This window comes from Nonomuraea sp. NPDC001831 (assembly GCF_042892035.1).
Classification (GTDB): domain Bacteria; phylum Actinomycetota; class Actinomycetes; order Streptosporangiales; family Streptosporangiaceae; genus Nonomuraea.
In genome coordinates this window covers 54928-110566 of sequence record NZ_JBIATU010000010.1, presented here as the reverse complement: position 1 = coordinate 110566, position 55639 = coordinate 54928, and the positions used below count along the sequence as shown (strand labels likewise).

The window sequence follows — 55639 nt, the reverse complement described above, 5'->3', positions numbered from 1 at the left end:
AGGTGATCGGCGACTGCGAGACGCTGGCCGACGTCGTGATCGACCGGTACGAGGAAGCGCTCCAGCTCGTCCACTGATGCTCAAGCTCGTTCAGTTCGTTCGCCAACGCTCCAGCTCGTTCGCCAAGTGTCACCAAGTGGAGGTGTCCGTGCTCGCCGAGACCCTGGCGGCCATCCGTCCCGCCGACCCCGAGGCGCTCGCCGAGGCCCGCGCCCACCAGGACCGGCTCACCAAGCCGCGCGGCGCGCTCGGGGCCCTGGAGGAGGTGGCCGTACGCCTGGCGGGCGCGGCCGGCGTCTGCCCGCCGCCCATGCCGCAGCCGGCCGCCCTGGCCATCTTCGCGGCCGACCACGGCGTGCACGCGCGCGGCGTCAGCCCGTGGCCGCAGGAGGTCACGACGCAGATGGTCGCCAACTTCCTGGCCGGCGGCGCGGTCGCCAACGCCTTCGCCGCCCAGGTGGGCGCGTCCGTGACGGTGGTGGACGTCGGCGTCGCCGCCGATCTGCCCGACGCGTCCGACCTGGTCAAGCGCAAGGTCGCGTACGGCACCGCCGACCTGTCGCGCGGCCCCGCCATGAGCGTCGACCAGGCCGTCAGGGCGCTGGAGGCGGGCATCGCCGTGGCGCAGGAGCTGATCGACGGGGGCGCCCGCTGCCTGATCACCGGCGACATGGGCATCGGCAACACCACCGCCTCCGCCGCGCTGATCTCCGTGTTCACCGGCAAGGACCCGGCCGAGGTGACCGGCAGGGGCACCGGGATCGACGACGCGACCTACGACCGCAAGGTGGCGGTCGTCCGGGAGGCGCTGCGGGTGAACGGCCTGCCCGGCGGCACCGGGCCGAGCGACGCCCTGCGCGCGCTGGCCGCCGTGGGCGGCTTCGAGCACGCGGCCATCGCGGGCTTCGTGCTGTGCGGCGCGGCGAACCGGGTGCCGGTGATCCTCGACGGCGTCATCGCCGGCTCGGCCGCCCTGGTCGCCGCCGCCCTCGACCCCCACGTCAGCGGTCACTGCGTGGCCGGACACCGCTCGGCCGAGCCCGGCCACGCCGCCGCGCTCGACCATCTCGGGCTGCGCCCGCTGGTCGACCTGGAGCTGCGGCTCGGCGAGGGCACCGGCGGCCTGCTCGCGCACCCGCTGGTGTGCGCGGCCGTACGGGTGATGCACGACGTGGCGACGTTCGACTCGGCGGGGGTCACGGAAAAGCCCGTGTGATGATGGGGGACACTCGAAACAGCACGTGAGGTGAGCAGTGTCCCGGTACGGTCCCATGTTCGGCCCTGACATCACGTTCCTCGGCGTGGACCGCTGCGACATCGCCGACCCGGCCAGTTACGCCGGCGCGGACGTGGTGATCATCGGTGCGCCCTTCGACGGGGGCACCTCCAACCGGCCGGGCGCCAGGTTCGGGCCGATGGCGCTGCGCCAGACCTGCTACCTGCCGCACAACGGGTCACGTCCGAGCCTGGCTTTGCGCGTCGACGCCCTGCGCGACCTGCGGGTGCTCGACGCGGGCGACGTCGAGTGCTACTCCGGCGACGTCGAGGGCTCGCTGGCCGCCATCGAGGACGCGGTGCACCGGATCGCCTCCTCCGGGGCCGTGCCGGTGGTGCTCGGCGGCGACCACACCGTCGCGCTGCCGGACGCGCGGGGCACCGCCAGGGCGTACGCGCCGGGCCGGACCTCGATGATCCACTTCGACGCGCACGCCGACACCGGCGACATCGAGTTCGGGCACCTGCACGGGCACGGCCAGCCGATGCGGCGGCTCATCGAGTCCGGCGCCATCCGGGGCGACAGGTTCCTGCAGATCGGGCTGCGCGGCTACTGGCCCGAGCCCGAGACGCTCGACTGGATGGCGGCGCAGCGCATGCGCTCGTACGAGATGACCGAGATCGTGACGCGCGGGCTGGAGGAGTGCCTGACGGAGTCGTTCGGGATCGCGCTCGACGAGTGCGACCAGGTCTTCCTGTCCGTGGACATCGACGTCTGCGACCCCGGGCACGCCCCCGGCACCGGCACGCCCGAGCCCGGCGGCCTGTCGGCCAGGCAGCTTCTCGACGCCGTGCGCCGGATCTGCTACGAACTGCCCGTGGCCGGGATGGAGGTGGTCGAGGTCTCGCCGCCGTACGACCACGCCGACATCACCGCGTTCCTCGGGAACCGCGTTATTCTTGAGGCACTCTCGGCCATGGCCAGACGCCGCAAGGACGCACAGGGCGGGCCACGCTGGGACCCGTCGCAGCCTCTTCTTGACGGCCGTTGAGCCATGCGCAGCGAACGACGCACGGTGAGCCGGTAGGTTTACCTCCAAACACAACCTTCGCGAACGGGAGATTCCCCCCATGGGTCCCTACCTCCTCGGCCTGCGGCTTTCCGGCCGCCGGGTGCTCGTCGTGGGCGGCGGCCGCGTCGCGCAGCGGCGCGTCCCCGCGCTGCTCGAGGCCGGTGCGGAGGTCACCGTGGTGTCCCCGGCCGTCACCCCGGCCCTCGACGACCTGATCGCGACCGGCCGGGTCACCTGGCACGCGCGCCCGTACGAGGTGGGCGACTGCGACGGCGCCTGGCTCGTGCAGGCCTGCACCGACGTCAGGTCCGTCAACGCCGCGGTCGCCGCCGAGGCCGAGGCCAAGCGGGTGTGGTGCGTGCGCGCCGACGACCGTGACGCCTCCGCCGCCTGGACCCCGGCCTCCGGCCGGGTCGACGAGATCAGCGTGGCCGTCACCGCGGGCGGCGACCCGCGCCGGGCCGCGGGCATCCGCGACGCGGTCGTCGGCGCGCTGCGCGACGGCACGGTCGACGCCCGCCGCAACCGCACCAAGCCCGTCGGGGTGGCCCTGGTCGGCGGCGGCCCCGGCGACCCCGGCCTGATCACCGTGCGCGGGCGGCAGCTCCTCGCCCAGGCCGACGTCGTGGTGGCCGACCGGCTCGCCCCCCGGGCGCTGCTCGACGAGCTCGCCCCCGACGTCGAGCTGATCGACGCCGCCAAGGTGCCCTACGGCAGGTCGCTGTCCCAGGAGAAGATCAACGAGCTGCTGGTCGACCGGGCCAGGCAGGGCAAGTTCGTCGTCCGGCTCAAGGGCGGCGACCCGTTCGTGTTCGGGCGCGGCGGCGAGGAGATGATCGCCTGCGCCCAGGCCGGCATCCCGGTGCTCGTCGTCCCCGGCATCACCAGCGCCGTCGCGGTCCCGGCCGCGGCCGGGGTGCCGGTGACGCATCGCGGCGTGAGCCAGGAGTTCCACGTCGTCTCCGTGCACGTCGCGCCCGACCACCCGGCCTCCACCGTCGACTGGCCCGCCCTGGCCCGATCCCAGGGCACGCTGGTGCTCATGATGGCCGTCGAACGGCTGCCGAAGGTGGCCGAGGCGCTGCTTCGAGACGGACGTGCGCCGGAGACTCCCGTAATGGTGGTACAGGACGGTACCCTTCCGACCCAGCGGGCGGTAATCGCACCGCTTTCCACCGTGGCCGACCGCGTGTCCGCGGCTGGGATACGGCCTCCGGCGATCGTCATCGTCGGCGACGTCGTGCGGGTCGGCCAGGAGGTCGAGATGGTTCGAGCGGAGCGCTTGCCGTGAACACCGCCATGGATGACGGGCGGCACGAGTCGCTGGGGGAGCAGACGTTGAGCTTCCGCCCGGTGACGGACGACGACCTGCCCGATCCCCGGACCCCCACGCCTTCACCGCCCGCTGCCCCCTCAGCCCCGCCCGCTGCGCCCTCGGGCTCGCCGTCTGCGGCTTCCGGGGGGCCGTCGGCCTCGGGGGAGCCGTCGTCCGCGGCTGCCCGGCCGTCGCTCTTCCAGCCGCCGCCGCGCGCTGACGAGGCCGTCCAGCCTCGGCGGCCCACCGCTCCACAGCCCCCGGCCGCTTCGCAGGAGCCCTCCGCCGGTACGGACGAGCCCGGCCCGTCCACGGGGCCCAGCCTCTTCACGCCGTCCCGTCCGGCCGACCGTCCGAGCCTCTTCACCCCCGCGCGCGCCGCCGAGCCGCGTGAGGGGGACGGAACGCGTCCGAGGCCTGCTGCCTTCTGGGAACGAGCCCCCCAGGAACCGGACACCGCCCCGTCCTCGGAAACCGAGCCGACGCCCGCGTCCCCGGACGCCACCACCGCCGACAGCGGAGAGGCGCCTTCCGACGCCGAGCAGCCGCCGCCCCCGGCGGACACCGCCCCTGACGACGACGAGGCCGCCCCCTCCGCCGCCGATGCCGGGAACCGTCCTCAGACCGACACTCCCCGGCCCGATGACGCCCTCGCTCCCGAAGCCGAAGCGGCGCCCCTTGCGGAAGGCGACGCCGACCCCGGCGAGGCGATGGACGCTGACGACAACCGCGCCCCCGCCGACCCCAGCACCTCAGCTGAAGCCCTCACCGGCTTCGACGCCTTCTCCCCGGCTGTCGATGTCCCCGTGGGCGCCGACTACCCGACCGACCCGGGAGACCTGGCGGAGGACGAGCCCGACGCCGACGCCGACGCCGACGCCGACGCCGACGACGTCACGTCCCCCGTAGAGACCGATGACACCGAAGCGGGCTCCGACGCCGTAGCCAACAGCGGCGAGACCATCCCCGACGCCGCCCCGAACACCGACGCGGACGCCCCCGCCCAGCTCGACGCCGAAACCGACGCCGACGCCGACGCCGCAACCGACGGCGGCCAGGGCTCCGACGACGGCCCGACGACCGACGCGGGCCTGGACACCGACGCCGACCTGGACGTCCACCCCGACGCGGATGCCCTCGCCCAGGCGAACGCCGAAACCGCCGCCGCCGACGCGGATTCCGACGCGGATTCCGACGAGGATGCCGCCGTCCACGCGAACGCCGACGCCGACACCGACGCTGAAACCGACGACCACGTCGACGCTGACACCGACACCGACGCCGACAGCGACGCCGACACTGGCGTTGAGGACGGTGCGGAGGACGGTGCCGGGTCCGAGCCGGGAGGCGCGCCGGAGGAAGGGCAGCGGGTCGAGGAGCTGCCGGCCGAGGTCGTCGAGGCGATGACGTCGGCGCTGAGCGCGTTGCGCGAAAGCGTGTCCGACCTGCGCTTCAGCCTCGACCTGCCGGGAGCCGAGGAGGCCAGGCAGGCGCGGGCCGACCTGCTGGCCCAGCTGGAGAACTACGTCCTGCCGAGGGTGCGCACCAACACGGCCCCCGCGCTGATCGTGATCGCGGGTTCCACCGGCGCGGGCAAGTCCACCCTGGTCAACTCCCTGGCCGAGCGGAACATCTCCCGCACCGGAGTGCGCCGCCCGACCACCGGCACGCCCATCCTGGCCTGCCACCCCGACGACAGGAAGTGGTTCGCGGAGGGCGAGCTGCTCAGCGGGCTCGAACGGCTGGACCGGCCCTCGCCCGACAGCGACACGAGCGGCCTGGTCGTCGTGACGACCGAGAAGCTCCCGCAGGGCGTCGCGCTGCTGGACACTCCCGACATCGACTCGGTCGTCGAGGAGCACCATGAGATCGCCCACCGCATGCTCGACGCCGCCGACCTGTGGATCTTCGTGACCACCGCCGCCCGCTACGCCGACGCGCCCGCCTGGAGCCTGCTGCGCCTGGCCAAGGAGCGCGGCGCCCGGCTGGCCATCGTGTTGTCGCGGGTGCAGCCCCGGTCGGCCGACGTCGTGCTCAAGCATTTCGTCCGTATGCTGACCGAATACGGCCTGGGCGACATCGACCGGTTCGTGATCCACGAGGCGACGGTGACCGACGGCAGGCTGCCCGACAGCGAGGTCACCGACCTGCGCATGTGGCTGGCCGAGCTCTCGGTCGACGAGGCGCGCCGGGCGCAGGCCGTGCAGGAGACCCTGAACGGGGTGCTCAACAGCTTCCGCACCCGCGTGCCCGCGCTGGCCAGGCATCTGGAGGGCCAGGCGGCGTTCCGGGCCGAGCTGCGCAGCGACGTCGAGGCCGCCTACCTGGGCGCGCTGGCCGAGATCGACAAGGCGTCCAAGAACGGCTCGCTGCTGCACGGCGAGGTGCTGGCCCGCTGGCAGGACTTCGCGGGCTCCGGCGACCTCATGCGCTCGCTGCAGTTCGGCAGGAGCGGCAAGGCGGGCAGGCAGACGCCCGAGCGGGTGACGGCGTTCAAGGCGGCGATCCGGGCCGGGCTGGAGTCGGTGATTGTCGCCGCGGCCAACCGCGCCGCCGAGGAGGTGGTCGCGCGCTGGCGGCACCGTTCCGAGCTGGGCGCCAAGCTCGCCGACGGGCTCGACCGCCCGTCGGACAACCTGCTGCGGCACGCCGGGCGCGCCATCGCGTCCTGGCAGGACCACCTGAACGAGCTCGTACGCACCGAGGGCGTGACCAAGCGCTCGGTGTCCAAGCTCGTCTCGTTCGATCCCGACGCGCTCTCCCTGATCTTCACGGTCGCCATGTTCAGCGGCGGCGACGGGTCGGGCGTGCCGCACCGGCTCGTCAACGCGCTGCTCGGCGCGGAGTCGCTGCGCGGCATCGGCGCCAAGGCGCTCAGTGACCTGCGAGCCAGGCTCGGCATGCTGTTCGACGAGGAATCCATGCGTTACGTACACGCTCTCGACTCGGCGGGCATCCCGGACGAGTCCGTCGCGACCCGCCTCTACCAGGCGACGTACAACCTTGAGGTCGCCCGATGACGACGACCACGCCCCCGAGGGCGGGCCTCGCGCCGAGGTTGTCCGCGCTCAACAAGGTGGTGGAGCTCGGTCCCGGGCGGCTCGACCAGAAACTGCTCACCGAGGCCGGCGCGCTGCTGACGCGGGCCGGCGACCGGCTCAAGCTGTCGTCCGAGCACACCGTGGTGGCCCTCGCGGGCGGCACCGGGAGCGGCAAGTCGTCCCTGTTCAACGCCATTTCGGGGCTTGAGCTGTCGCCCACGGGCGTCCGCCGTCCGACGACGGCCCGCACCCATGCCTGCGTGTGGGGGCTGGAGGGCTCGGCGCCGCTGCTCGACTGGCTGCAGATCCAGCCACGCCACCGCTTCTCCCGTACCAGCGCGCTCGACAAGGGCGACAGCCAGCTCCACGGGCTGATCCTGCTCGACCTGCCCGACCACGACTCGATCCGGGCGCTCACCGACAACGAGGCCGACCGGCTCATCGGGCTGGCCGACCTGGTCGTGTGGGTGCTCGACCCGCAGAAGTACGCCGACGCCTCCACCCACCGGCGCTACGTGACCGAACTGGCCGGGCACGACGCGGTGACCGTGTTCGCGCTCAACCAGGCCGACAAGCTCTCCGCGGCGGAGCTGGCCGAGCTGGTCATCGACCTCAACGACCTGCTGCGCCGGGAAGGCGTCGAGCACCCCAGCGTCGTCCCCACCTCGGCCGTCACCGGGCGCGGCGTCGAGAGCCTCAAGAGCGTGATCGCGACAGCCGTCGGCCGCCGCCGCGCCGCCATCCAGAAGCTGGAGGCCGACCTCCAGCGGATGGAGCAGCGGCTCGGCGAGGCCATGCCACTCGGCGACGCGCTGCTCGTGCCGTCGTCGGTCGACGAGGCGCGCAGGATGGGGCTCACCGATGCGCTCTGCGACGCGATCGGCGTCCCCGCCGTCGGCGAGGCCATGGAGAACGTCTACGCCGAGCGTTCCAGCCAGTGGGTCGGTTGGCCGTATCCGCGGTGGTTCGCCAAGTTCCGTCCGGATCCGTTGAAGAGCCTGCGTCTGGAAGACGTCGGCGACGAGATCCGCGGCATCACGACCGGCTCGGTGAGCGCGCATTCCGCCGAGGTGGCCAACGCCGTGCAGGCGCTCACCGACGGGCTGTCGGCCGGGATGGACCCGGTGTGGCGGACCGCGGTGCAACAGGCCGCGCGCTCGCACGCGTCCCGGCTGCCGAAGGCGCTGACCGAGGAGCTCACGGAGGTGGCGCCGCGCCTCGACCGGGTGCCCGGCTGGTGGCGGTTGCTCAAGGTCTGGCAGTACCTGCTGGTGGTGGCGTTCGTGGCCGGGGTGGTGTGGCTGGTGGCCGGGCTGACCGTGCCCGCCCAGCTGCCCGCGACCCTGCAACTGGTCGGCGACGGCGCGGCGCTGCCGTGGGTGGCGCTCATGATGGCCTCCGTCCTGGGGCTGGGCGCGTTGTCGGGCATCGCCTCGCGCAACTTCGTGGAGCTGGGGGCCTCGCGCGAGCGGGAACGTCTGGAGCGGGAGATGCGCCGCAGGGTGGCGACGGTGTCGGTGAAGATGGTGGTGGAGCCCGTCGAACGCGAGCTGGGCCGCCACCACGCCTTCTACACGGCCCTGCGCGACCTCTCGGGCTGACGTCTCTCTTCTCGTACGCTCCCTGTGCCGCTGTCCTTCGTCCACAGCCGTCCTGCCTCGCCGTCCCGTCATCCACAGAACGGCGTTCGGCCCCGCCCCGCCCGGCCTGCTTCAGGCACCGTGTTCCCAGGTCGCGGGCAGTCCGCCCGCCGCATGGGAGGCACGGATGAACGACATCTACATCACGCTCACCGGAAACGTCGCAGCAGAGCCACGGCAGTACAGCTTCGACGACGGCACGAGGGTCACGTCGCTGAAGGTGTTCACCTCGCACCGCTACTTCGACAGGAAGACCGGGCAATGGACCGACGGTGAGCGCGTCTGCTTCACGGTCCGCTGCTGGCGTGCGCTGGGCGACAACGTCGCCGACTGCGTACGGGCGGGGCAGCCCGTCGTCGTGTCCGGCAAGCTCCGCATCCGCGAGTTCGGCGCGGAAGGCGACCGCCGGTTCATGCCGGAGATCGAGGCCAGCGCGGTCGGGCACGACCTGCGCTGGGGCACCGGCGTCTTCACCAAGCCGGAGCGCGGGGGCGGCCTGGGCTCGATGACCAAGGAGATGCGCGAACGCCTCGACGAGGAGACCCAGGACTGGGCGATGGGCACCAAGCCCGTCCGCCCCTCTTCTCCCCACCCGAGCGCTGACCCGTCGGTCCCCGCGGCCGCCGACGCCCTGCGAAGCGCTCCCGCCCAGCCTCACGACGGTGACGCCGGGCCGGACGCCGACCACGCGGCGCTGGCCATAGCAGCCACCGACCCCGACGCCGCCACCCCGCAACCCGCCGCCCGTCCCGAGCCCCAGCCCGACCCTGCCGTGGCGGACGACACCACGCCTGACACGGTCACACGGGAGCATCCGGGCCGCGCTTCGTCGGCCAAGGCGGCCACGGTCCGCGTCCTGGGCGCGTCCAGCAAGCCCCGGACGAAGACACAGACCCCGGAGAAGGCCGCCGCCTGACACCCACGTCACCTGACGGCTTGAGCATCTACGCCGGTGGATGCTCCCGTCGTGACGGATACGTGGCCGCTGTCCACGAAGGCGGGTGTCTTCATGGCGACCTACTCAACCGCCATGAAGACACCCGCCGCCAATCCGAGCAGCCTGCTTGCCTCGACGCCCCCACAACCACACCCGCCAGGTGTGCCCATATCGAGGACGCGGGGGGCGGCCGATCAGCCGCCTGTCGGCAGGCGTCGCCCACAGGAGTCGCCTGCCGGTGAAGTTCAGATACGCGGGCGGCCAGTGCCGGCCTGGCGCAACGGCGAGGCGGGATCCCGGCCCTGCCGCTTGCCCTGACGCACTCCTTGGTGCCGCGTAGGCCCAGACCTGCTGGTCATCGAGTTCGCCGATGGACCGGATGAAGGAGTGGTACGACCGACGGTTCACCTGCCATGGGTCAGGGGGAAGGCGATCGGGGCGGAGGGCAGCAGCCGATGGTCGGCGCCCCGCGCAGGGGACGGCCAGAGGGGAGGGGGAGGGGGAGGGGCATCGGCTGATGGCCCCGATGTCACCCCGAAGGGGGGCCGATGGGGTGGTTGTCCGCGTCAGATACCTAGAGCATGGGTCATGTCCAGGTCACTCCCCGCACCATGGTTGCTCCTTTCCGGCACTGCCCGCTCGCGGAGTGAGCGGGCGTGGTCGTTTCAACGTAGCGGTTCCCATCGCATAACGCACACTCCGCAATTATTGTGTTACACATCGTTAGTCAGGGAGGAGACGAGATGGCGGCGACCAGTCACGCCACGATCAAGTCTCGCGACGGTGTGTCAAGACTGGCCGGTCGTTGGCCATTGCTCGGGCAACGGCGCCCCCTTGTGGCGTATCTGTGCGCCATTGTCGCCCTCGATGCCGTCGCGATCATCTTGTTCACGAGATCCACCGATTTCCACTGGCCGGATGTGCTGACCTTTGCCGCTCTCATGGCGTGCGGCGCGGTCTGCATCGAGGCCAGCAGGCGTCTGGGCATGCCCGCCGGAGTCTCGCGTGACCTGTTGTCGGCCTGGTGGCTGCCGGTCGCCCTGCTCCTGCCGCCGGTCTACGCCCTCTTCGCGCCGATCGTGCTGCAGATCCTTCTCCAGGTGCGCGTGCGCGCCACAGTTCTCTACCGCCGGGTGTTCAGCTCGGCGGCCATCGGCCTGGCCGGCTGCACGGCGTCGGTCGCCTTCCACTGGGTCGTCCCCGATCCCTGGGTGCTGACGCTGGGAAGTGGGCCGCCGATCGCCTACGCGGTTGCGGCCGCCGTGCTGTTCTCCCTGCTCAACATCGGTCTCATCGCGGTCGCGGCGCACACGTCCGATCCTGAGGGGTCGTGGCAGGAGGTGTTGTGGAACCGGGAGAGCGTCCTGCTGGACGTCGTCGAGCTGTGCCTCGGGGTCACGGTCTCGATCGGGTGCGGGCTCAATCTGGCTCTGCTGGTGCTCGCGTTGCCGCCGGTCGTCCTGCTGCAACGCAGCCTGTTGCATGCGCAGTTGCAGGCCGCCGCCCGTACTGACTCGAAGACCGGGCTGCTCAACGCGGCCGCCTGGCAGCGGGAGGCCGACACCGAGATCCTGCGGGCGCGCCGCAGCGGTGACACGCTGGCGCTGCTGATCATCGACATCGACCACTTCAAACGGGTGAACGACGCCCACGGGCACCTGGTCGGCGACGAGGTGCTGGCCGGAGTGGCGGCCATGCTGCGCAGGGAGTTGCGGGACTCCGACGTGGTGGGGCGGTTCGGCGGCGAGGAGTTCGTCGTCCTGCTGCCGGGGGCGGACGTCGACGAGGCGCGGCAGGTCGCCGAGCGACTTCGCACGCACATCGGGCACATGGCCATCCCGGTGGACGAGGCTCTGATTCGGATCACGATCTCGGTCGGGGTGGCGTTGATGTGCGTGCACGGCGACGATCTGATCGACCTGCTGGCCGCCGCCGATCTGGCTCTCTATCGGGCCAAGGAACTGGGCCGGGACCGAGTCTGCATCCCCGTCGTCCAGCCGCCACAACCGCCGTCGCCCGAGGAGCAAGCCGTGTGACCTGCCGTGAGGCACGCGGTGTGATGTGCGGGGGTGCGGGCAGGCGCCTGAGGGGGAACGGGTCAGGGGCCTGCCCTCGGGTCGTGGCCGGTGCGCCCCGGGCGTCAGGGCGTGGTGACGCTGTCGCAGGTGACCAGGCGGACAGCGGGAGCCGAGACGATCTGGACGTGAGGTACGCCGGGGACCTCGACGTTGAGATACCCGCCCTCGATGGCGAACCGCACTCCTTCGACGGTCGACACCCGGCGGCCCTCGGAGTCGGTCAGCGTGTAGCCGTCGACGAGTTCGACGGTGCCGTTTCTCCAGGTGGGGTTCATGCCTGCACCTCCGGGAAGTCCAGCTCGGGCTGGGCGAGGTGGTTGAAGTAGTTGGACAAGGTGTTCAGGGCGATGTGGGCCACGATCTCGGCGAGTTCCGCGTCCGAGACGCCGGCGGCCCGTGCGGCGTCCAGGTCCGCGTCGCTCACCGCGCCGCCCGTGTGCATGATCGCCTGAGTGATCGCCAGGACTGCGGCCGCGTGCGGCTCGTCGTCCGAGCCCTGGCGTGTCTTGAGAAGTTCCTCATCGGACATGCCCATACGGCGTCCGCGCATGGTGTGGGCGCTCACGCAGTACGTGCAGTGGTTCTCCTGGGCGACCAGCAGCGCGATCTGCTCCCTCAGCCTCGGGGTGAGGACGCCCGAGCCGAGGTGCTCGCGCATCGCGAGGTATCCGGCCAGGGCGGCTGGGCCGTTGGCGAGGGCGGCGTACAGGTTGGGGACCCTGCCGAGCTGGCGGCGGGTCTGGTCGAGCAAACCGTCATTGTCTTCTGTCAGTTGCGGAAGGCGGGGCATGACGTCTCCAAAACGGTACTGATCGGTTCCATCGGGGCAAGACGATACCGAACGGTTCCGTTTTACGGAAGTTCGGGATAGCTTGGCGGTATGCCCACACGTGCACGTGAACGCCTGCTCGACGCCGCCGAGGACCTCTTCTACGCGGAGGGGATCAGGGCGGTGGGCGTCGAGCGGATCCTGAGTGTCTCGGGAGTGGGCCGCGCCTCCTTCTACCGGCACTTCCCGAGCAAGGACGACCTGGTCGTGGCCGTACTGCGGCGGCGGGACGAGCGGTGGCGGGCCTGGCTGGCCGAACGCGTGGAGGCTCTGGGCGGGCATCCGCTGGACGTCTTCGACGCCCTGGCCGAACGGTTCGCGCGGGCGGATTTCCGTGGGTGCGCCTTCATCAACACCATGATCGAGACGGCGGACCCGGACAGTGCGGCTCATCGGGTGGCGGCCGAGCACAAGGAGCGCGTGCGGGCGTACGTCTCGGGGCTGCTCGAGCGCGACGGTCGCGACGATGCCGCCGAGCTGGCGCACCTGTTCGTCCTGCTGGTGGACGGGGCCATCGTCACGGCAGTACGTGAGCACTCGACCCACCCGGCACAACAGGCACGAGCCGCAGCCACCGCCCTCCTCGCAACGCGGGGGACCACCACGGGGACCACCGCAGGGGCCGCGACCTAGGAGGCCGCGGCTTAGGAAACCGTGGCGCGCAAGGCCCGTGGTGAAGGCGGCTGTCGCGCGGGAGGCCGTGACCAAGGGGGCCAAGGAGGGGTGAGAAAGGTCGCGGTCAGCTGAGGTCGGGGGTGCGAGCAGCGCCCGCCCCCGAAGCGGGGGCCGGGCATGGGACGTCATGGCGTTCCTCTGCGCGAGAGTGGCCAGGGGGCGACCCACGGACGTCAAGGCGTTCGGGGGAGGTGGGGTTGGAGGGGTGGGGGTGCAGGGGGGAGCGGGGAAGGGCGGAGGTGAAAGGGGCTGGGCGGCGGAAGCCTGCGTGTGCAGCCTCTAAGCTAGGGAGCATGCCGGAGTACATCTACACGCTGCAGCGCGTGCGCAAGGCGCACGGCGACAAGGTTGTCCTTGACGACGTCACGCTGTCGTTCCTGCCCGGAGCCAAGATCGGTGTCCTGGGGCCGAACGGCACCGGGAAGTCGACGCTGCTCCGGATGATGGCCGGCCTGGAGCAGCCGTCCAATGGCGACGCCAAGCTGATGCCGGGCTTCACGGTCGGCATGCTCCAGCAGGAGCCGCCGCTCAACGAGGAAAAGACCGTTCTGGGCAACGTGCAGGAGGGTGTCGCCGAGACTATGGCGATGCTCGAGCGTTACAACCAGATCGCCGAGCAGATGGCCACCGACTACAGCGACGAGCTGCTGGAGGAGATGGGCAAGCTCCAGGACCAGCTGGAGCACCGCAACGCGTGGGACCTCGACAGCCAGCTGGAGCAGGCGATGGACGCCCTGCGCTGCCCGCCGCCCGACGCCGAGGTGAGCAAGCTGTCCGGTGGTGAGCGCCGCCGCGTGGCGCTGTGCAAGCTGCTGCTTGAGGCCCCCGACCTGCTGCTGCTCGACGAGCCCACCAACCACCTCGACGCCGAGAGCGTGCAGTGGCTGGAGTCGCACCTGGAGAAGTACGCCGGCACGGTGCTGGCCGTCACCCACGACCGGTACTTCCTGGACAACGTGGCCACCTGGATCCTGGAGCTCGACCGCGGCCGCTGCTACCCCTACGAGGGCAACTACTCCACCTACCTCGACATGAAGGCCCAGCGCCTGAAGGTCGAGGGCCAGAAGGACGCCAAGCGCAAGAAGCGCCTGGAGGACGAGCTGGAGTGGGTGCGCTCCAACCCCAAGGCCCGCCAGACCAAGAGCAAGGCCCGTCTCCAGCGGTACGAGGAGATGGCCGCCGAGGCCGACAAGTTCCGCAAGCTGGACTTCGAGGAGATCCAGATCCCGCCGGGCCCGCGTCTGGGCACCACGGTGATCAAGGCGGACCAGCTCACCAAGGGCTTCGGCGACCGCCTGCTGATGGAGAGCCTGACGTTCGACCTGCCGCGTAACGGCATCGTCGGCGTCATCGGCCCCAACGGCGTCGGCAAGACCACGCTGTTCCGCATGATCACGGGTGGGGAGAAGCCGGACACGGGGTCGATCACGATCGGCGACACCGTGAAGATCTCCTACGCCGACCAGAGCCGGGGCGGCATCGACCCGAGCAAGAACGTCTGGGAGGTCGTCTCCGACGGGCTCGACCACATCAAGGTCGGCAACGTCGAGATGCCGTCGCGGGCCTACATCGCGGCGTTCGGGTTCAAGGGGCCCGACCAGCAGAAGAAGGCGGGGGTGCTGTCGGGCGGCGAGCGTAACCGGCTCAACCTGGCGCTCACCCTCAAGCAGGGCGGCAACGTGCTGCTGCTCGACGAGCCGACCAACGACCTCGACACCGAGACGCTGTCGTCGCTGGAGAACGCGCTGCTCGACTTCCCGGGCTGCGCCGTGATCACCTCGCACGACCGGTGGTTTCTCGACCGCATCGCCACTCACATCCTCGCGTGGGAGGAAGGCTCGAACTGGTTCTGGTTCGAGGGCAACTTCGCCGACTACGAGAAGAACAAGATCGAGCGTCTCGGCGCCGACGCGGCCCGTCCCCACCGGGTGACGTACCGGAAGCTGCACCGGGACTGACGGACACGTCTCATCCCGGCACCGGGACTGACGGACACGTCTCGTCCCGGCACCGGGACATAGGTCTCATTCCTGCGACGAGCGGCGGGCCCCCTTCGGGGCGCGCCGCTTTTCGCGTGTCCCGGCAGGCCCGATCAACGTTCGGCCACCGTTGGGACGGGTCAGTGTTCGGCCTCGGCCGCCGGACCGCGCAGTGTTCGCCCTCGGCCGGGACGGTCAGTGTTCGGCTTCGGTCAGGGGCACTTGCAGGGGAGCCGGGGTGGTGCGGCGCCAGGGGCCGTTGAAGAGCAGGATGGCGGGGATGAACAGCACGAGGCAGCCCAGCGCCACGAACAGCCAGGTCTGCCAGCTCGTGGCCACCACCACGTGCGGGATGACCAGCAGCCCGACCACCGCGATCGCCTTGCTCAGGAAGCCGAACAACCCCCAGGCCGTGCCCTGCAGGCGCGGGTCGGCGTCCTCGGCGTCCTCGGAGTAATTGGCCATCCAGGGGGCGTAGGCGACGCCGAGTGAGCCGCCGAGCAGGGCGCCGACCACCATCAGCGTGCCGGTGGAGACGCCTTCCTGGCCGAGCGCGACGGCGAGGTAGGCGGTGACCAGCACCGCGGCGATGGTCCCGGCGAGCGAGAACGGCTTGCGCAGTTGCAGGCGGTCCGACAGGCGGCCGGTGACGATCAGCGTGACCAGGTTGAGGCTCCAGAACGCGGCCATGATCGTGGACGCCTGCGCGCTGCTGATGCCGAGCGCGCCCACCAGCATCGTCTGGCCGAACAGCGACAGCGTGATGTAGAGGACCAGCCAGAGCGAGATGCCGACGACGTGGGCCCAGATGTTGCGCCGGGCGAACAACGACCGGACGGTGGGCGGGCGCCTCAGGTCGACGACCTCCTCGGCGGCCCGTTCGGTGTGCTGGATCCTGGCCCGCAGTTCGGGGGACAGGTCGGCGATGTTGAACGCGATGACGGCCGAGATCACCAGTGAGAAGCAGCCCATGATGACGAACTGCGACCGCCACGACTCGTCGAAGATCGGCAGTGTCCAGCCGGCGACGGCGGCGGCCAGGAAGTTCGCGCCCACCGGGCCCCACGTCCAGAAGCCGAACGCCTGCGCCCGTCCGAGTCGTGGCGAGAAGTCGCGGATCAGCGGGGCGGTGGAGGCCATGGCGACGCCGTCCACGAAGGCCAGCAGGATGCGGGCGATCAGCAGGTCGCGCGGGCTGTGCACGAGCGTCATGGCGAAGCAGCACACGGCGGTCAGGGCCATGAGCGGGATGAGCAGGCGGACCCGGCCGACCCGGTCGGTGAGCCGACCGCCCAGGATGGACGCCACGGCCCCGGCCACCGCCGCCGCCCCCGACACCGCGCCGTACGTGGCCAGCGACATGTTCAGGTCTTTGAGCAGCAGGGGTACGACGGGCGCGATCTGCCCTTCGTAGGAGCCGATGAGGATGGCCAGGACGGCCATGGTGAGGATCTTCATCCGGCGGGCGCCGGTCGGGTACTCGTCGAGCTCGCGGACGTAGGACAGCCTCATGACACGCCTTTCTGTCGAGCCTAGGCCCCCGTCATGAGTTCTAGAAGCTAGCTCTAGAATCCATTTCTGAGATGCTGCTCCTCACATCGGCCGACGTCAAGAGTGCGTACCCGGTATCAGATGATTAGAATCAAATTCTAGGATTCGTTCGTAGTGAGGAGCCGGGCGTGGACCTGGAACTTGACGGCCTCGACGTGACCTTCGACCACACGGCCGTGGCCGCTCCCCGGATCAGGGACCTGCTGCCGATCTACCGCGACCTGCTCGGCGGCCGCCATCTGGGCGGCGGCGGGGACAACCGGGTCAGCGGGTACCGCACGCTGCAGCTCACCTACTCCAACGGGAGCAAGGTCGAGCTCATGGAGCCGCTGACCGGGTCCACGTTCTTCGACAGCTTCTTCGAGCTGACGCGGGGGCGGGGCGGCGTCCATCATCTCAACTTCCATGTCGGGGACATGGACGCGGCCGTCGCCCGGCTCACCGCGCGCGGCTACCGGCTGCACGGCCTCAACCGGGCCGATGTGCGCTGGCAGGAGGTGTTCCTGCACCCCAAAGAGGCGCACGGCGTGCTGATCCAGCTCGCCTGCCCGGGGTTGCGTGACCCGGACGAGGCCCGCCCGACGCTGGCGGAGGTGCTGGCGGGACGCGGCCGCAACGGCGACGGCATTCCCAGCCCCTGAGTCGGCGGAGGCTTCCCCGGAACCGAACCTAGCTCTAGAGTGCAATTCTAGAACTAGAATGGGGAGGCCCATGAAACCGGCACCGAAGCCAACGCCCGAGACCCAGCCGTTCTGGGACGGCACGGCCGCGGGAGAGCTCAGGATCCAGCGCTGCCAGACGTGCGCGCGGCACTACTTCTACCCCCGGCCGAGCTGCCCCCACTGCGGCGGCGGCGACGTGGAGTGGGTGCGCGCGACGGGCCGCGCCACCCTGTACTCGTACGTGATCAACCACCGCCCCGCGCCCGGTTTCGAGGGCGATGGGCCCTACGCCATCGCCGTCGTGGAGCTGGAGGAGGGCGTGCGGATGATGAGCAACATCGTCGGCGTGCCCAACACCCCCGAGAACCTGCCGCTGGACATGGAGCTGCGGGTGGTGTTCGAGCGGCGCGGCGACGTGCACGTGCCGCTCTTCGAGCCCGCGGAGGGCGCCCGATGAACATCGTGATCGCCGGGGCGGCCGAGACCGACGAGATCGGCCGCCTGCCGGACCGCTCCACCTTCCAGCTCCACCTGGAGGCCGCGCGCAACGCCCTCGCCGACGCGGGCATGACGAAACACGACATCGACGGCATCGCCACGGTCGGCACGCCCGGCCCCATCCAGGTCGCCCACGCCCTGGGCATCACGCCCTCCTGGCTCGACGGCACGGGCGTGGGCGGGTCGTCGTTCCTGTTCCACGTCCGGCACGCCGCCGCCGCCATCCGGGCCGGGCTGTGCCGTACCGTGCTGATCACGCACGGCGAGTCGGGACGGTCGCGCGTCGGCGCCGGCCGGTGGGGACTGGGCGCGGACTCGCTGCTCGGGCAGTTCGAGCTGCCGTACGGGGTGGTCGGGCCGCCGACGTCGTTCACCGTCACGGCGCTGCGCCACATGAAGGAGACCGGCCTCACCCACGAGCAACTGGCCGAGGTGGCGGTCGCGCAGCGCCGCTGGGCCTCCCGGAACCCGCGGGCCATGTACCGCGACCTGATCACGGTCGAGGACGTGCTCGCGTCCAAGCTCGTCGCCTACCCCTTCCACCTGCTGGAATGCTGCCTGGTGACGGACGGCGGCGGCGCGCTGGTCGTCACCTCCGAGGAGCTGTCGCGCCGCCCGCCGGTGTACCTGCTCGGCTCCGGCGAGGCCATGGACGCGCCGATGGTCTCGCAGATGGAGGACTTCACCACCTCCAAGGGCTTCCGCCTGTCCGGGCAGGCCGCCTTCGCCGAGGCCAAGATCTCCCACGACGACGTCGACCACCTGATGGTGTACGACGCCTTCGCCCACGTGCCCGTCTACGGCCTGGAGGACCTGGGCTTCGTCGGCCGGGGCGAGGCGGGGGCGTTCATCGCCGAGGGCCACACCTCGCCCGGCGGCCGGCTGCCGATGAACACCAACGGCGGCGGCCTGTCCTACACGCACACCGGCATGTACGGCATGTTCGCCATCCAGGAGTCGGTGCGGCAGCTGCGGGGCGAGGCCGCGGCGCAGGTGCCGGACGTGGAGGTGAGCGTGGTGCTGGGCAACGGCGGCATGTTCGCCTCCGCCGCCACCCTCGTCCTGGCCTCCCGGTTGCCCTAGGTTCCGCACCCGGCCCTGCGGGCAGGCGGGCCCGGACGGGCCGATGGAACGGGATGGAACGGAATGGAACGCCTCTCCATCGGAAGCGGAAGATCCTGAGAAGAGGAGACGGCGATGCCGAAGTTCATGGACGTGCACAGTGGTTTCGTCGGTGTCACCGAGGAGCAGTTGCGCGAGGCCCACGAGCGGGATCTGGCGGTCGAGGGGGCCGAGGGCGTGCACTTCGAGCGGGCCTGGCTCGATCCGGACTCGGGCAAGGTGTTCTGCCTGTCGTCGGGGCCGTCGAAGGAGGCGGTGATGCGGGTGCACGAGAAGGCCGGCCACCCCACGACGGAGGTCTACGAGCTGCCCATCGAGGTCGAGTAGCCACCACCCGGCCCCCCGGACCGGTGACGGCCGCCCGCGCTGCTGCGGGCACGGGCGGCCGCCACCGACACGCGCCCGAGCCGCCGAGGCCCAGGGCGGGCGGGGCGTGAAAAACTGCCGGACGAAGGCGCGAAACACCGTTCAGGCGGCGCGAAACCGTCCAGGCGGGCGCGAAAACCGTTCGGGCGGGCGCGTCGGGTGCCCGGCAGCGCGCGGGGGCCGTACTAGATTCGTCGGGTGAGCACGGGAGCCGCGCGCGGGGTGGGGCGGTTCGTCAACGGCGAGTCGGTCTACGGGACCATCCTGACGGCCGGCGCCGTCTCCGGGCTCTCGCACTGGATCGCCGACCCGGCCGAGCTGCTGGCGACCGCGATCGGCACGGTCATCGTGTTCTGGATCGCGCACGCGTTCGCCGAGATCGTCGGCGACCGGTCGCCGGACGTGCGCGCGGCGGTGCGCGGCGCGGTGACGCGGTCCACGGGCATGTTGTGGGGGCTGGTCCCGCTCACGGTCATCCTGTGCCTGGCGATGACCGGCGTGATGTCCGTGGACGCGTCGGTGTACCTGGAGATCGGCGTGTCCGTCGTCCTGCTCACCGTGCTCGGCTTCTTCGCGGCGGCGCCCAAGACCGACCGGCTCTGGATCCGGCTGCTCTGCGGAGCCGGCTCGGGCGCCCTGGGAGCCGTGATGATCCTGCTGAAGAGCCTTGAGCATTGAGCAAGGGGGCAGGTCAGGAGGGCGGCGGACGCCAGGTGATGAGCGCGTCCAGGGCCTCGACGCGGGAGCCGGTGACCAGGAGCGGGTTGATCTCCAGGGACTCCAGGCCGTCGCCCAGGCTCTCGGCGAACGCGGCGATCCCGGCCACCACGTCGGCCACCGCGTCCAGGTCGGCGGGCTCAGTGCCCCTGGCTCCGTCCAGCAGGGCCGCGCCGCGCAGCTCGGACAGGGCCCGGCGGACCTCGCCGGCGTCCACCGGCAGCACGCGCAGGGCCGCGTCCCGCAGCACCTCCACCCAGACGCCGCCGAGCCCGACCGCCAGGGTGAGCCCCCAGGCCGGGTCGCGCACCACGCCCGCCAGCAGCTCGATCCCGCCGCCGCGCTGCGGCTGCACCAGCACGCCCGCGTCGGGGGCGTGCGCCCGCGCCGCGGCCACCACCTCCCGGTACGCCTGCCGCACCTCCTCCGGACCGGACAGCCCGAGCCGCACCCCGCCGATGTCGCTCTTGTGCCCGAGCCCTTCGGCGGCGGCCTTGAGCACCACCGGGTAGCCGAACCGTTCGGCCGCGGCCACCGCCGCCGCCTCGTCCGCCGCGGTCTCGGACGGCACCACGGGCAGCCCCGCGGCGGCGAGCAGGGCGGCGGCCCGGTGCTCGGCCCACACGCCGTGCGCACCCTCGGGCGCGCCCCCGGATGCACCGCCGAGTGCGCCGCCGAGTGCGCCGCCGACCGCCGCCCGCCCGGCCGGGCCGTCGCCGGTCAGGGCCCTGCGGTGGGCCTCCGACCAGCGCACCGCCGCGCCGAGCGCGGTCAGGCCGTGCTCGATCCCGCCCATGACGTACGGGAACCCGGTCTCCCGCTGCACCTGCCGCCCGAACTCCGTGACGTCGGTCAGCACGTTGCTCACCACCACGACCGGTACCGGCGACTCGGCGATGCGCCGCGCGCTGGCCTCGTACATGGCCAGGACGGGCGCGGGGTCCGCGGGGGCGATCCTGGGCGGTTCGGACAGCAGCATGACCAGGTCGATGCCGGGATCGGCGGTCACCGTCTCCAGGGCGCGGCCGAGCAGGGTGCGGTCGACGAGGACGTAGCCGGTGACGTCGAGCGGGTTCTGCACGGTGCCGAACGACGGCACGATCCCGGCCAGCGTCTCGACCGTGGCCGCGGAGAAGGGCGGCAGCTCCAGGCCCTCGTCCTCGGCCCGGTCCGCGATGATCTCGGACGCGCCGCCCGACGGGGTGACGACGCCCACCCGGCGGCCGGGCAGCGGGCCGGTGGCGGCCAGCAGCCCGGAGGTGATGATGAGGTCCTCCAGCGAGCGCACCCTGATCACGCCGAGCTGGCGCATCGCGGCGTCGATGACGTCGTCGTCGCCCACGAGCGCACCCGTGTGGGCCTGCGCGGTGTGCGAGGCGAGCCGGCTGCGGCCGATCTTGAGCGCGACGATCGGCTTGCCCGCCACCAGCGCCCGGCGGGCGACCCGGGAGAACTCGGCCGGGTTCCTGATCGTCTCCAGGAACAGGGCGATGACCCGGGTCGCCGGGTCGTCCACGAGGTAGTCGACGACGTCGGTGACCGTGACGACCGACTCGTTGCCCATCGAGGTCAGCAGGCTGACGCCGACGTTGCGGGCCTGGGCGAAGCCGAGCACCGAGCTGGCCAGCGCGCCGCTCTGCAGCACCACGCCGACCGACCCGCGCAGCAGCGGCTCGGGGATGGGCAGCCCGTACGGGGTCACGTCGGCGGCGGCGTTGATGTAGCCGTTGCCGTTCGGCCCGAGGATCGTCAGGCCGTTCTCGCGGGCGAACCCGGCGATCTCCGCCTCCAGCCGCGCGCCCTCCGCGCCGGCCTCCCCGAACCCCGCCGTGAGGATCACGTAACAGCCGATGCCCAGCTTGGCGCCCTCCTTCAGCACGCCGAGCACGGCGGCCGTCGGCACCATGACGTAGGCCAGGTCGACGGGGGAGGGGATCTCGCTCAGGCTGCGGAAGGCCGGCGACCCGTGCACCACCCCGCCCCTGGGGTTGACCAGGTGGACGGGCCCGGAGAAGCCGTGGGTGCGCAGGTTCAGCAGCGTGCTGACCGACCAGCCCGACTTGTCCGTGGCCCCCACCAGGGCGATCGAGCGCGGGTTGAACAGTGCCTCGACCGACATGGACTACTCTCCGATCAGGCCGAGCCTGGCGTGGCCCTTGATGAGGTTGCGGGCGATCGTGCGGCGCTGGATCTCGTCGGTGCCCTCGAAGATGCGCAGCAGGCGCAGCTCCCGGTACCACCGCTCGACCGGCAGCTCCTTGGTGTATCCCATGCCGCCGTGGATCTGCAGCACCCGGTCCACGACCTGGTTGGCCATCACGGCGCCGTTGAGCTTGGCGATGGAGGAGGCGTGCCGGGCGTCCATGCCCTGCTGCACCTGCCAGGCCGCGTGGAGGGTGAGCCACTTGGCCGCCTCGATCTCCACCTGGGAGTCGGCGATCATCCACTGGATGGCCTGGTACTCCGAGATGGCCTGGCCCATCGACTTGCGGATCTTGGCGTAGTCGATGGCCATCTGGAGCATGCGCTCGGCGGAGCCGATGGCACGGGCCGGGATCATGTACCGTCCTTGCCCGATCCACTGCATGGCAAGCTCGAAGCCCTTGCCGAGCTCGCCCAGGATGTTCTCCTCGGGCACCCGTACGTCCTGGAACACCAGCGCCGCCGGCCCCCACTCGCCCATGGTCGGGATGGGCTCGGACTTCCAGCCCATGTCCCGGTCGACCAGGAAGCAGGTCACGCCGTGGCCCTCGGCCACCGCGAACACCATGACGAAGTCGGCCTCGCTGCCGCCGGTGATGAAGGTCTTCTCGCCGTTGATCACCCACTCGGCGCCGTCGCGGGTGGCGCGGGTGCGGATGTTGCGGGCGTCGGAGCCGGCGCCCGGCTCGGTGATCGCGAAGCAGGACCGCCGTTCGCCCTCGATGGTCGGGACGAGGTAGCGCTGCTTCTGCTCGTCGGTGCCGGCGTAGAGGATGTTGTCGGCGCTGCCGCCGAAGGAGAAGGGCACGAACGTGCGGCCCATCTCCATGGCGATGATGGCGGACATGATCGGGCCGAGCGCCGCGCCGCCGTACTCCTCGGGGGTGTTGATGCCCCAGAAGCCCGACTTCCTGGCCTTGGCGCGCAGGTCGCGCACGACCTCGGGATCGAGCCCCGGACGCCCTTCGCGCTCGTTGCGCAGGACCTCCGGCTCCAGCGGCATGACCTCTTTCTCGATGAAGGCACGCACGGTGTCGCGGATCTGCCGTTCCTCCGGGCTGAGCGAGAAGTCCACGGCCGCCTCCTGAATTTCTAGAATCAGTCTCTAGTACGCGATTCTAACCCCCGCGCGGCACTGGTCAAGAATCAGATTCTAGAATTCGGCGCGATAGAATGCCTGGCATGGCACGCAAGTCCTCGTGGGAGTGGAGCCGTACGGCTCAGACGCGCAAGAGCATGTTGCAGGCGGCCCGTGAGGTCTTCAGCGAGCACGGCTTCGCCGACTCCAACGTCTCGGAGGTCGTGGCCCGCGCCGGCTCCAGCGTCGGCAGCCTCTACCACCACTTCGGCGGCAAGACCGAGCTGTTCCTCGCCCTCTACGAGGACCACCAGGCGGCCCACGAGCAGGCGTCGGCCGCCAGCGTCGCCAAGGCCAAGAAGGAGGGCGTCAGCGACCCCGTCGAGCTGCTGATCGCCGGGGCCCGCGCCTACCTCGACGGCGCCTGGGACCGGCGCGACCTGGTCCGGCTCTTCATCGACGGCGACGGCCCGCCCGGCTTCGAGCTGATCCGCCGCACCCGCGGGCGCGAGTGGGTGCGCCAGAACGCCGTCCTGCTCGGCGCCGGCGGGGACCCCCTCGACCGGTTCACGGTTGCGGTGCTGACCAGCATCATCGGCGAGGCCGCCCGCGAGGTGGCCACCTCCGACACCGAGGAGGAGGCCAGGGAGATCATCGAGGCGGCGATGAAGCTCATCCACCGCCTCGATCCCCTCAGGGGGCTCAGCGACGACTGATCGTCGCCCGGCCCCGGTCGATCACCACCGTCCCGTCGTCCTTGGCGGTGCGGAACAGCACGTCGTCGCCGTCGGCCCAGATGGAGACGGTCAGCGGCTCGCCGGGGAACACCGGGCTGCTGAACCGGCCCGACATCGCCCTGAACCGTGACGGGTCGGACCCGGCGAGCGTGTGCAGCAACGCCCGCCCGGTCACGCCGTACGTGCACAAGCCGTGCAGGATCGGCCGGGCGAACCCGGCCCTGGCGGCGAACTCCGGATCGCTGTGCAGCGGGTTGCGGTCGCCGGACAGCCGGTAGAGCAGCGCCTGGTCCGGCCGGGTCGGGTAGGTCACCTTGTGGTCGGGCGCCCGGTCCGGGACCGCCCACTCGTCGCGGGGCCCCCGGTCGCCGCCGAAGCCGCCCTCGCCCCGGATGAACACCGAGCTGCGCGAGGCGATCACCAGCTCGCCGGTCTCCAGGTCCACGGCCCTGGCCTCGGTGGTCACCAGCGCGCCCGAGCCCTTGTCGTAGATGCCGGTCACCTTCGACGTCGTCCGTACGCCGCCCGCGGGCGGCAGCTCCCGGTGCAGCTCGAAGCCCTGCTCGGCGTGGACCAGCAGGGCCGGGTCGAAGTCGCCCAGCCGCCGCCCCGGCGACTGCGCCGCCAGCACCGCGAACGTCGGCAGCACCCGCTGCCCCTTCTCGGTGGCGAACTCCAGCTCGTCCAGGCCCGAGCCGACGCCGAGCGCGTACAGCATGGTGTCCTCGGCGGTCCAGGTGCGCTCGTGGGCCGGGCCCTCGACGCCGATCAGCGAGTGGTCGAGCGGCATGTCAGTCCTCCCGCCCGGGGATGCGGCCGTTGGTCAGGGCGTTGGGCGCGGCCTTGTCCACCAGGGCGGGGATGACCGCGCCCAGCTCGGCCGGGTCCCAGCGGCCGCCCTTGTCCACCCCGGGGCCGGCGTGCCAGCCCTCGGCCACGCTGATCATGCCGCCGCGCACGTTGAACACCCGCCCGGTGACGCCGCGCGCCTCGGCGCTGGCCAGCCAGACCACCAGCGGCGCGATGTCGTCGGGGTCGGCGCCGGTCGCCCCGGCCGGGATCAGGTTCTCCGTCATGCGGGTGAGCGCGGCGGGGGCGATGGCGTTGACCGTCACGCCGTAGCGTTCCAGCTCCCTGGCGGCGATCACGGTCAGCCCGGCGATGCCCGCCTTGGCCGCGCCGTAGTTGCCCTGGCCCGGGTTTCCGTAGATGCCGGAGGACGACGTCGTGTTGATGATCCGGGCGTCGACCCGCTCGCCGGACTTGGCCTTGGACCGCCAGTAGGCGGCGGCGTGCCGCAGGGGTGCGAACGTGCCGCGCAGGTGCACCCTGATCACCGCGTCCCACTCTTCGGCGGTCATGTTGACCAGCATGCGGTCGCGCAGGATGCCGGCGTTGTTGACCAGCACGTGCAGGTCGCCGAACTGCTCGACGGCCGCCTCGATCAGGCGCTGCGCGCCGTCGAAGTCGGAGACGTCCTCGCCGTTGACGATCGCCTGGCCGCCCATGGCCTCGATCTCGGCCACCACCTCGGCGGCGGCCCCGGACGAGCCGGTGCCGTCCACCTCCGCGCCCAGGTCGTTGACCACCACCTTCGCGCCCTGCCTGGCGAACTCCAGGGCGTGCCCGCGCCCGATGCCCCTGGCCGCACCCGTGACGATCACCACGCGACCTTTGACGATCCCGCTCATCCGACACCTCGATCCTTGACCGGCCGACGATTTGAACTGGATTCTAGTATCAAAATCTAGAAAGGACAGGCCCTTGGTGACGACGACCCCCGCTCCCGTCGGCCACGCCTGGCGCACGCTGTCGGTCGTGAGCCTGGCCAGCGTGCTGACCGGGCTGGGCGGCAGCGCGATCAACGTCGCGCTGCCCGAGATCGCCCGGCACACCGGGGCCGACGCCACGGCCGCGGGCTGGATCCTGCTGGGCTTCCAGTTGACCACGACCGTCCTCATGGTGGTGCTCGGCCGGTTGGCCGACATGTTCGGCAGGCGCAGGATGTACCTGATCGGGCTGGCCGTCTACACCGGGGCCGCCCTGCTCGCCGGGCTGGCCCCCGGCGCGTGGATGATCGTGGCCATGCGGGTCGTGCAGGCCGCCGGCGCCGCGATGTTGCTCACCAACAGCGCCGCCCTGGTCAGCGACGCCTTCCCGCGCGAGCGGCTGGGCGAGGGCATGGGCGTCTACGTGGCCTCCTTCTCCATCGCCGGGCTGATCGGCCCGACGCTCGGCGGCGTGCTCGCCTCGAACCTGGGCTGGCGCTGGGTGTTCTGGTTCAACGTGCCCATCGGGGTGGTCTGCCTGGTGTGGGGCGCGCTCACGCTGCGGCGGGTCGAGCCGGCCGGGCGCGAGCGCGGGCTCGACCTGCCGGGCAGCGTGCTCGTGCTGGTCACGCTCGGCGGGCTGCTGCTGGCGTTGTCGGAGTTCGGCAGGCTGGGGTGGGGGCATCCGGTGGTGGCCGCCGGGCTCGCCGCGTTCGCCGTGGGCCTGCCGCTGTTCGTGGCCAGGGAGCGGCGGGCCGCCCATCCCGTGGTGGACCTGCGGCTGTTCCACGACCGGGCCTTCGCCTTCGGCACGCTCGCCTCCTTCCTCAACGCCGTCGCGCGGATGGGCATGGTCTTCCTCGTCGCGCTCTACTTCCAGGCCGTGCGAGGGGACGATCCCGTACAGGCCGGGCTGAAGGTGCTGCCGCTGGCGGTGGCGGCCATGGTCGCGTCGGTGACGTCGGGCTTCCTCCAGCGGCTGACCAGCGCGCGCACCCTGGCGGTGGCCGGGGCCGCCACCACGACCTGCGGGCTGCTGGCGCTGCTCGGCACGATGTCGGCGAGCACGCCGTACCCGGCGGTGGCCGCGGGGCTCGTGCTCATCGGCCTCGGCTCGGGCGTCTTCCTGCCCTCCAACACCACCGCCATCCTGGACGGCCTGCCCTCCGAGCGCCTCGGCATCGTCAACGCCATGCGCCTCATGCTGCAGAACACCGGCAACGTGGTCGGCACCGGCCTGGTGTTGTCGATCATCACCGCGCCGCTGCCCGCCGCGCTGCACCGGCGCGTCTTCGCCGGGACGCTCTCGGAGCTCGCCGGCGACGCGGTCGGCCTGCTCGTGACCGGCTACCGCTGGGCGCTCGCCTGCATGGCCGCGATCTCGGTGCTGACCGTGCTGGCCTGCCTGGCCCGCCGCAAGGCCCGGTGACCAGCGGCCCGGACGGTACGGGTACCGTGGCGGACGTGGCAGAACCCTCCCCGGCGCACCGGCACGTCTTCCTCCGCATGGTCAGATTCGCCGACATCGACTCCCAAGGGCATGTGAACAACGTGCGCTTCCTCGACTACCTGGAGGACGCCCGCTTCGGCATGTTCGCGATCGATCCGGTCAGGGCGGGCGAGGCGCCCTTCGGAGGGCTCGTGGTCACCCGCCACGAGATCGACTACCGCCGCCCGCTCGGCCTGCGGCCCGAGCCGGTCAGGGTCGAGACCTGGGTCACGCAGCTCAGGCCGGTCCGCTTCACCCTGGCCTACGAGATCCGCGACGACGACGAGGTCTACGCGACCGCCACCTCGGTGATCGTGGCCTACGACGTCGAGCGGGCCGCGCCGCGCCGGCTCAGCGAGGACGAGCTCGTCCTGCTCAAGCGTTACTCGGCCCAGGGCTGACCGCCCTGGAACCGCAGCCGCCCTCCGGTCCGGGCAGGAAACGCTGGCTGATGCTCGCGCTGGGCGTCAACGCCCATGCGAGCGTCACCTTAGGACTGTTCGGCCTGCCTCTCGTCATGCCGGAGATTGAGCGACATTTCGGTGTTCCGTTGGCAGTGGCCGGAGTCATTGGGAATGCCCCGGGAATCGGCGTTCTGGTGGCGCTCGTCGCCTGGGGCGCGCTGGCCGACCGGCACGGCGAGCGCCTGGTGCTCGGCATCGGCGTCGGCCTGGCGGCCGTGCTGCTCGCCGCCGTCGCCTTCGCCGGGCCCGCCTGGGCCGTGATCGCGCTGCTGGCGCTGGCGGGCGCGGCCGGGTCGGCGGCCATGGTCGGCGGCGGCCGCATCGTCCTGCGCTGGTTCCAGCCGCCCGAGCGCGGCGTCGCCATGGGCCTGCGCCAGGTGTCCTACACCCTCGGCATGGCCGTCGCGGCGTTCGTGCTGCCGCCGGTCGCGCGGGCGCACGGGCTGCCCGGCGTGCTGCTGGTCTGCTCCGCCGTCAGCCTGCTGGCCGCCGTCCTGGCCGCGCTGTTCCTGGCCGAGCCGCCGCACTCGATCGCCGGGGGCAGCGCGGGGCCCGAGCGGTCGCCGTACCGGCAGCCGGCGCTGTGGCGGGTGCACGCGACCAGCGGGCTGCACGCGGTGCCGCAGATCGTGGTCAGCACGTACGGCGTCACCTGCCTGGTCGGCCTGTACGGCTGGGACGCCGTGGCCGCCGGCCAGCTCTTCGGCCTGTCGGCCGTCGCCGGAGCCGTGGTCCGGGTGGCCGTCGGCCGCTGGTCCGACCGGGTCGGCCTGCGGATGCGTCCCCTGCTGCTGCTCACCTGCGCCTGCCTGGCCGTGCTCGCCCTGCTGGTCGTGGGCACGGCGACGGACAGCCTGCTCGGCCCGGTGGCGCTCGCGACGGCCTCGGTGCTCACCGTGTCCGGCAACGGGCTGGCCTACCTGAGGGCGGGCGAGCTGGCCGGCCCCGCCTGGGCGGGCAAGGTGCTCGGCACCCACAACACCGTCCAGAACGTCGTCGCCCTGGGGGTGACGCCGCTGGCCGGGGCGCTGATCACCGGGACGGGCTACTGGGCGGCGTACGCGGCCGGCCTGGCCTGCGCGCTGGTGTCGCTGCCCGTCATCCCCTTCCGCGGCGAGCAGCGGGCCGGCCCTCGGTCATGACTGCCCGCGCAGCCACACGGCGGTGTCCGGCGGCAGCGTCCCGCCCTGGACCGGGCCGCTGGACAGCAGCACCGCGTCGTGCGCCGGCAGCCGTACGGGGTCCATCCCGCAGTTGATCGCGCAGATCAGCGGGCCCCGGGAGAAGAAAAGCGCTCCCTCGGGGGAGTCCAGCCACTCCAGGGTGTACGGAATCACACCCGCCAGCTCGCGGCGGCAGGCCAGGGCCCGGCGGTAGAACTCCAGCGTCGAGTCCGCGTCGCCCTCCTGCTTCTCGGCCGTCAGCTCGGCGAAGGCGGCCGGCTGCGGCAGCCAGGGCCGCACGCCGGGCGGCGAGAACCCGTACGAGGGCGACTCCGCCGACCACGGCAGCGGCACCCGGCAGCCGTCGCGGCCCGGCAGCTTGCCCTCCGACTGGAAGAACACCGGGTCCTGCCTGGCCTCGGCCGGCAGGTCGGTCACCTCCGGCAGGCCCAGCTCCTCGCCCTGGTAGAGGTAGGCCGAGCCGGGCAGCGCCAGCATCGTGAGCAGCGCAGCCCTGGCCCGCGCCAGGCCCGTGCCAGGATCGGCGGTCTCGTAGCGGGTGCGGTGGCGTACGACGTCGTGGTTGGACAACACCCAGGTGGCGTACGGGACCGAGGCCAGGGTGTCGTCGATCACCTTCTTGAACGCGGTCGGCGACCACGGTGCCTGCAGCCAGGCGAAGTTGAAGCTCTGGTGCAGCTCGTCGGGGCGGACGTAGAGGGCGAGGTCCTCGGCGCTGTCGGTCCAGACCTCGCCGACGGCCATACGCTCGCCGGGGTAACTGTCCAGCACCTTGCGCCAGTCGCGGTAGACGCCGTGCACCTCCGGCTGCCCCCAGACCGGCGAGACCGCCTTGAACGACTGGTCGCCGACGTCCGGCAGCCCCTCGGCCTTGTACAGGCCCATCGCCACGTCGATGCGGAAGCCGTCCACGCCCTTGTCCAGCCAGAAGCGCAGGACGTCGAGGAACTCCGCGTGCACCTCGGGGTTGCGCCAGTTGAAGTCGGGCTGTTCGGGGGCGAACAGGTGCAGGTACCACTGTCCGTCGGGGACCTGGGTCCAGGCCGGGCCGCTGAAGGTGGACTGCCAGTTGTTGGTCGTGTCGCGGAAGATGTACCGGTCGCGTTTCTCGCCCCGCAGCGCGGCCTGGAACCAGGGGTGCGCGGAGGAGCTGTGGTTGGGGACGATGTCCACCAGCACCTTCAGCCCGTGCCCGTGGGCCTCGGCCACCAGCGCGTCGAAGTCGGCCAGCGTGCCGAACAGCGGGTCGACGCCGCGGTAGTCCGCCACGTCGTAACCGCCGTCGGCCATCGGAGAGGGGTAGAACGGCGTCAGCCAGATGGCGTCGACCCCCAGCCTCCTCAGGTACGGAATCCGCTCCCGCACCCCGGCCAGGTCGCCGACGCCGTCTCCGGAGGCGTCGGCGAAGCTGCGAACGTAGATCTCGTAGACGACGGCATCACGCCACCAGGGGATATCCATGTGGGCGTCATGCCCGTTATGTCGGCGAGTTCACCAAGCTGTGGGCCGCGTAGACCAGATAGTCCCAGAGTCTGGTCGCCTGATCGTCGGGCAGGCCGAGCGAGTCGACCGCGTCACGCATGTGCCGCAGCCAGGCGTCGCGCTCGGCCTCCCCGATCACGAACGGCACGTGCCGCATGCGCAGCCGGGGATGGCCCCGCTCCTGGCTGTAGGTGTTGGGGCCGCCCCAGTACTGGATCAGGAATCCGCGCAGCCGGTCCTCGGCGCCCGTCAGGTCGGGCTCGGGGTAGAGCGGCCGCAGCAGGGGGTCTTCCGCGACACCTTCGTAGAAACGGTGGACGAGGCGGCGGAAGGTCTCCTCGCCGCCTACGGCGTCGTAGAAGGAGGTCTCTGTCACGTTCTCACCTTATGCAATAGCGACCATGGGGATTCCGGCGGAGTCCAGGGCGGCCTTCACCCTGAGCCGGATCTCCCGGGCGACCTCGGCCTGGCGGGAGGGCAGCGTCTTGGCGGTGATGCGGAACACCAGCGCGCTGTCGGAGAGCTGCTCCACGCCGTACACCTGGGGCTCCTCCACGATCACGCTCTCGCGGAACTCGGGGTCGGCCCAGATCTCCTCGGCCACGATCTCCAGCGCCGCGCGCACGGCGGTGATGTCGGCGTCGTAGGGCACCGGGACGTCGAAGTAGGCCCGCGACCAGCCCTGCGACTCGTTGCCGACGCGGGTGATCGTGCCGTTGCGCACGTACCAGACGCGGCCGTCGGCGTCGCGCAGCCGGGTGACCCGCAGGGTGACCGCCTCGACGGTGCCGACGGCGGCGCCCGCGTCGATCACGTCGCCCACGCCGTACTGGTCCTCCAGCAGCATGAACATGCCGGCGATGAAGTCCTTCACCAGCTCCTGCGCGCCGAAGCCGATCGCGACGCCCAGGATGCCGACGCTGGTCAGCAGGGGGGCGATGGGGATCGTCAGCCGGTCGAGCACGGTCAGGATGGCGGTGCCGAGGACGACGATGGAGGCGATGTGCTTGAGCACCGACCCCATGGTCTCGGCCCGCTGCTTGCGGCGTTCGTGCAGCAGCGCGTCGATGCCGTCGGTGGCCGCGTTGCGGCGGAACCTGTTGGTGAGCGAGCCGCCGGTGGCCGCCCGGTTCACCACCTTGGTGATCAGCCGGTGCGAGATGTTCCGCACGACGAACCCGAACACCAGGATCAGGACGATGGTGATCAAGCTGGCCAGCAACGGCGCCCATGACACGTTGCCCAGCCAGTCGACCAGAGGACCACAGATCACCGTGTCACCTTGACAGGCCTGGGCCATCTGCGAGCTCACTTTGTCCAAGTCCTGCACGAGCGACGACTCCGCCGGCGTGGGCGTAGGCGATGGCCCTGGTGTCACCAACAGGAACACTGGGTGGATTCCCCCTCAGGAAGCGGTTCGGTCAGCGGCAAATCAGTCCAATTGGATCTAAAAATACCGCTGACCGAACCGGCCGCCGTCACATCACGCCGGGGAAGACGGGGTCGCCCGGTCTCTGGGCCGCGGAGGGAGAGACCGGACGCTCCGATGACGGACGGCTCGGACGGGCCACACACCCGGAAGCATGGCCCGTTCCGGTTCCGAGGGGGGAGGTGATCCCCCCGACACCCGGCGGGCGCACCCGCCGGGCTGATCTGCGCGCACGGGCACACGCCCGCGCGAAGGGGCCGGAACCGGCGGGACGATCAGGGGTCCGGCAACCCGGACGCCCTCCGCACCGATCGTCCCGCCGGCCCCGCGGGGCCGCCGTGGGGGCGGTGACCCGTGGTGGCTGCGCTCCACCCGGATCACCGCGTGGTCACTCTCCCACCGCGGCGAGCACGCGTGCGACCTTGGTCGCGGCACCGGCCGGGTCGTCGGCCGTGTGCATGGGTTCGCCCCAGGACCAGCAGTACCACCAGTCGGGAAGGTCCGAGGCGTTCGCCGGCCGGCAGGTGACGTTCTCGGACAGGCTCGTCGCCTTCGGGTTGATGACGCGGACGAACTGCCGGCCGCTCTGGGTCTGGACCACTCGTGCGAGCAGACCGCGAGCGCCGAGCTCGGATACGAGGCGCTGCAGATGTCCGATCTTGTCGTCCGTCACCTTCTCGTCCTCCCTGGGAATCGTTGCTGGTGGGCCAAACATGGCTCAAGTCAACAGCACACGCAACGCCATCCTGCTGATCACAGGGAGTGGCTATTCCCTCATGGGTTGTAAGAAACAGTCCCTCGGAGGACGATCCTTAACCGTAGGCTTGATGAGCACGTTTCCAAACGGTCCTCACTGCTTCATAGTCGTCTCTAGGCGAAGAGCTACCTGAGGGCTACGCTGAGTCACCAGTCTTGACGGGTCGAGACATCGGGAGAGGGGCCGGGATGTCCGGCAGGCAGCACAGGGAAACGGAGATCGCCCGGCGGATCAGGGCCAAGGGCCTTGCCACCGGGCGCACCTCCGCCCAGATAGCTGAAGAGATCCACGAGGCGTGCTCGCCGCAGTTCAGCACGACCCGCATCAAAGCGCACCGCCTGTCCTACGGCATCGCGCTCGCGGACGTGATCGAGCAGGTGCGGGCGTTGTTCGAGCGCGACGCCAAGGCGCCGCCGGGCATCGGCGAGACGTTGCTGTCGGCGTACGAGAGCGGGCTCAAGCGGCCGGGCCCCGAGTACCTCCACTACCTGTGCTCGGTCTACCGGGTCGAGCCCATCGAGCTCGGCTTCGACGGGCCCTGCATCTGCGGCCACGGCCACCGGATGCCCGGCGTGCTCGGCGAGCCCGCCAATCGCGTGGCGGGGTCGGCGTCGCTGCCGCGCGACCTGGTGATCCATCCGATGACCGTCGAGGCCGACGCCCAGGAGGACGAGAACATCCTGCGGCGCACGTTGTTAAATCTGCTGGACACCGACGTGTCGTTCAAGCAGCAGTTCGACGGGCCGGTGCTGGGGGCGTGCGAAGGCATCCGGCGGCGCATGGACGAGACGCTGGTCTCGGCCACCGTGTCGGGCGGCATGCTCGACCAGTGGGAGGAGGCGACGCTGGCCTTCGGCCGCCAGTACACCACGACGCCCCCGCTGCGGTTGTTGTGCGACGTGCTGCTGGAGCTGAGCGCGGTCCGCACGGCGTTGTCCAGGCGTCAGCCGATCGACCTCCAGGACCGGTTGTGCCGCATGGCCGCGCAGCTGGCCGGCCTGAGCGGCATGGTGATGATCAACCTGGGCGACCACCGGCTGGCCCGGTCGTTCTTCCGCACCGGCCGCATCGCCGCCGACGAGACCGGCGACCGCGCCCTGCGGGCCTGGATCACGGCCAGGGAGTCGCTCGTCCCCCTCTACTACGGCGACGCCCGCGAGGCGCTCAACCTGGCCAAGAAGAGCCGCGACCTGGCGGGCGCCACGCCGTGCGTGGCCCAGGCCATGGCGCCGGTCGTGGAGGCGCGGGCCCTGGCCATGCTCTCCGGCACCGACAGCAAGAAGGAGGTCGTCGACCAGGCCAAGCGCGCGCTGGCCCGGGCCAGGAGCGCCTTCTCGCACATGAAGAGCGAGGAGCAGGAGGACATGGCCTTCGGCTACACCGAGAAGCAGCTCTACTTCTACCAGGGCGACGTGCTCACCAAGCTCGGCCAGACCATCGAGGCCGAGGTGGTGCTCGACCAGGCACTCGGCAAGTACGAGGACCACGTCCTCGACCAGACCCTGATCAGGCTCGACCAGGCCCAGTGCCGCCTCCTGGAGGGTGACATCGACGAAGCCCTACAAATTGGTACGAACGCCTTGCGCAATCTGGGGGATGAATACCTTACGGACCTCATCATCCGTCCGGCGCTCGCGCTGGAGCAGCAGATCATGAAAAAGGACGACAAACATCAGATGCTGGCTGAATTCAGCGCCCAGCTGCGGCGTCGGAAATTGGCCCAGAAGGAAGGGAGCGGTGGATGACGTTGAAGATCCGGCGGTACCGCTGGTCCGATCTCGACACCATCCTCGCGCTGCACCGGATCTGCCTCGCCGAGGTGGGTCTCCAACCCGGCGACGGCGTCTACTACGACGACGACTTCCCCCGCATCCAGGAGATCTACCTGGCCTGCGGCGGTGACTTCATCGTGGGCGAGACCGGCTCGCGGGTGGTCGCCATGGGCGGCCTGAAGCCCGTCGACCGGGAGACCGCCGAGGTGTGCAGGCTCAGGGTGCATCCCGACTTCCAGCGGCGCGGCTACGGCGGCGTCATGCTCTCGGCCCTCGAAGACCGCGCCCTGGAGCTCGGCTTCAGCAGCCTGCGCGGTGACACCACGCTCAACCAGGGCGCGGCCCTCGCGCTGTACGCCCGCCAGGGCTGGCGTGAGCTGTCGCGTCGCCAGGTGGGCGACCTCGTCGTCATCTACGGCGAGAAACGGCTGGCGCCCGCGCCGGCCATGGAGCTCTAGCTCCGACGACGACGCCGGGGTCCGACGCTTCCGGATCCGGCGGCCCCGCCCCATCCCCTCCTGGGGCCCTGGCTTGTTCTCCCTTTCCGCCCCCGCGGGGCTTCTGCGACCTCTACGCTCAGGCGTGACCACACCGCCTCAGATTGATCGCGGAGAGTGACCATCTCCGGGGCGAGGCATCGGCCCGTTCGCACGGTCCGCGTATGCGTCCGTACACAGTGCGAATGTGGAGAGCTCGGCCGTACCAGGCAGTAACCGCAGGAAAGAGCTGTTTTCGCCGCCGCCGGTATGGATGTTTCGGGCCTGGAGTGAGGGTCTTAACTCCAAGTGGAACAGTAACCTCACCGGCTTCTCCGCGTGCTCTGGCGAATGCATTTAGTAGTGGCATGCTCTGCTCCATGGCAGTCGTGCCCGCTTCCCGACCCCTCCTGGGAGCCGTGCTTCTGTTGTTCGTCAGCGCCGCTTGGGGGTCGGCGTTCCCGCTGATGAAGGATCTCATCCTCCGGTTACCGGTCGAGGACCTGCTGGCCGAGCGGTATCTCATCGCCGCGGTGACGCTGCTCGTCATCCGGCCGCGCTCGCTGCGGGGGCTGTCGCGCCGGACGTGGGTCAACGGGCTCGTGCTGGGGCTGCTGTTCGGCGTCGGGCAGACCGCCCAGGCGCTCGCGCTGCACAGCCTGCCCTCGGCGGTGTCGGGGTTCGCCGTCGGGTGCAGCGTGGTGATCACCCCGGTCCTGGCGCTGGTGATGTTCAGGAACCGGGCGCCGCGGCGGGTGTGGGCCGGGGTGGTGCTCGCCATGGCGGGGATGACCGTGTTCACGCTGCTGCGCGGGGTCGAGGACCACGAGGTCTCGCTGCTCGCGCTCGGCGTCACGCTCACGGCCGCGGCGCTCTACTCGGCCCACACGCTCATGCTCGCCGAGCTGTCCAAGAAGGGCGAGCGTTTCCCCGCGTACGCGCTGACCACGATCCAGCTCTTCACGATCGGCATCCTCACCGGCGGCTTCGCGCTGCGCGGCGGGATCACGCTGCCGTCCAGCCTGCCCGACTGGGCGATCCTGGCGCACCTGGCCGTGGTGTCGTGCGCGCTGGGGTTCCTGGCCCGCTCGTACGGGCAGAAGCACGTGCCGGCCGTGCCGAGCGCGATCATGATGTCCTCGCAGCCCCTCTGGGTGGCCGCCATCGCGGTGATCTGGTTCCACGAGCAGGTGGGCTGGAGCATGGTGATGGGCGGCGGGCTGATGGCCGCGGCGATGCTGCTGGCCCTGCCCGATCGGGCGGCCGGGGGAAAAGAGAGCCGGCCGGACAGGCGCGACCTGCTGGAGGTCTCCCGCCGCGCCGCGCTGGTGCTGGCCGACCTGCGGATCAAGCGTGAGGACCGGCTGCGGTTCGAGCCGGGGACGGCGCCGTTCATCGCCAAGAGCGCGTGCAAGGACGTCGAGGCGTGCCCGTGGAACGCCCACGCGCTCAAGGGCGGCGGGGAGCCGAGCCTGGAGCGGCTGATCGAGCGGGCGACCGCGATCGTGCGCGCCAAGAAACTGCCGGGGCCCGGCTGCTGCCAGTCCGTCACGCTGGTCGGGCGGTGCCTGTGCACGTTGATGGAGGAATCGGAACAGGCGCGGGTCGCGGCGGTCGATCATTGGTTTCGGTCCCAATAGGCTGCGGGACGCGCGCAAATGCCAGGTGCTTCTTAATAGTTAAACCGCCACTTATTCACCATAAATCTTGATATCCGGTTGGGTGTCCGAATAATGGATAGTCACACCCATCGGAGAGGCACGTCATGAAGCGCATCGTCGTCCGTAAGCCAGGCACCGCGAGGCTCGCAGGGACCGCAGGCGTCATCCACAAGGGGTGACCGGGCACAGCTCCCACCTCGGCGTCCCGGGCGGCCCGCCCGCCCGATGGGGGGCCGGGCGGCTGCTGATGCCGGTCATCGACGCGCATCGCCGGCCGCGCGGCCCCTACACCGTGGGCGCCGCGCTGCTGCGGCACCTGGTGCCGGACGCCCCGCGCGAGCTGGTCGCGGCCTACGACATCGAGATCCGGGCGGTCGCGCCCGAGCTGGCCGGGCAGGTGCCCGTCCGGCGGACGACCATCGAGGCCGGACTGCCGGACGAGGAGCGCATCCTGGTGCCGGCGCCCCGCCGTACGCTGAGGCTGGCCAACGGGATCGCCGAGTTCGTCCGCGCGGCCGTGCGGCCGGGCGCGAGGCTCGAGGTGTGCAACGGCGCGCACGCCGACCCCACCGACACCGAGCTGCTCGACGTCCTGACCCGGCGCGTCCCGGCCGGCACGCTGGCCGTCACGGTCCACGCGCAGGGCCCGGAGCCGCCTGCCGACGAGCGCAGCGCCGACGAGCTGTGGTCCCTGGTGGACCGCTGCATGCGCGAGGGCTTCCTGCACGCCGCCGCCGAGCTGGGCGAGCTCGGCCTGGCCCGGACGGAACCGGGGGAGGCCCGGTGGTGGCGCTTCGCCCAGCGCACCGCCACCGCGCTCGGCGGGCTCGGCCGCGTCCAGGAGGCGCGCACGCTGTGGGACCGGGCCCGCGCGGCCAGCCAGGACCCGGTCGTGCACGCCGCCGCCGCGTACGGGACGGCCATGCTCGACGCCCGCCACCCCGACCCCGCGCAGCGCGACCTGGGCAGGGCCCGCCGCTGGCTCAACCAGGCCATCGCCATCTCCGGGCTGCTGCCCGACCCCCTGGAACGGGCCTTCAAACTCGGCTTCGACCGCAACGGCCTGGCCCTGGTCGAGCTGCGGCACGGACGGCTGGAAGCCGCGCTGTCGCTGGTGGAGTCGGCCGTCGAGCTGGCCGGCGAGCTGGGCGACCGGCACCCGCTGCACCGGATGGTGCTGCTGACCAACCGGGCCCAGCTGCTCGGCGCGCTCGGCCGCCCCAAGGAGGCCCTGGAGGACTACGCCGCCGCCATCGCCCTCGACCCCGGCTTCCCCGACACCTACCTGGAACGCGGCAACCTGCTGTTCCGGCTGGGCGAGTCGCAGGAGGCGCTGGCCGACTACGAACGGGCCATGCGGGCCGGGCCGCCGCTGCCGGAGGCGTACTACAACCGGGCGGAGCTGCGTACCGTGCGGGGTGACGTGGAGGGGGCGCTCGCCGACCTCGGCACGGTGATCGAGCTGGACCCCGGCTACCTGGACGCCTACGTCAACCGCGCCGGGCTGCTGGCGGCGGCGGAGCGGGACGAGGAGGCCAGGGCCGACGCCACGGCCGGGCTCGCCCGCGCGCCGGAGAACCCGCACCTGCTGACCGTGCTCGGCCAGCTGGAGACGGCGGCCGGCCGCTTCGCCGAGGCTGCCGCGGCCCTGGACCTGGCCCTGGAGCACGCCCCCGAGCTGGCCGCCGCCTGGGGCAACCGGGGCGTGCTGCGTCACGCCACGGGCGACGCCGAAGGCGCGCTCGCCGACCTCACCCGGGCCGTCGAGCTGGACCCGCAGCCCGACCTGTACGCCAACCGCGCCGTCGCCCTGCGCGCCCTGGGCAGGACCGCCGAGGCGGAGGCCGACGAGCTCCGCGCGGCCGCCTCCTCCTGACAGTGGGACGATTAATGCATGACGGGGCGTATAGGGCGAGCCGCGGGGGTGTGCGGGGCACTGGGGGTGTTGTGGTGGGCCACCGCCCGGCTGGCGTGGGCGGGCGTCGGCTGCGCCGACTGGGACTGCCTGGCCCCGGCACTCGGCACGCTGCTGGCGATCAGCCTGGCCATGCTCGCCGGAGCCGCGTACGTGCTGGAACGCGTGGACGTGCGGCCCGCGCGGCGCGCCGCCCTGGTGGCCGCCGGGGCGGCGGTGGCGTTCTGGGCGGCCGGGAAGCTGCTGCCGTCGGTGCCGTACACCGCCGCGCAGGCCGTGGGCGCCGCGGTCGTGTTCGCCGGGGCGGGGGCCGTCGCGGCGTTCGTGACCGGGCCGGGGCTCGCGTTGCGGTGGCGGGTGCTGATCGCGCTGGTGCTGGCCGGCCTGCCGTGCGGGGTGTTCGCCGTGCTCTGGTTCGGGCTCGGCGGCTGAGCCCCGGGACCGGCGGCCCCGGGCCGGGTCAGGCGGGGAACACCTGGACGTGGTCGGCGGCGACCCGCAGGCGTACCTCGTCTCCTGGCGACAGGCCGGCGGCGGCCCTGGACGGCACGTCGGCGAAGATCACCGAGGGGCCCGCCTGGGCGTACACGCGGGTGGTGGCGCCCAGGAACACCGTCACGTCCACGACCGCCCGCGCGCCGGGGCCGTCCGCGGCCAGTTCGACGTCCTCGGGGCGGAACATGCACAGGACGCGCGGCGCGGGCGCCTCGACGTCGAACGCGCCGCCCGCGGTGACCCGGCCGCCGACCGCGTCCAGTTCGAGGGTGTTGCGGTTGCCGACGAAGCCGGCGGCGAAGCGGGTGGAGGGCGCGGTGTAGATCTCCGCGGGCGGCCCGCACTGCTCGATGTCGCCGGCGTTCATCACCGCGACCCGGTCGGAGATGGCCAGGGCCTCGGCCTGGTCGTGGGTGACGAAGACAGTGGTGATGCCGACCTGGTGCTGGATGCGGCGCACCTCGTCGCGCAGGCGGTGGCGTACCTGGGCGTCCAGGGCGGACAGGGGCTCGTCCAGCAGCAGCACCTCGGGACGGGGGGACAGCGCGCGGGCCAGGGCGACGCGCTGCTGCTGGCCGCCGGAGAGCTGGTTCGGCAGGCGGTCGGCGAGGTGGTCGAGGCCGACGAGGTCGAGCATCTCGGCCACGCGGTCCCTGACCTCCCCCTTCGGCCGCTTCCTGACGGTCAGCGGGAAGGCGACGTTGCCGCCCACGGTGAGGTTCGGGAACAGCGCGTAGGACTGGAAGACCATGCCGATGGGCCGCCTGCGCACCGGCACGCCGGCCATGTCGGCGCCGCCGATCGTCAGCCGCCCGCCGTCGAACCCGGTCAGGCCCGCGATGCAGCGCAGCAGCGTGGTCTTGCCGCAGCCCGACGGGCCGAGCAGGGCCAGCAGCTCACCCTGCTCGACGCTGACGCTCACGCCGTTCAGCGCGGTGTGCCCGGCGTAGCGCTTGGTGATGCGGTCGAGGACGACGTGGCTCATGGAATGGTGCCCTTCTGGACCGGAGCGGTGGCCATGGACGCGCTCACCCGGCCGCGGCCGAGCCAGACGACCAGCGCGGACAGCGCGAACAGCAGGCCGAAGGTGAAGATGGTGACGACGGCCAGCGCGTTGGGGTCGCCGAGCGTCCGGGAGACGAACTGCCTGGCCGACCAGAGCGGCAGCGTCTCGTAGCTGACGCCGGTGAGGATCTTGGCGAGCGCGAACTCGTTCATGGCGGTGGCGATGACCAGCAGCGCGCCGGAGACGACGCCGCCGCGGATCGCCGGCAGGATCACGCCGACCAGCGTGCGGGCGGGCCCGGCGCCGCACGTGGCGGCGGCCTCGCTGAGCTGGACGGCCCCCGCCGCCAGCAGCGAGCTCTCCACCGCCCGGTACATGAACGGGAACGCGATCGCCGCGGTGGCCGCGGCCAGCAGCCAGAACGTGCCGAACAGCTCGGGCGCGACCGACTTGGTGACGAGCTGGAGCCCCGCCCCGACGACCACCCACGGGACGGCGAACGGGATCACCGCGATGGTCTGCACGATCGACCCGATGCGCGGGTTGTGCACGACCGACCAGTACGCGGCCGGCACCACCAGCACGATCTCGATCACCACGACGACCGCCGAGAGCACGAGCGAGCGCCCGAGCGCGGCCATGACGTCCGGCTCGGCGAACACGCCCGCCCAGTGGGCCAGGGTGTAGCCGTCGGGCAGCGGCGTGTCGGTCCAGCGGGTGGCCACCGAGTACAGCAGGGCGGCCAGCAGCGGCAGCCCGAAGTAGACCGCCAGCAGGCCGAGGAAGACGCGCCGTCTCACAGCCACCTCGCAGCGCGCCTGAGCGAGAGCCGGTAGAGCAGGGTCGCCCCGATGGCCAGGATCATGAGCAGCACCGACAGCACGGCGGCCCGGCCGAGGCCGAACACCGAGGACTCCAGCGTGCTGCCGATCTGCAGGGTGATGAGCTTGGTCGCGCTGGGGGAGGAGCCGATGGCGTACGCGACGGCGTAGACGCCGATCGTCCAGGTGAAGACCAGCAGCCAGCCCGCGATGACGAACGGCGCGAGCACCGGCAGGCCGACGTACCGCCAGAACTGCCATCGGGTGGCGTGGCAGACCGCGGCGGCCTCCTGCCAGTCGTCCTTGAGCACGCTGAGCGCGGGCAGCGTGAGCAGCACGAACATCGGGACGTTGAAGTACAGGTAGACGACGTTCATGCCGTTGAAGGAGCCGAGCGAGGGGAACGGGTTGTCCTTGATCCCGAACAGGCCCTTGAGCACGAGCGTCAGCATGCCGGTCGAGCCGATCAGCGCGACGAAGCCGAAGGCCAGGCCGATGCCGGCGAAGTTCGAGGCGACGTTCATCAGCGACAGCCAGAAGGCCCGGCCGCCGAGGCGCATCCGGGTGATCAGCCAGGCGGCGGGCGCGCCGAGCGCGGTGGCCAGCGTGGCCTGGGTCAGGCCGAGCGCGAGCGAGCCGCCGATGGCCTGGCGGTCCACCCGGTTCCGCGCCACCTTGACGATGTGGTCGAAGCCGTAGCCGCCGTCCGGCAGGGCGAAGGTGTCGTGCAGCAGCCGCAGCGCCGGCAGCACCAGCGTGGCCAGCGTGAACAGCAGCAGCGGCAGGGCCGGGCCCCAGGCGGTGAACAGCCTGCCCGGGGACCGGCGGCGGGCGGCGGCCGGTGGAGCCGCCACGGACTCCGTGATGTGGGACGTCACGCGAGGACCTTCGCCTCCCAGTCGGCGACGATCTGCTCGGGATTGACCTTCGTGATCTCGATCTCCTTGACCGGCGCGTACGACTCCTCGGGCAGCCAGTTGGCCTTGGCCTCGGCCGGGAGCTGCAGGTCGCCGTTGAGCGCGCGGACGGGCCGGGCGCCGAACTTGGCGAACAGCGTCTGGGCCTCGTCGGAGAGCACGTAGTCGAGCAGGCCCTTGAGGAAGTCGCCCTTGGCCGTGTTGTACTTGTTGATCATCATTCCGGACGGCGACCAGACCGAGCCGTCGGAGGGGATGATCACCTCCACGTTGACGTTCTTGGCCTTCAGCGCCGCCTTCTGGGCCAGGCCGTTGAAGTCGTAGTTGATCTGGATGGGGGCCTCGCCCTTCTCCAGGGTCTCCTCGCTCATCTTGACGTCGCTGAGGTTGCCGGCGTCCTTGAGCTTCTTGAAGTAGGTGTAGGCGGGGGTCAGGTCGTCCACCGAGCCGCCGGCCGCGACCGCGGCGGCGACGACCATGGCCTGGCCGGTGCCGGAGGAGGCCGGGTTCTTGATGGCGATCTGGCCCTTGTACTCGGGCTTGAGCAGGTCCTGCCAGCTCTTGGGCGGGTTGCTCACCTTGTCGGTGTTGACGACGAACGCGGGCGCGCCCACGAACGTGGCGACCCAGCCGCCCTTGCCCTTCTGCCAGTCCTTCAGCTTGCCCGCCGACGGCGGCAGGTACGCCGGCACCACGCCCTTGGCCTCGGCCACCGGCCCCCACATGAGGCCGATGTCGCTGGCCGTGCCGATCGGGTTGTCCTTCTCGGCGTCGAACTTGACGATCTCCTCCGAGGAGGACATGTCGGTGTCCTTGTGGGCGCAGGTGGCCTGGTACTTGGCGCAAAACGTCTTGACGACCTCGCCGTAGTTGGCCCAGTCGGGGGCCAGGCCGTAGGTCGGCAGGTCCTTGCCCTGGGCGGCGATCTTGCCGGTGTCCGGGGCGGCCGACCAGTCGTATTCACCGGCGCCGGCCGAACTGCCGCACGCGGTGAGGGCGAAAAGGGATGAGGCGGCAATTACCGCCCATGTGCGATGCTTCATATGGACCCTCGGTTAATTCCGGGTGAATTCGACAAGTGCCGTGAGCAGGTCTTTTCCCCGGCATGTCTAGTGCAGCGGACCGGTCCGGCCAATGCGTGATTTGCCTATCGCCGCTATAGGCGGAGCCATATAACGGCTGCCTATCGGGGGCATCGGTCTAATCCCCCTTGTCCGGAACATCCCAGGCCGTGAGGCTTTGCCGTATCAGAAGTTGACCGGAAAGGAACCCGATGGCGACGATCCCGAGTCGCTACCTGCTCAACCACATCGGCGGCGAATGGCGTGCCCCCGAGAGCGGGCAGACCCGGCCGAACATCAACCCCGCCGACCTCTCCGACCACATCGGGGACTTCGCCGAGTCCGGTGGCGCGGACGTCGAGCTGGCCGTGGAGGCCGCCGCGGCGGCGATGCCGGCGTGGAAGGGACTCGGGCCGATCAAGCGCGCCGAGCACCTGCGCGCCGCCGAGCGCCTGATCGAGGAGCGGGCCGAGGACTTCGCCCAGGCGATCACGCGCGAGCAGGGCAAGCTCATCAAGGAGGCGCGCGGCGAGGTCAGGCGGGCCCTGGCCATCCTCGACTTCACCGCGGGCGAGGGGCGCCGGCTGAAGGGCGAGACCCTGCCCGCCGAGGAGCCGCGCACGTTCTCCTACACCTTCCGCGCGCCCATCGGCGTGGTGGGCCTGGTGACGCCGTGGAACTTCCCGCTCGCCATCCCCATGTGGAAGGTCGCCCCCGCGCTGCTGGCCGGGTGCGGGGCGGTGCTCAAGCCGTCGCCGTTCACGCCGCTGACCTCGGCGCTGCTGGTGGAGGCGTTCGTGGACGCGGGCGTCCCGGCCGGGGTGCTCAACCTCGTGCAGGGCGACATCGCGGCGGGCGAGGCGCTGGTGACGCACCCCCGCGTGGCCGGGATCAGCTTCACCGGCTCGCTGCCCGTGGGCCTGGCCATCCACCAGGCCGGCGCGCCGCGGCTGCTGCGCACCCAGCTCGAACTGGGCGGCAAGAACGCGGTCCTGGTGCTCGCGGACGCCGACCTGGACAAGGCGGTCAAGGCCACCGTGTTCGGCGCGTTCGGGCAGTCGGGGCAGCGGTGCAGCGCCACCTCCCGGGTGATCGTCGACCGGGCCGTCAAGGAGGAGTTCCTGTCGCGGCTGGTCGCCGAGGTGGCCCGGCTCAAGGTGGGGCCGGGCCTGTCGGAGGAGGCCACGATCGGCCCGGTGGTGAACGAGACCCGCATGCGTGCCTGCCTGGACGCGGTCAAGGCCGCGCAGGAGGCCGGCGCCAAGGTCGCCGTCGGCGGCGAGCGGCACACCGAGGGCGTGCCCGACGGCTGCTACGTGCAGCCGACCGTGCTGCGCGACGTGCCCTGGGACAGCGAGATCGCCCAGGAGGAGATCTTCGGCCCGGTGTTGTCCGTGGTGGACTGCGACGGCTTCGACGACGCCATGCGCATCTCCAACTCGGTCAAGTACGGCATGAGCGGCACGATCTTCACCCAGGACCCGGCGACCATCTTCGAGGCCCTGGACCGCTTCGAGGCGGGCATGCTGCACGTCAACCGGCCCGGCGTCGGCGCGTACGCGCACCTGCCGCACATGGGCGCCAAGCTGTCGCAGTTCGGCCCGCCCGAGTGCTCGCCGCAGGTCTGGGACTTCTACACCGAGTGGCGGTCGGCGTGCATAAGTTACTGACGGCCGCCGAGGCCGTCGCCCGGCACGTCCCCGCCGGGGCCGTCGTCGGGATGGGCGGCCAGAACATCAACCGGTGCCCGATGGCGCTGGTGCACGAGGTGATCAGGCAGGGGATCGGCGGGCTGACCGTGGTCGGCTGCAACCTGTCGCTGCCGCTCGACATGCTGGTGGCCGCGGGCCTGGTGGTCCGCACCGAGCAGGGCACCGGCAACCTGGAACGTTACGGCACGCTGTTCGCCTGGCGCCGGGCCGTCGAGCGCGGCGAGATCGGCGTCGGCGACCACTCGCACCTGGCGATGGCCACCCGCTTCGCCGCGGGGGCCGTCGGGGTGCCCTTCCTGCCGACGCGCAGCCTGCTCGGCACCGACCTGCTGGCCGACCTGGTCGCGGACGGGGTGGCGGTGGAGTCGGCCGATCCCTGGACCGGCCGGCCGGTCGTGCTGCTGCGGGCGATGACGCCGGACGTGGCGATCATCCACGCGAACCGCGCCGACCTGGCCGGGAACGTCGTGATCGAGGGGGTCACCTCCCACGAGGTGGACATGGTCAGGGCCGCCCGCGCCACGATCGTGTCGGCCGAGGAGGTGCTGCCCGCCGGGGCGTTCGCCGACCGGCCCGAGCGGGTCACCATCCCGGAGGCGTACGTGACGGCGGTCGTCCACCAGCCCTTCGGCGCCTTCCCGACCTCCGTCTACCGCGCGTACGACTTCGCCGAGCCGGAGATCAAGGAGTACCAGGCGCTGGGCCGGGCCGGGGACGTCGAGCTGCGCGAGTGGATCGGGGCCAACCTGGGCGCGTCCTTCGAGGACCACCTCAGGGCCCGCGACCCGGCGGGCACGCTCAGGGCCGCGCTGACCGAGCAGATGGGGAGGCTGGTGTGAGCGCGCAGTGGACCGCGCTGCCGCGGGAACTGCTGGTCGTCGAGGGCGCCCGGCAGATCCGCGACGGCGACCTGGTGATCGTCGGCACCGGCCTGCCGCTGCTGGCCGCCACGCTCGCCCAGCGCACCCACGCGCCGCAGGCCAAGCTCGTCATCGAGTCGGGGGTGATGTTCCCGAAGGTCGTGCCGACGCCGGTGTCCGTGGTCGATCCGCGGCTGATGCGCGGCGCCGCGCGGCACGGGTCGTTGTTCGAGGCGCTGGGCGGGCTGGTGCAGCGCGGGCTGGTCCGTACGGGCTTCCTCGGCGGGGCCCAGGTGGACGAGTACGCCAACATCAACTCCACCTGGGTCCCGAGACCGGACGGCTCGCGGGTGCGGCTGCCCGGCAGCGGCGGCGCCAACGACATCGCCAGCCACTGCGGGCAGGTGGTGATCCTGACCGACCACGAGAAGCGGCGCTTCCCCGCCCGCTGCGACTACGTCACCAGCCCGGGGTTCCTGGGCGGGCCGGGGGAGCGGGCCAAGGCCGGGCTCGGGCCGTTGCGCGTCAAGGTCGTCACCGACCTGTGCGTGATGGAGGCCGAGGACTCGGCGCTGACCGTGACGGCGCTCATGCCGGGGGCGAGCGTCACGGACGTACTCAACAACACCGGCTTTACCCCGAAATTTCGGGATTCGTTGGAAATTGTGATGCCGCCGGACCCCGAGGACCTCCGCCTGCTGCGCGAGGAGATCGACCCGGCGTGCGTGTACTTCCCTGAAAGGAAAGCCCGTTGACCGACAAGAAGCCGTTCGCCTGGGAGACGGCGATCGCCTGGAAGAACAAGGACCGGATCGTCGTGCGCGGGTACGACGTGAACGAGCTGACCGGCAACATCTCCTTCGCCGAGCACTTCCACCTGGTGCTGCGCGGCGAGCTGCCGACCCCCGAGGTGGGCCGGATGACCGAGGCGATCCTGGTGAACATGGCCGAGCACGCCATGTCGCCCTCCTCGGCCACCGTGCGCTTCGCCACCTCCGGCGGAGCCGAGCTGAACGCGGCCGTCGCGGCGGGCGTCGCCGGCATCGGCCGGCTGCACGGCACCGCCGACCGGCCCGCCGAGATGTTCCTCGCGGTCGGTGAGCGGGCCGAGCGCGACGGGCTGAGCGACGAGGAGGCCGCCGCCAAGGTCGTCGCCGAGATGCGCGAACGCCGCGAGCGCATGCCCGGGTTCCACCACGCCCAGCACATCCGCGACCCGCGTACCGCCCGCCTGCTGGAGCTGTCGGACGAGCTGGGCGTCACCGGCCGGTACGTCCGCATCGCCCGCGCGATGGAGGAGGCCACCGAAGGCGTCTTCGGCCGCCGGATCTGGCTCAACGGCCCCGGCTCGATGGGCTGTGTCGGCCTCGACATGGGCTACGAGCCGCTGCAGCTCAAGGCCATGTTCATCGTGTGCAGGTCGTTGTCGCTGTGCGCGCACTCGATCGAGGAGATGACCAGGGAGAAGGGCTGGCGGGCCTCCGCCAACTCCGACATGGTCCAGCCGCTGGACCTGTCGATGCAGGGGCCGGACCACTACGACGGCCCGGCCGACCGCACCCTGACCTGACCCGGCCTGGACCGCCCCTGGCCAACCCGGTCGCCGACGGCGCCTCCGCGCCGCCCCTTGACACCCGCGTCCTCACTGGAGGAGCGTGGGTGCCCCAAGGTGTTCCATATACGGAACGAAGCACGGAGGTGCGGTCATGCGGCCCAATTCCCGGTTCGCGCAGGTGCAGCCGTTCGACATCGACAAGGTGGCCGCGGCCGCCGGGGCGGACGCCGACGTCCTGCGCCTGGAGAACCTCGACACCGACGTCCCGCCCCCGCCGTCCGCCGTGGCCGCGACCAGGCGGTCACTGGAGGAGGGGACGGGCAACAGCTGGCTGCCGTTCACCGGGCTGCCGGTGTTGTGCCAGGCGGTCGCCGCCGAGCTGCGGGCGCGTACCGGGCTCGACTACGACCCTCTGCGGCAGGTGTGCATCACCTCCGGCGGGACGTCGGCGGTGATGCCCGTGCTGCTGGCCACGACCGAGCCGGGCGAGCCCGTGCTGCTCACCGACCCCACCTACGCCGGCCTGCTGCAGCGGGTGCGGCTGTCGGGCGCGCGCCCGCACCTGGTGCCGCTGCTGGTGCAGGACGGGCGCTGGCGGCTGGACCGCGAGGCGCTCGCCCGGGTGCCCGCCGCGGCGGCGCTGCTGCTGATGAGCCCGTCCATGCCGTCGGGCGTGGTCTTCGACCGGGAGGACTGGCAGGCGGTCGCGCGGGTGTGCGAGCGTACGGGCGCGTACCTGATCTACGACGCCGCCATGGAGCGCATCGTCTTCGACGGACACCCGCGGATCAACCCCTGCCAGGTGGACGGCCTGGCCGAGCGCACGATCATCATCGGGTCGATGTCCAAGGAGTACCGGATGATCGGCTGGCGGATCGGCTGGGTCGCCGGCCCCGCCGACATCATGTCCCGGATCATGGTCGCGACCATCTACAACACCACCGTGGCCAGCGGATACCACCAGTACGGCGCCGCCGCCGCGCTCACCGACCCGGCGGGCGCGGGGGTGGCGGAGGCGGCGGCCGAGTACCAGGCCCGCCACGACACCGTGCTCGCCCAGCTCGACGGGCTGCCGGTGGTCCGGGCGGGCGGCGGCTGGTCCGTCCTGGTGGACGCCGGGGCCATGGGACTGACCGCGGAGGACCTGTCGGCCCGGCTGCTGGACCGCGGACGCGTGGCGGCCACCCCCATGACGGCCTGGGGGGAGAGCGTGGCCCCCCGGTACGTCCGGCTCGTCTACAGCGCCGAGCCGGTCGGCCGCCTGTCGGAGCTGCGGTCCCGCTTCGAGGCGGCGCTCTCCTGACTCGGGACGGCGGCGGTCAGCGGGCCAGCCGCTCGCGCAGGAAGGACTCGAACGTGCGCAGGCCGGGGTGGCGGGCGCGGAGCGCGGCGATGTCGGCCCGGTAGCCGCTCTCCAGGAACCACTCGTACATGCGCTCCCCGCCGGGCGCGGTCTGCTCGAACCGGGTGGGCGTGCCGGTGACCCGCTGGTAGACCTCGGCGATCTCGGCGCCGGTGAGCTCCTCGCTGGCGATCTCCAGCGCCCGGCCCGCGTACTCCGCCGGACGCTCGAACGCCTCCGCCGCGAAGTGGGCGATGTCCTCGGGCGCGACGAGCTGCATGCGCCGGAACGGCAGCGCGATGACCCGCTCGTCCCCGGCGGGCTCGGCGTAGTGCAGCAGGTTCGTCATGAAGAACGCCGGGCGCAGCACCGTCGCCCGCAGGCCCAGCCCGGCGACGTGCCGCTCGATCGCCCACTTGCTCGCGAAGTGCTCGATGCCGGTGTCGCGTTCGGCGCCGCCGACCGAGCTGTAGACCAGGTGCGCCAGGCCCAGCCCGGCGGCCACGTCGGCGACCGCGACGCCCTGGCGCACCTCGCGGGCCAGTTCCTCCCGCGTCACGGCCAGGGCCTGCACGCTGAACACGCCGTGCACGCCGGTCATGGCCGCCCGGAGCGAGGCGGGGTCGTCCAGGTCGCCCTTGGCCAGGGTGGCGCCGAGCGCGGCCAGGGCCTGGGCGGCGTCCGAGGCGGGGTCCCTGACCAGGGCGCGGACCGCCCAGCCGCTGGCCAGCAGGGTCCGGGCCACCGCGCCGCCCTGGTTGCCGGTGGCGCCGGTGACCAGGATCGTCCGGGCCCGCGCGGACAGCAGCAGGGTCTTCCCGGTGACCGCGCGGGCCTCGACGGCGGCGTGCGCCTCGGCCGCCGACTCCAGGGGGAGCACGTTGCCGACCGTGGCACGCAGGCGGCCGGCGGCGGCGAGTTCCAGGGCTTCGCGGGCCAGCTCGCGCGGGTCGGCCGCGGGCCAGGCGACGGCGGTCACGCGCGGCCCGGGAGTGGTCATCGGGCCGCCGGCCATGCCGTACGCGCTGAAGCGGCCGCCGTCCTTCAGCAGGTCCTGCGCCTGGGCGCCGATCTCGCCGCCCACGCCGTCGAAGACGACGTCCAGGCCGCCGGTCGCGGCGCGCACCTCGTCGGCCCAGCCGGGGGCGGTGTAGTCGACCGTCAGCTCAGCGCCGAGGCGTGCGGCCAGGTCGCGCTTGGCGGCGCTGCCGGCCGCGCCGACCACGCGCGCGCCCGCGGCGTGGGCGAGCTGCACCAGCAGGCTGCCCACCCCGCCGCCGGCCGCCTCCACCAGCACCCACTCGCCGGGCTGCGGCGCGGCGGCGCGGACGAGCCCCACGGCGGTGCGCCCGTCGGCCAGCAACGCCACGGCCTCGCGCGGCGACAGCCCGTCGGGCACCGGGATCAGGTCCTCGGCGGCGGCCACCGCCAGCTCGGCGTAACCGCCGTAACCGCCGAGCGTGGTGACCACCAGGGAGCCCGTCAGCGCCGCGTCCACGCCCTCGCCCACCGAAAGGACGGTGCCCGCCACCCCGTTGCCCAGGACCGCGGGCAGCTCGGCCGCGCGCGGCCCCCGTCCGGCGCGCACCTGCGTCTCCACGAACGTGACGCCCGCGACCGCCACCTCGACCAGCACCTGACCCGGCCCCGGGACGGGGTCGGGCACCTCCTCCGCCACCAGCGACCCCGGACCGCCGACCTCCCGCAGAACCACCGCACGCATGACATTCCTCCTTTATCGGAGCGCTTCGCTCCGAAAGGAACCGTATATCGGAGCGCAACGCTCCGCAATATCCTGTACGGCATGGCAGGACGCGGCAGGCAGGCCGAGGCGGCGCGGAACGATCTGCGGCTGCTCCAGGCGGCCCACGAGGTGTTCACGACCCAGGGGTTCGACGCGCCAGTCTCGGCCATAGCCAGGCAGGCCGGCGTCGGCATGGGCAGCCTCTACCGGCGCTACCGCACCAAGGAGGAGCTGCTGCAGCGGCTCTGCCTGATCGCCATGGAACGCGTGGTCGACAACCTGGAGTCGGCCCTGGCCGAGCCCGATCCGTGGATCGGGCTGGAGGCGTACGTGCGCGCCTGCGTCGCCGGCCGCTCCGGCGCGCTGGCCCCGGTGGCGGGCACGATCGAGGTCACCGACGAGATGTGGCGCACCTCCCGCCGGGCCACCGAGCTGGCCGGCGCCCTCGTCGCCAGGGCCCGCGAGGCCGGGGCGCTGCGGGCGGACGTGACCACGCTCGACGTCTCGCTGCTCATCGAGCAGTTCAGCAGGCCCGCCCCCGGCCCGCCGAGCGAGGAGCACCAGCGGGTCAAGGAACGCCTGCTGGCCATCGCGCTCGACGGCCTGCGCGCCCCCGGCGCGACCCCGCTGCCCGGCGAGCCACCCAGCGCGGAGTGGTACGAAGGGCGCTGGCGGACCGCCCCGTAGGTCTACGGTGGGACGGTGGCCTTCAATGACCTGCTGAAAGACCTCCAAGACAGCGCCGGAGCACAGGCCGCGGGCATCAGGCGCGGCTACGGCGGCCCGCCCGCCCGGACGATGAGCGTGCGCTCCGGCCCCGCCCGGTTGCGCTGCGCCTCGCTGCTCAAGCCGCTCTACGCCTGGGTGGCCGCCGCCCACATCGACGACGCCGACCGCTGGCGCCGCCACGCCGAGCCCGCCGTGGTCGTCTCCTCCAACGCCGACACGCTCAGCCTCTGGCTGTCCATCGGCCCCCGCGTGCTGCTGGACGACCTCTACCGGCGCACCGGCGTACGGTGGGCCCAGCCGGGCGGCGACCCGTCGCGCTTCGGCTCGGTGGAGGTCTCGGCCGAGGAGGTCGCCGCCGCCTACGCCGTGTTCGCGCAGGCCGCGGCGGCGGGCGACCCGGTGGCGGCCACCGTCCTGGCGTGGATGCGGCAGGTGGCGGGCGAGCAGACGTTCGGCGCCCGCGAGGCGCTCGGCTCGCCCGAGGCCGGCGTCAAGTGCGGCTGGTACGGCGCCCCCGACGAGACCTGCCTGCGCACCCACGCCGTCGCCATTCTGCCGCGCGGCGGCACCCGGGCCACCGTGGTCGTGGCGATGACCGCGCTGCCCTACACCGGCGAGCGCGACCGCGAGTCCTACCACGCCCGCATCGCCCAGGGCCTGCCGGTCGAGTCCGTGCACGAGGGCCTGGCCGGCCCGCTGCTGCGCGGCCTGATGTCCACCACGCTGGCCGAGCTGGGGCATCAGCCCCGCTAGAGTCGGGGATCATGCGGATCACGGTGCTGGGCGGGTGCGGGGCGTGGCCGGCGGCGGGCCAGGCGTGCAGCGGTTACCTCGTCGAGCACGACGGGTTCCGCGTGCTCGTCGATCCCGGCTACGCGACGCTGCCGCGGCTGCTCGAAAGCACGCCGGCCGAGCGGGTCGACGCCGTCCTGGTCAGCCACGGCCATCCCGATCACTGCTCCGACCTCAACCCGCTGCTGCGCGCCCGCGCCCTGGGCGACGCCCCGCCGGCCGCGCTGCCCGTGCACGCGCCGCCCGGCGCGCTCGACGCCGTGCTCGCGCTCGACCGGCGCGGCATGCTGGCCGGCAGCTTCGAGCTGCACGACCTGGAGCCGGGCACGCCGCGCGAGCTCGGGCCCTTCCGGCTCGACGCCTTCTCGCTGCCGCACCACGTGCCCAACGCCGGGCTGCGGCTGAGCGCGGGCGGCCGGGTGATCGCCTACACCGGCGACACCGGCCCGTCCGCCGACCTCGTCACGCTGGCCGCCGACGCCGACCTGCTGGTGGCCGAGGCCACCTATCCCGAGCAGGTGCCCGGCGCGGACGCCCCCTACCTGTCCAGCGCCGCCGATGCGGGCCGCACCGCCGCGGCGGCCGGGGCCGCCCGGTTGCTGCTCACCCACCTGTGGCCCGGCACCTCGCCCGAGCCTGCGCTGGCGGCGGCGGCCAGGTCCTACCCTGGAGACCTCGCGGTGGCCACGGCGGGCCGCACGATCAAGGTGTAGCGGCGTCAGCGGCGCGCGGCAGCGGATCGGCGGTGGGTCAGCGGCGGGGTCAGCGGTGCGCGGCGGCGCGCAGGGCGGCCACCACGGCGGCCAGCTCCGGCGGCTCGACGCCGTCCGGCAGCTCCTCGGCCCAGGTGTGACCGCGGTAGACGCCGAGCTCCTCCGCGGTGAGCGCGGCGGGGGTCACCGGCGGGCGCGCCTGGTCGAAGGTGGCCAGGAAGAACGGCTCGGTCTTCACGTAGCGCACGCCCAGCCAGGAGAAGTCGCGCTCGACGTCCACGCGGTGCTCGCCGACGGCCGAGCCGGGCAGCCCGGTCTCCTCGGTCAGCTCGCGCCGGGCGGCCTCCAGCGGCGTCTCGCCCGGGTCGAGGCCGCCGCCCGGCGGTTCCCAGACGTCCGCGCCGCTGACCGGGTCGTACCAGTGCATGAGCAGGACGCGCCCGTCGCGGTCGAGGCAGACGACGCGGGCGGCGGGACGTTGGCTGCTGCCCATTTGGGCCCCCTTTTCCCTCTATGGCGTCCATCGGAAAGACGCTATTCACGCACCCGCCCGACGCTGGAGATCCTGCAGCCGGATCACCCCAGCACTCAGCGAGGAGTACGTCCATGCAACGATGGCGCATCCTGCCCGCGCTCGTGGCCGCGGCCGTGTCGGTCCCCGCGCCGGCGGCCCTGGCGAACCAGGCGGCCGATCCCGCACCCGCTCCCGAGGGCAAGGTGCTCAACGGCGCGACCGCCCTGGCCGCGCCCGTGCCCGTGCCCGACGTCCCGAACGGCATCAGCAGCGACAAGGTCCTGGTCATCGGCCTCGACGGGTTACGCCACGACCGCATCGCCCCCGCCGACGCCCCCAACCTCGACGCCCTGATCAGCGGCGGCACGTTCGGCACGAGCCTGCTCTACACCAGCCCGATGGCCGCCACCTCCAGCGGCCCCGGCTGGTCCACGATCGCCACCGGCGTCTGGCCCGACCTGCACGGCGTCAAGGACAACACCTTCGCCGGCAAGCACTACGACCGCTACCCCGACTTCCTGACCCGGCTGGAGAACACCGGCGCCGGCCACTCCACCTACGCCGCCCTCGACTGGAAGCCGCTCGCCGACCAGGGCACGTTCGGCCCCCGGATCGACGCCAGGGTGGTCCTGGACGGCGACGCCGACGGCTACCCGGCCGAGGACGAACGCCTCACCCAGGTCAGCGAGACCGTCCTGCGCACGAAGAACCCGGACGCCGCCTTCGTCTACCTGGGCGCGATCGACATCGCCGGGCACAACAGCGGCGCAGGCTCGGCCGCCTACCTGGCCGCGATCCACGACGCCGACGCCCGGATCGGCCGGCTGCTGGCCGCGGTCAGGGCCAGGCCGACGTACGCGGCCGAGCGCTGGACGGTGATCGTGGCCACCGACCACGGGCACACCGACGCGGGCGGGCACGGCGGGTCCTCGATCGAGGAGCGCCGCACGTTCGTCCTGGCCTCCGGGCCGGGCCTGGCCGCCGGGGCGCGGCCGGCCGACACGCGCCTGGTGGACGTGACGGCCGCGGTCTTCGCCGGGCTGGGCCTGGCCGTGCCGGACGGGATCGACGGGCGGCGCGTCGACACCAGGACCGGCGACCCGTTCGAGGGCGTCGCGCTGTCCGGCAGGAGCGACGAGAGCGGCGTCCCGGCCGGCGTGCTCGGCTACTCGCACACGCCGCCCGCGGGCTGGTCGGTGGACGCGTCCAGGATGCCGTCGGGGGGCGTCCAGGAGTGGCGCGGCTGGGCGTTCACCACGGACGAGTTCTGGTCGCGGACGGCCCGTGACCAGCAGCGGGAGCTGAACGTCCGGTCCAGGGGCACCTTCGCGGTGGCCGACTCCGACGAATGGGACGACAAGTCGCACGGGACCGGCCCGTTCGACTCGACGCTCGTCTCGCCCGCCTACACCGTGACCGGCCGGGCGTCCGTCACGCTCGCCTACGCCACCCACTACCGCGTGGACGGCGCGCAGAAGGCGCAGGTGCTCGTGTCGTTCGACGGCGGCGCGGACACGCTGGTCAAGAACTACACGGCCGACGCGATCGCCAGGAACGAGTCGCTGAAGGTGACCGTGCCGGCCGGGGCCAGGTCGATGAGGGTCAAGTTCCACTACTTCGACGCGACCAACAACTGGTACTGGGCGGTGGACGACCTGCGCGTCTCCTGACCACGCGGGCGGGGCCCCGCCTTCGGGCGGGGTTCCGGTCAGGGGTTGCGGGCGGCGATGGAGGCGTTGAGCGCGGTGGCGAAGGCCGTCCAGCCGACGTAGGGCAGCAGGGCCAGCCCGGCGCGGCGGTCGGCGCGCAGGAAGCGGCGCAGCAGCACGAGGTTGGCCGCGTCGAGCGCGACGATGTCGGCCAGCGCCAGGCGTGGGGAGCGGGCGCCGAAGAACAGCGGGGTCCAGGCGGCGTTGAGCGCGAGGTTGGCGCCCAGGGCGCGGGCCAGGCCGGCCCGGTCGTCGCCGCTGGTCAGCGCGCGGGCGCCGGCGTAGGCGATCAGGGCGTAGACCGGCGTCCAGACCAGGCCGAACGCCTGGCTGGGCGGCTGCCAGCGGGGCTTGCGCAGCCGGCGGTACCAGGCCGAGCCGGAGGAGGTGGCCAGGCTGCCGAGCGTGGCCGTGGCGGTGACCGCGGCCGTGGTGGCGAGGAGGTTGCGGGCGAACGGGCGCATCTGCATGGGCCTGCCCCTACCCGCCAGGGCCGCCGCATGCCCTAGGCGCCCTCCGGCTCCTCGACGACGAGGGCGAGCAGGCCGGGGAACCGTTCGTCGAACTCCGCGCGGCGCAGCCGGTTGAGCCGGCGGGCGCCTTCGTCGCGCTGCTCCAGCAGGCCGACCTGGCGCAGCACCCCGAAGTGGTGGCTGAGCGTGGACTTGGCCACCGGCAGGTGGGCGAACGTGCCGCAGGCGCGCGCCCAGTCGGGCTCCCCGGCCAGCTCGCGGACGATGCGGCGGCGGACCGGGTCGCCGAGCGCGTCGAGGGCGGCCTGCAGCGACACCTCGACGGGCGAGGTGTGGGTCAGGCCGCGTGTTCTGTTCGATGGTGGTCGAACATTGGTGTAGTGTTCCATCTCGATCGAACATTCTAGTCGAGGGAGCGGTCATGGAGACCGGGCACTTCGGGGTGTGGCATCCGCTGATCGGCAAGGCCCCCGCCGAGCAGGCGCGGCGCGCGGCGGCCGAGATCGAGCGGCTGGGCTACGGCTCCGTGTGGATCAACGAGGGCCGGCAGAGCAAGGAGCCGCTCACCACCGCGGCCGTCCTGCTGGCCGCCACCACCCGCGTCGCGGTCGCGACCGGCATCGCCAGCATCTGGGGCCGCGACGCGACGGGCATGACGGCGGGCGCGAAGACGCTGGCCGACGCCTTCCCCGGCCGTTTCGTGCTGGGCATCGGGGTCAGCCACGGCCCGCTGGTCGGCAGCCGCGGGCACGCCTACGACAAGCCGCTGAGCGCGATGCGCGCCTACCTCGACGGCATGGACGCCGCCGAGGAGGGCCTGCCCGAGGCGAGGGCGCCCCGGCTGCTGGCGGCGCTGCGGCCCCGGATGCTGGAGCTGTCCAGAGACCGGGCCGACGGGGCCCACACCTACTTCGTGCCGCCCGAGCACACCGAGCAGGCCCGCCGCGTCCTCGGCGCGAACCGGCTGCTGGTGCCCGAGCAGGCCGTGGTGCTGGAGACCGACCCGGCAAGGGCCCGCGAGATCGCCCGCGCCCACCTGGCCTACTACCTGACCCTGCCCAACTACCTGGGCAACCTGCGCGC

The 55639-nt window shown here is 72.0% G+C and carries 53 protein-coding genes (2 of these 53 running past the window's edge); 34 read left to right on the top strand and 19 right to left on the bottom strand.

Annotated features, from left to right (window positions below):
• From ACFYYW_RS29740 to ACFYYW_RS29705, 8 genes are all read left to right on the top strand, one after another.
• Nucleotides 1-77: the final stretch of a sirohydrochlorin chelatase gene (locus ACFYYW_RS29740; RefSeq protein WP_352322449.1), read on the top strand. The gene continues 769 nt to the left of window position 1, outside the view; only the last 77 of its 846 coding nucleotides appear in the window; its start codon lies off the left edge, out of view; its stop codon occupies nt 75-77.
• A 71-nt stretch (nt 78-148) separates the two neighbouring features.
• A complete protein-coding gene (cobT, locus tag ACFYYW_RS29735; protein ID WP_387653290.1) occupies nt 149-1216 on the top strand; it encodes a nicotinate-nucleotide--dimethylbenzimidazole phosphoribosyltransferase in 1068 nt (355 codons plus the stop codon).
• A 55-nt stretch (nt 1217-1271) separates the two neighbouring features.
• On the top strand, nt 1272-2267 hold the full coding sequence (speB, locus tag ACFYYW_RS29730) for an agmatinase (protein WP_352322448.1): 996 nt from the start codon (nt 1272-1274) through the stop codon (nt 2265-2267).
• A 79-nt stretch (nt 2268-2346) separates the two neighbouring features.
• On the top strand, nt 2347-3579 hold the full coding sequence (gene cobA, locus ACFYYW_RS29725) for a uroporphyrinogen-III C-methyltransferase (RefSeq protein ID WP_352322447.1): 1233 nt from the start codon (nt 2347-2349) through the stop codon (nt 3577-3579).
• Between the two features lie 734 nt (nt 3580-4313).
• Complete coding sequence (locus tag ACFYYW_RS29720) at nt 4314-6623, top strand: dynamin family protein (protein ID WP_387653287.1); 2310 nt, start codon at nt 4314-4316, stop codon at nt 6621-6623.
• On the top strand, nt 6620-8245 hold the full coding sequence (locus ACFYYW_RS29715; RefSeq protein WP_387653284.1) for a YfjP family GTPase: 1626 nt from the start codon (nt 6620-6622) through the stop codon (nt 8243-8245). The genes ACFYYW_RS29720 and ACFYYW_RS29715 overlap by 4 nt, the downstream gene beginning before the upstream one ends.
• Before the next feature lie 166 nt (nt 8246-8411).
• On the top strand, nt 8412-9200 hold the full coding sequence (locus tag ACFYYW_RS29710; protein ID WP_387653282.1) for a single-stranded DNA-binding protein: 789 nt from the start codon (nt 8412-8414) through the stop codon (nt 9198-9200).
• A gap of 941 nt (nt 9201-10141) precedes the next feature.
• Nucleotides 10142-11257 (top strand): GGDEF domain-containing protein, encoded by a 1116-nt coding sequence (locus ACFYYW_RS29705; RefSeq protein WP_387653280.1) that lies wholly within the window; start codon nt 10142-10144, stop codon nt 11255-11257.
• A 104-nt stretch (nt 11258-11361) separates the two neighbouring features.
• On the opposite strand, the gene ACFYYW_RS29700 is transcribed toward ACFYYW_RS29705, so the two are convergent.
• Together ACFYYW_RS29700 and ACFYYW_RS29695 are read right to left on the bottom strand one after the other, a co-directional pair.
• Entirely contained in the window at nt 11362-11574 is a 213-nt protein-coding gene (locus ACFYYW_RS29700; RefSeq protein ID WP_387653278.1) for a hypothetical protein, read from the bottom strand.
• Nucleotides 11571-12050 (bottom strand): carboxymuconolactone decarboxylase family protein, encoded by a 480-nt coding sequence (locus tag ACFYYW_RS29695; RefSeq protein WP_387653277.1) that lies wholly within the window; start codon nt 12048-12050, stop codon nt 11571-11573. Before ACFYYW_RS29695 ends, ACFYYW_RS29700 begins: the two co-directional genes overlap by 4 nt.
• Before the next feature lie 129 nt (nt 12051-12179).
• Here ACFYYW_RS29695 and ACFYYW_RS29690 point away from each other — a divergent pair, with 129 nt between their 5' ends.
• Nucleotides 12180-12761 (top strand): TetR/AcrR family transcriptional regulator, encoded by a 582-nt coding sequence (locus tag ACFYYW_RS29690; RefSeq protein WP_387653274.1) that lies wholly within the window; start codon nt 12180-12182, stop codon nt 12759-12761.
• Nucleotides 12762-13096: 335 nt separating this feature from the next.
• Nucleotides 13097-14761: an energy-dependent translational throttle protein EttA gene (gene ettA / locus ACFYYW_RS29685; RefSeq protein ID WP_387653271.1), complete on the top strand. Its 1665-nt coding sequence runs from the start codon at nt 13097-13099 to the stop codon at nt 14759-14761.
• 216 nt (nt 14762-14977) lie between these two features.
• Here ettA and ACFYYW_RS29680 read toward each other — a convergent pair whose 3' ends face one another.
• The gene (locus ACFYYW_RS29680; protein ID WP_387653268.1) at nt 14978-16294 is read right to left on the bottom strand and encodes an MFS transporter; all 1317 of its coding nucleotides are present in this window, start codon (nt 16292-16294) and stop codon (nt 14978-14980) included.
• A 167-nt stretch (nt 16295-16461) separates the two neighbouring features.
• Between ACFYYW_RS29680 and ACFYYW_RS29675 the strand changes: the two genes are divergently transcribed.
• The 5 genes from ACFYYW_RS29675 (at nt 16462) to ACFYYW_RS29655 (ending at nt 19659) form a co-directional block, all read left to right on the top strand.
• On the top strand, nt 16462-16974 hold the full coding sequence (locus ACFYYW_RS29675; protein WP_352322437.1) for a VOC family protein: 513 nt from the start codon (nt 16462-16464) through the stop codon (nt 16972-16974).
• Nucleotides 16975-17044: 70 nt separating this feature from the next.
• Nucleotides 17045-17452, top strand: coding sequence for a Zn-ribbon domain-containing OB-fold protein (locus ACFYYW_RS29670; protein ID WP_364414313.1), 408 nt, complete (start codon nt 17045-17047; stop codon nt 17450-17452).
• Nucleotides 17449-18576, top strand: a complete 1128-nt coding sequence (locus ACFYYW_RS29665) for a thiolase (RefSeq protein ID WP_387653265.1) — start codon at nt 17449-17451, stop codon at nt 18574-18576. The genes ACFYYW_RS29670 and ACFYYW_RS29665 overlap by 4 nt, the downstream gene beginning before the upstream one ends.
• Before the next feature lie 114 nt (nt 18577-18690).
• Nucleotides 18691-18942, top strand: coding sequence for an SCO4226 family nickel-binding protein (locus ACFYYW_RS29660; protein ID WP_125636368.1), 252 nt, complete (start codon nt 18691-18693; stop codon nt 18940-18942).
• A gap of 237 nt (nt 18943-19179) precedes the next feature.
• On the top strand, nt 19180-19659 hold the full coding sequence (locus ACFYYW_RS29655) for a hypothetical protein (RefSeq protein ID WP_387653262.1): 480 nt from the start codon (nt 19180-19182) through the stop codon (nt 19657-19659).
• Nucleotides 19660-19672: 13 nt separating this feature from the next.
• Here the strand turns inward: ACFYYW_RS29655 and ACFYYW_RS29650 are convergent, their stop codons facing one another.
• Both ACFYYW_RS29650 and ACFYYW_RS29645 read right to left on the bottom strand, forming a co-directional pair.
• Nucleotides 19673-21817 carry an acetate--CoA ligase family protein gene (locus tag ACFYYW_RS29650; RefSeq protein WP_387653259.1) on the bottom strand — a complete coding sequence of 715 codons (2145 nt, stop codon included), beginning with the start codon at nt 21815-21817 and terminating at the stop codon, nt 19673-19675.
• Nucleotides 21818-21820: 3 nt separating this feature from the next.
• Complete coding sequence (locus ACFYYW_RS29645; RefSeq protein ID WP_364414307.1) at nt 21821-22975, bottom strand: acyl-CoA dehydrogenase family protein; 1155 nt, start codon at nt 22973-22975, stop codon at nt 21821-21823.
• A gap of 107 nt (nt 22976-23082) precedes the next feature.
• On the opposite strand from ACFYYW_RS29645, the gene ACFYYW_RS29640 reads away from it, so the two are divergent.
• On the top strand, nt 23083-23694 hold the full coding sequence (locus ACFYYW_RS29640) for a TetR/AcrR family transcriptional regulator (protein ID WP_352322431.1): 612 nt from the start codon (nt 23083-23085) through the stop codon (nt 23692-23694).
• Here the strand turns inward: ACFYYW_RS29640 and ACFYYW_RS29635 are convergent.
• A complete protein-coding gene (locus tag ACFYYW_RS29635) occupies nt 23681-24505 on the bottom strand; it encodes a MaoC/PaaZ C-terminal domain-containing protein (protein ID WP_387653255.1) in 825 nt (274 codons plus the stop codon). The genes ACFYYW_RS29640 and ACFYYW_RS29635 overlap by 14 nt on opposite strands.
• 1 nt (nt 24506) lies before the next feature.
• Nucleotides 24507-25406, bottom strand: coding sequence for an SDR family oxidoreductase (locus ACFYYW_RS29630; protein WP_387653252.1), 900 nt, complete (start codon nt 25404-25406; stop codon nt 24507-24509).
• A 76-nt stretch (nt 25407-25482) separates the two neighbouring features.
• Here ACFYYW_RS29630 and ACFYYW_RS29625 point away from each other — a divergent pair, with 76 nt between their 5' ends.
• From ACFYYW_RS29625 to ACFYYW_RS29615, 3 genes are all read left to right on the top strand, one after another.
• The gene (locus ACFYYW_RS29625; RefSeq protein WP_387653812.1) at nt 25483-26913 is read left to right on the top strand and encodes an MFS transporter; all 1431 of its coding nucleotides are present in this window, start codon (nt 25483-25485) and stop codon (nt 26911-26913) included.
• A 77-nt stretch (nt 26914-26990) separates the two neighbouring features.
• The gene (locus tag ACFYYW_RS29620; protein WP_352360768.1) at nt 26991-27374 is read left to right on the top strand and encodes a thioesterase family protein; all 384 of its coding nucleotides are present in this window, start codon (nt 26991-26993) and stop codon (nt 27372-27374) included.
• 50 nt (nt 27375-27424) lie between these two features.
• On the top strand, nt 27425-28579 hold the full coding sequence (locus ACFYYW_RS29615) for an MFS transporter (RefSeq protein WP_364414301.1): 1155 nt from the start codon (nt 27425-27427) through the stop codon (nt 28577-28579).
• On the opposite strand, the gene ACFYYW_RS29610 is transcribed toward ACFYYW_RS29615, so the two are convergent.
• The 4 genes from ACFYYW_RS29610 to ACFYYW_RS29595 form a co-directional block, all read right to left on the bottom strand.
• Entirely contained in the window at nt 28574-30082 is a 1509-nt protein-coding gene (locus ACFYYW_RS29610) for an alpha-amylase family glycosyl hydrolase (RefSeq protein WP_387653248.1), read from the bottom strand. The genes ACFYYW_RS29615 and ACFYYW_RS29610 overlap by 6 nt on opposite strands.
• Nucleotides 30083-30098: 16 nt before the next feature.
• Nucleotides 30099-30479 carry a globin gene (locus ACFYYW_RS29605; protein ID WP_352322426.1) on the bottom strand — a complete coding sequence of 127 codons (381 nt, stop codon included), beginning with the start codon at nt 30477-30479 and terminating at the stop codon, nt 30099-30101.
• Nucleotides 30480-30488: 9 nt separating this feature from the next.
• Entirely contained in the window at nt 30489-31376 is an 888-nt protein-coding gene (locus ACFYYW_RS29600) for a mechanosensitive ion channel family protein (RefSeq protein WP_352322425.1), read from the bottom strand.
• A gap of 544 nt (nt 31377-31920) precedes the next feature.
• Complete coding sequence (locus tag ACFYYW_RS29595; RefSeq protein WP_352360547.1) at nt 31921-32205, bottom strand: hypothetical protein; 285 nt, start codon at nt 32203-32205, stop codon at nt 31921-31923.
• A 272-nt stretch (nt 32206-32477) separates the two neighbouring features.
• On the opposite strand from ACFYYW_RS29595, the gene ACFYYW_RS29590 reads away from it, so the two are divergent.
• The 5 genes from ACFYYW_RS29590 to ACFYYW_RS29570 all read left to right on the top strand — a co-directional run bounded on the left by ACFYYW_RS29590 (nt 32478) and on the right by ACFYYW_RS29570 (nt 38545).
• On the top strand, nt 32478-34034 hold the full coding sequence (locus ACFYYW_RS29590) for an XRE family transcriptional regulator (protein ID WP_364392442.1): 1557 nt from the start codon (nt 32478-32480) through the stop codon (nt 34032-34034).
• Complete coding sequence (locus tag ACFYYW_RS29585; protein WP_387653243.1) at nt 34031-34519, top strand: GNAT family N-acetyltransferase; 489 nt, start codon at nt 34031-34033, stop codon at nt 34517-34519. The genes ACFYYW_RS29590 and ACFYYW_RS29585 overlap by 4 nt, the downstream gene beginning before the upstream one ends.
• A 437-nt stretch (nt 34520-34956) precedes the next feature.
• The gene (locus ACFYYW_RS29580) at nt 34957-36177 is read left to right on the top strand and encodes a DMT family transporter (RefSeq protein ID WP_352322858.1); all 1221 of its coding nucleotides are present in this window, start codon (nt 34957-34959) and stop codon (nt 36175-36177) included.
• Between the two features lie 196 nt (nt 36178-36373).
• On the top strand, nt 36374-38074 hold the full coding sequence (locus ACFYYW_RS29575; RefSeq protein ID WP_387653240.1) for a tetratricopeptide repeat protein: 1701 nt from the start codon (nt 36374-36376) through the stop codon (nt 38072-38074).
• 18 nt (nt 38075-38092) lie between these two features.
• Nucleotides 38093-38545 carry a hypothetical protein gene (locus tag ACFYYW_RS29570; RefSeq protein WP_387653237.1) on the top strand — a complete coding sequence of 151 codons (453 nt, stop codon included), beginning with the start codon at nt 38093-38095 and terminating at the stop codon, nt 38543-38545.
• Nucleotides 38546-38573: 28 nt separating this feature from the next.
• Here ACFYYW_RS29570 and ACFYYW_RS29565 read toward each other — a convergent pair whose 3' ends face one another.
• The 4 genes from ACFYYW_RS29565 to ACFYYW_RS29550 are packed head-to-tail and all read right to left on the bottom strand — an operon-like array spanning nt 38574 to nt 42395.
• Nucleotides 38574-39593 (bottom strand): ABC transporter ATP-binding protein, encoded by a 1020-nt coding sequence (locus ACFYYW_RS29565; protein ID WP_352322855.1) that lies wholly within the window; start codon nt 39591-39593, stop codon nt 38574-38576.
• Nucleotides 39590-40414: an ABC transporter permease gene (locus ACFYYW_RS29560; RefSeq protein ID WP_387653234.1), complete on the bottom strand. Its 825-nt coding sequence runs from the start codon at nt 40412-40414 to the stop codon at nt 39590-39592. Before ACFYYW_RS29560 ends, ACFYYW_RS29565 begins: the two co-directional genes overlap by 4 nt.
• A complete protein-coding gene (locus ACFYYW_RS29555; RefSeq protein WP_387653231.1) occupies nt 40411-41313 on the bottom strand; it encodes an ABC transporter permease in 903 nt (300 codons plus the stop codon). The genes ACFYYW_RS29560 and ACFYYW_RS29555 overlap by 4 nt, the downstream gene beginning before the upstream one ends.
• Nucleotides 41310-42395: an extracellular solute-binding protein gene (locus ACFYYW_RS29550; RefSeq protein ID WP_387653228.1), complete on the bottom strand. Its 1086-nt coding sequence runs from the start codon at nt 42393-42395 to the stop codon at nt 41310-41312. The genes ACFYYW_RS29555 and ACFYYW_RS29550 overlap by 4 nt, the downstream gene beginning before the upstream one ends.
• 230 nt (nt 42396-42625) lie before the next feature.
• Between ACFYYW_RS29550 and ACFYYW_RS29545 the strand changes: the two genes are divergently transcribed.
• The 5 genes from ACFYYW_RS29545 to ACFYYW_RS29525 all read left to right on the top strand — a co-directional run bounded on the left by ACFYYW_RS29545 (nt 42626) and on the right by ACFYYW_RS29525 (nt 47843).
• Nucleotides 42626-44083, top strand: coding sequence for an aldehyde dehydrogenase family protein (locus tag ACFYYW_RS29545; RefSeq protein WP_387653226.1), 1458 nt, complete (start codon nt 42626-42628; stop codon nt 44081-44083).
• Complete coding sequence (locus tag ACFYYW_RS29540; RefSeq protein WP_387653224.1) at nt 44068-44964, top strand: CoA transferase subunit A; 897 nt, start codon at nt 44068-44070, stop codon at nt 44962-44964. The genes ACFYYW_RS29545 and ACFYYW_RS29540 overlap by 16 nt, the downstream gene beginning before the upstream one ends.
• A complete protein-coding gene (locus ACFYYW_RS29535; RefSeq protein ID WP_387653221.1) occupies nt 44961-45740 on the top strand; it encodes a CoA-transferase subunit beta in 780 nt (259 codons plus the stop codon). The genes ACFYYW_RS29540 and ACFYYW_RS29535 overlap by 4 nt, the downstream gene beginning before the upstream one ends.
• Complete coding sequence (locus tag ACFYYW_RS29530) at nt 45737-46555, top strand: citrate/2-methylcitrate synthase (RefSeq protein ID WP_387653218.1); 819 nt, start codon at nt 45737-45739, stop codon at nt 46553-46555. Before ACFYYW_RS29535 ends, ACFYYW_RS29530 begins: the two co-directional genes overlap by 4 nt.
• A 136-nt stretch (nt 46556-46691) precedes the next feature.
• Nucleotides 46692-47843, top strand: coding sequence for a pyridoxal phosphate-dependent aminotransferase (locus ACFYYW_RS29525; RefSeq protein WP_352322847.1), 1152 nt, complete (start codon nt 46692-46694; stop codon nt 47841-47843).
• 16 nt (nt 47844-47859) lie between these two features.
• On the opposite strand, the gene ACFYYW_RS29520 is transcribed toward ACFYYW_RS29525, so the two are convergent.
• Nucleotides 47860-49605 (bottom strand): NmrA family NAD(P)-binding protein, encoded by a 1746-nt coding sequence (locus ACFYYW_RS29520; protein WP_387653215.1) that lies wholly within the window; start codon nt 49603-49605, stop codon nt 47860-47862.
• A gap of 81 nt (nt 49606-49686) precedes the next feature.
• Between ACFYYW_RS29520 and ACFYYW_RS29515 the strand changes: the two genes are divergently transcribed.
• From ACFYYW_RS29515 to ACFYYW_RS29505, 3 genes are read left to right on the top strand one after another with little or no spacing between them, the layout of a single operon-like run.
• Nucleotides 49687-50313 (top strand): TetR/AcrR family transcriptional regulator, encoded by a 627-nt coding sequence (locus tag ACFYYW_RS29515; RefSeq protein ID WP_387653213.1) that lies wholly within the window; start codon nt 49687-49689, stop codon nt 50311-50313.
• A gap of 15 nt (nt 50314-50328) precedes the next feature.
• Nucleotides 50329-51108: a hypothetical protein gene (locus ACFYYW_RS29510; RefSeq protein ID WP_387653211.1), complete on the top strand. Its 780-nt coding sequence runs from the start codon at nt 50329-50331 to the stop codon at nt 51106-51108.
• Between the two features lie 11 nt (nt 51109-51119).
• Complete coding sequence (locus ACFYYW_RS29505) at nt 51120-51860, top strand: MBL fold metallo-hydrolase (RefSeq protein ID WP_387653209.1); 741 nt, start codon at nt 51120-51122, stop codon at nt 51858-51860.
• A gap of 49 nt (nt 51861-51909) precedes the next feature.
• Here ACFYYW_RS29505 and ACFYYW_RS29500 read toward each other — a convergent pair whose 3' ends face one another.
• Nucleotides 51910-52353: an NUDIX domain-containing protein gene (locus tag ACFYYW_RS29500; RefSeq protein WP_387653207.1), complete on the bottom strand. Its 444-nt coding sequence runs from the start codon at nt 52351-52353 to the stop codon at nt 51910-51912.
• A 113-nt stretch (nt 52354-52466) separates the two neighbouring features.
• Between ACFYYW_RS29500 and ACFYYW_RS29495 the strand changes: the two genes are divergently transcribed.
• Nucleotides 52467-54044: an alkaline phosphatase family protein gene (locus ACFYYW_RS29495; protein WP_387653205.1), complete on the top strand. Its 1578-nt coding sequence runs from the start codon at nt 52467-52469 to the stop codon at nt 54042-54044.
• Between the two features lie 38 nt (nt 54045-54082).
• On the opposite strand, the gene ACFYYW_RS29490 is transcribed toward ACFYYW_RS29495, so the two are convergent.
• Both ACFYYW_RS29490 and ACFYYW_RS29485 read right to left on the bottom strand, forming a co-directional pair.
• Entirely contained in the window at nt 54083-54553 is a 471-nt protein-coding gene (locus ACFYYW_RS29490; RefSeq protein WP_387653203.1) for a TspO/MBR family protein, read from the bottom strand.
• A gap of 35 nt (nt 54554-54588) precedes the next feature.
• On the bottom strand, nt 54589-54945 hold the full coding sequence (locus tag ACFYYW_RS29485) for a helix-turn-helix domain-containing protein (protein WP_364414283.1): 357 nt from the start codon (nt 54943-54945) through the stop codon (nt 54589-54591).
• Nucleotides 54946-54977: 32 nt separating this feature from the next.
• Here ACFYYW_RS29485 and ACFYYW_RS29480 point away from each other — a divergent pair, with 32 nt between their 5' ends.
• On the top strand, nt 54978-55639 hold the 5' portion of the coding sequence (locus tag ACFYYW_RS29480) for a TIGR03620 family F420-dependent LLM class oxidoreductase (RefSeq protein ID WP_352322838.1). 220 nt of this gene lie beyond the right edge of the window; only the first 662 of its 882 coding nucleotides appear in the window; its start codon is at nt 54978-54980; the stop codon falls past the right edge of the window.

What these genes read in the sequence shown, in the direction of transcription:
- ACFYYW_RS29485 (WP_364414283.1), bottom strand. Translation starts at nt 54,945, where the DNA reads ATGGAACACTACACCAATGTTCGACCACCATCGAACAGAACACGCGGC.
- ACFYYW_RS29570 (WP_387653237.1), top strand. Translation starts at nt 38,093, where the DNA reads ATGACGGGGCGTATAGGGCGAGCCGCGGGGGTGTGCGGGGCACTGGGG.
- ACFYYW_RS29615 (WP_364414301.1), top strand. Translation starts at nt 27,425, where the DNA reads ATGCTCGCGCTGGGCGTCAACGCCCATGCGAGCGTCACCTTAGGACTG.
- ACFYYW_RS29585 (WP_387653243.1), top strand. Translation starts at nt 34,031, where the DNA reads ATGACGTTGAAGATCCGGCGGTACCGCTGGTCCGATCTCGACACCATC.
- ACFYYW_RS29715 (WP_387653284.1), top strand. Translation starts at nt 6,620, where the DNA reads ATGACGACGACCACGCCCCCGAGGGCGGGCCTCGCGCCGAGGTTGTCC.
- ACFYYW_RS29565 (WP_352322855.1), bottom strand. Translation starts at nt 39,593, where the DNA reads ATGAGCCACGTCGTCCTCGACCGCATCACCAAGCGCTACGCCGGGCAC.
- ACFYYW_RS29495 (WP_387653205.1), top strand. Translation starts at nt 52,467, where the DNA reads ATGCAACGATGGCGCATCCTGCCCGCGCTCGTGGCCGCGGCCGTGTCG.
- ACFYYW_RS29635 (WP_387653255.1), bottom strand. Translation starts at nt 24,505, where the DNA reads ATGCCGCTCGACCACTCGCTGATCGGCGTCGAGGGCCCGGCCCACGAG.
- ACFYYW_RS29665 (WP_387653265.1), top strand. Translation starts at nt 17,449, where the DNA reads ATGAACATCGTGATCGCCGGGGCGGCCGAGACCGACGAGATCGGCCGC.
- ACFYYW_RS29490 (WP_387653203.1), bottom strand. Translation starts at nt 54,553, where the DNA reads ATGCAGATGCGCCCGTTCGCCCGCAACCTCCTCGCCACCACGGCCGCG.
- ACFYYW_RS29680 (WP_387653268.1), bottom strand. Translation starts at nt 16,294, where the DNA reads ATGAGGCTGTCCTACGTCCGCGAGCTCGACGAGTACCCGACCGGCGCC.
- ACFYYW_RS29720 (WP_387653287.1), top strand. Translation starts at nt 4,314, where the DNA reads ATGGACGCTGACGACAACCGCGCCCCCGCCGACCCCAGCACCTCAGCT.
- ACFYYW_RS29650 (WP_387653259.1), bottom strand. Translation starts at nt 21,817, where the DNA reads ATGTCGGTCGAGGCACTGTTCAACCCGCGCTCGATCGCCCTGGTGGGG.
- ACFYYW_RS29590 (WP_364392442.1), top strand. Translation starts at nt 32,478, where the DNA reads ATGTCCGGCAGGCAGCACAGGGAAACGGAGATCGCCCGGCGGATCAGG.
- ACFYYW_RS29515 (WP_387653213.1), top strand. Translation starts at nt 49,687, where the DNA reads ATGGCAGGACGCGGCAGGCAGGCCGAGGCGGCGCGGAACGATCTGCGG.
- ACFYYW_RS29545 (WP_387653226.1), top strand. Translation starts at nt 42,626, where the DNA reads ATGGCGACGATCCCGAGTCGCTACCTGCTCAACCACATCGGCGGCGAA.
- ACFYYW_RS29670 (WP_364414313.1), top strand. Translation starts at nt 17,045, where the DNA reads ATGAAACCGGCACCGAAGCCAACGCCCGAGACCCAGCCGTTCTGGGAC.
- ACFYYW_RS29550 (WP_387653228.1), bottom strand. Translation starts at nt 42,395, where the DNA reads ATGAAGCATCGCACATGGGCGGTAATTGCCGCCTCATCCCTTTTCGCC.
- ACFYYW_RS29610 (WP_387653248.1), bottom strand. Translation starts at nt 30,082, where the DNA reads ATGGATATCCCCTGGTGGCGTGATGCCGTCGTCTACGAGATCTACGTT.
- ACFYYW_RS29700 (WP_387653278.1), bottom strand. Translation starts at nt 11,574, where the DNA reads ATGAACCCCACCTGGAGAAACGGCACCGTCGAACTCGTCGACGGCTAC.
- ACFYYW_RS29520 (WP_387653215.1), bottom strand. Translation starts at nt 49,605, where the DNA reads ATGCGTGCGGTGGTTCTGCGGGAGGTCGGCGGTCCGGGGTCGCTGGTG.
- ACFYYW_RS29505 (WP_387653209.1), top strand. Translation starts at nt 51,120, where the DNA reads ATGCGGATCACGGTGCTGGGCGGGTGCGGGGCGTGGCCGGCGGCGGGC.
- ACFYYW_RS29630 (WP_387653252.1), bottom strand. Translation starts at nt 25,406, where the DNA reads ATGAGCGGGATCGTCAAAGGTCGCGTGGTGATCGTCACGGGTGCGGCC.
- cobA (WP_352322447.1), top strand. Translation starts at nt 2,347, where the DNA reads ATGGGTCCCTACCTCCTCGGCCTGCGGCTTTCCGGCCGCCGGGTGCTC.
- ACFYYW_RS29690 (WP_387653274.1), top strand. Translation starts at nt 12,180, where the DNA reads ATGCCCACACGTGCACGTGAACGCCTGCTCGACGCCGCCGAGGACCTC.
- ACFYYW_RS29710 (WP_387653282.1), top strand. Translation starts at nt 8,412, where the DNA reads ATGAACGACATCTACATCACGCTCACCGGAAACGTCGCAGCAGAGCCA.
- ACFYYW_RS29640 (WP_352322431.1), top strand. Translation starts at nt 23,083, where the DNA reads ATGGCACGCAAGTCCTCGTGGGAGTGGAGCCGTACGGCTCAGACGCGC.
- ettA (WP_387653271.1), top strand. Translation starts at nt 13,097, where the DNA reads ATGCCGGAGTACATCTACACGCTGCAGCGCGTGCGCAAGGCGCACGGC.
- ACFYYW_RS29660 (WP_125636368.1), top strand. Translation starts at nt 18,691, where the DNA reads ATGCCGAAGTTCATGGACGTGCACAGTGGTTTCGTCGGTGTCACCGAG.
- ACFYYW_RS29500 (WP_387653207.1), bottom strand. Translation starts at nt 52,353, where the DNA reads ATGGGCAGCAGCCAACGTCCCGCCGCCCGCGTCGTCTGCCTCGACCGC.
- speB (WP_352322448.1), top strand. Translation starts at nt 1,272, where the DNA reads ATGTTCGGCCCTGACATCACGTTCCTCGGCGTGGACCGCTGCGACATC.
- ACFYYW_RS29620 (WP_352360768.1), top strand. Translation starts at nt 26,991, where the DNA reads ATGGTCAGATTCGCCGACATCGACTCCCAAGGGCATGTGAACAACGTG.
- ACFYYW_RS29525 (WP_352322847.1), top strand. Translation starts at nt 46,692, where the DNA reads ATGCGGCCCAATTCCCGGTTCGCGCAGGTGCAGCCGTTCGACATCGAC.